General features: G+C 63.1%; 50 protein-coding genes (1 of these 50 running past the window's edge). 28 read left to right on the top strand and 22 right to left on the bottom strand.

Annotated elements, in window-relative coordinates; all coding sequences use genetic code 11:
* Positions 1-602: 602 nt before the first annotated feature.
* The 9 genes from ACSQ84_RS35275 to soxA all read left to right on the top strand — a co-directional run bounded on the left by ACSQ84_RS35275 (position 603) and on the right by soxA (position 8,539).
* On the top strand, positions 603-1,994 hold the full coding sequence (locus tag ACSQ84_RS35275) for an MFS transporter (protein WP_436216370.1): 1,392 nt from the start codon (positions 603-605) through the stop codon (positions 1,992-1,994).
* A gap of 222 nt (positions 1,995-2,216) precedes the next feature.
* Positions 2,217-2,669: a (2Fe-2S)-binding protein gene (locus ACSQ84_RS35280; protein ID WP_436216371.1), complete on the top strand. Its 453-nt coding sequence runs from the start codon at positions 2,217-2,219 to the stop codon at positions 2,667-2,669.
* A 10-nt stretch (positions 2,670-2,679) separates the two neighbouring features.
* Positions 2,680-4,875, top strand: a complete 2,196-nt coding sequence (locus ACSQ84_RS35285; RefSeq protein WP_436216372.1) for a molybdopterin cofactor-binding domain-containing protein — start codon at positions 2,680-2,682, stop codon at positions 4,873-4,875.
* Between the two features lie 58 nt (positions 4,876-4,933).
* Complete coding sequence (locus ACSQ84_RS35290; protein ID WP_436216373.1) at positions 4,934-5,221, top strand: c-type cytochrome; 288 nt, start codon at positions 4,934-4,936, stop codon at positions 5,219-5,221.
* A 16-nt stretch (positions 5,222-5,237) separates the two neighbouring features.
* Positions 5,238-6,512 (top strand): FCSD flavin-binding domain-containing protein, encoded by a 1,275-nt coding sequence (locus ACSQ84_RS35295; protein WP_436216450.1) that lies wholly within the window; start codon positions 5,238-5,240, stop codon positions 6,510-6,512.
* Positions 6,513-6,525: 13 nt separating this feature from the next.
* Positions 6,526-6,963, top strand: a complete 438-nt coding sequence (gene soxX, locus ACSQ84_RS35300; protein WP_436216374.1) for a sulfur oxidation c-type cytochrome SoxX — start codon at positions 6,526-6,528, stop codon at positions 6,961-6,963.
* Positions 6,964-6,972: 9 nt separating this feature from the next.
* Positions 6,973-7,449 carry a SoxY-related AACIE arm protein gene (locus ACSQ84_RS35305; RefSeq protein ID WP_436216375.1) on the top strand — a complete coding sequence of 159 codons (477 nt, stop codon included), beginning with the start codon at positions 6,973-6,975 and terminating at the stop codon, positions 7,447-7,449.
* Positions 7,449-7,769, top strand: coding sequence for a thiosulfate oxidation carrier complex protein SoxZ (soxZ, locus tag ACSQ84_RS35310; protein ID WP_436216376.1), 321 nt, complete (start codon positions 7,449-7,451; stop codon positions 7,767-7,769). The genes ACSQ84_RS35305 and soxZ overlap by 1 nt, the downstream gene beginning before the upstream one ends.
* Entirely contained in the window at positions 7,766-8,539 is a 774-nt protein-coding gene (gene soxA, locus ACSQ84_RS35315) for a sulfur oxidation c-type cytochrome SoxA (RefSeq protein WP_436216377.1), read from the top strand. The genes soxZ and soxA overlap by 4 nt, the downstream gene beginning before the upstream one ends.
* Here the strand turns inward: soxA and ACSQ84_RS35320 are convergent.
* The gene (locus ACSQ84_RS35320; protein ID WP_436216378.1) at positions 8,536-9,309 is read right to left on the bottom strand and encodes a ferredoxin--NADP reductase; all 774 of its coding nucleotides are present in this window, start codon (positions 9,307-9,309) and stop codon (positions 8,536-8,538) included. The two genes, soxA and ACSQ84_RS35320, sit on opposite strands and share 4 nt — an antisense overlap.
* 153 nt (positions 9,310-9,462) lie before the next feature.
* Here ACSQ84_RS35320 and ACSQ84_RS35325 point away from each other — a divergent pair, with 153 nt between their 5' ends.
* The gene (locus ACSQ84_RS35325) at positions 9,463-10,659 is read left to right on the top strand and encodes an amidohydrolase family protein (RefSeq protein ID WP_436216379.1); all 1,197 of its coding nucleotides are present in this window, start codon (positions 9,463-9,465) and stop codon (positions 10,657-10,659) included.
* Positions 10,660-10,724: 65 nt separating this feature from the next.
* Here ACSQ84_RS35325 and ACSQ84_RS35330 read toward each other — a convergent pair whose 3' ends face one another.
* Positions 10,725-11,750, bottom strand: coding sequence for a helix-turn-helix domain-containing protein (locus tag ACSQ84_RS35330; RefSeq protein ID WP_436216380.1), 1,026 nt, complete (start codon positions 11,748-11,750; stop codon positions 10,725-10,727).
* Positions 11,751-11,975: 225 nt separating this feature from the next.
* Between ACSQ84_RS35330 and ACSQ84_RS35335 the strand changes: the two genes are divergently transcribed.
* The 5 genes from ACSQ84_RS35335 (at position 11,976) to ACSQ84_RS35355 (ending at position 18,273) form a co-directional block, all read left to right on the top strand.
* A complete protein-coding gene (locus ACSQ84_RS35335; RefSeq protein WP_436216451.1) occupies positions 11,976-12,362 on the top strand; it encodes a helix-turn-helix domain-containing protein in 387 nt (128 codons plus the stop codon).
* A 339-nt stretch (positions 12,363-12,701) separates the two neighbouring features.
* Positions 12,702-14,132 carry a DUF1254 domain-containing protein gene (locus tag ACSQ84_RS35340; RefSeq protein WP_436216381.1) on the top strand — a complete coding sequence of 477 codons (1,431 nt, stop codon included), beginning with the start codon at positions 12,702-12,704 and terminating at the stop codon, positions 14,130-14,132.
* A 72-nt stretch (positions 14,133-14,204) separates the two neighbouring features.
* Positions 14,205-15,710: a DUF1254 domain-containing protein gene (locus tag ACSQ84_RS35345; RefSeq protein WP_436216382.1), complete on the top strand. Its 1,506-nt coding sequence runs from the start codon at positions 14,205-14,207 to the stop codon at positions 15,708-15,710.
* 364 nt (positions 15,711-16,074) lie between these two features.
* Positions 16,075-16,740 carry a hypothetical protein gene (locus ACSQ84_RS35350; RefSeq protein ID WP_436216383.1) on the top strand — a complete coding sequence of 222 codons (666 nt, stop codon included), beginning with the start codon at positions 16,075-16,077 and terminating at the stop codon, positions 16,738-16,740.
* A gap of 102 nt (positions 16,741-16,842) precedes the next feature.
* Positions 16,843-18,273, top strand: coding sequence for a DUF1254 domain-containing protein (locus ACSQ84_RS35355; RefSeq protein WP_436216384.1), 1,431 nt, complete (start codon positions 16,843-16,845; stop codon positions 18,271-18,273).
* 183 nt (positions 18,274-18,456) lie between these two features.
* On the opposite strand, the gene ACSQ84_RS35360 is transcribed toward ACSQ84_RS35355, so the two are convergent.
* Positions 18,457-18,660: a hypothetical protein gene (locus ACSQ84_RS35360; RefSeq protein WP_436216452.1), complete on the bottom strand. Its 204-nt coding sequence runs from the start codon at positions 18,658-18,660 to the stop codon at positions 18,457-18,459.
* Here ACSQ84_RS35360 and ACSQ84_RS35365 point away from each other — a divergent pair.
* A complete protein-coding gene (locus ACSQ84_RS35365; protein ID WP_436216385.1) occupies positions 18,566-18,823 on the top strand; it encodes a hypothetical protein in 258 nt (85 codons plus the stop codon). The two genes, ACSQ84_RS35360 and ACSQ84_RS35365, sit on opposite strands and share 95 nt — an antisense overlap.
* Positions 18,824-18,943: 120 nt before the next feature.
* On the opposite strand, the gene ACSQ84_RS35370 is transcribed toward ACSQ84_RS35365, so the two are convergent.
* Both ACSQ84_RS35370 and ACSQ84_RS35375 read right to left on the bottom strand, forming a co-directional pair.
* Entirely contained in the window at positions 18,944-22,429 is a 3,486-nt protein-coding gene (locus ACSQ84_RS35370; RefSeq protein WP_436216386.1) for an FG-GAP-like repeat-containing protein, read from the bottom strand.
* A gap of 762 nt (positions 22,430-23,191) precedes the next feature.
* Positions 23,192-23,476 (bottom strand): hypothetical protein, encoded by a 285-nt coding sequence (locus tag ACSQ84_RS35375; protein WP_436216387.1) that lies wholly within the window; start codon positions 23,474-23,476, stop codon positions 23,192-23,194.
* A gap of 323 nt (positions 23,477-23,799) precedes the next feature.
* Between ACSQ84_RS35375 and ACSQ84_RS35380 the strand changes: the two genes are divergently transcribed.
* Both ACSQ84_RS35380 and ACSQ84_RS35385 read left to right on the top strand, forming a co-directional pair.
* Complete coding sequence (locus ACSQ84_RS35380; protein ID WP_436216388.1) at positions 23,800-23,937, top strand: hypothetical protein; 138 nt, start codon at positions 23,800-23,802, stop codon at positions 23,935-23,937.
* Positions 23,921-24,073, top strand: a complete 153-nt coding sequence (locus tag ACSQ84_RS35385; RefSeq protein ID WP_436216389.1) for a hypothetical protein — start codon at positions 23,921-23,923, stop codon at positions 24,071-24,073. Before ACSQ84_RS35380 ends, ACSQ84_RS35385 begins: the two co-directional genes overlap by 17 nt.
* A gap of 27 nt (positions 24,074-24,100) precedes the next feature.
* On the opposite strand, the gene ACSQ84_RS35390 is transcribed toward ACSQ84_RS35385, so the two are convergent.
* Positions 24,101-24,592, bottom strand: coding sequence for an AfsR/SARP family transcriptional regulator (locus ACSQ84_RS35390; RefSeq protein ID WP_436216390.1), 492 nt, complete (start codon positions 24,590-24,592; stop codon positions 24,101-24,103).
* Between the two features lie 365 nt (positions 24,593-24,957).
* Between ACSQ84_RS35390 and ACSQ84_RS35395 the strand changes: the two genes are divergently transcribed.
* Positions 24,958-25,293, top strand: coding sequence for a hypothetical protein (locus tag ACSQ84_RS35395; protein ID WP_436216391.1), 336 nt, complete (start codon positions 24,958-24,960; stop codon positions 25,291-25,293).
* A gap of 150 nt (positions 25,294-25,443) precedes the next feature.
* Positions 25,444-25,614, top strand: coding sequence for a hypothetical protein (locus tag ACSQ84_RS35400; protein WP_436216392.1), 171 nt, complete (start codon positions 25,444-25,446; stop codon positions 25,612-25,614).
* A gap of 59 nt (positions 25,615-25,673) precedes the next feature.
* Here the strand turns inward: ACSQ84_RS35400 and ACSQ84_RS35405 are convergent, their stop codons facing one another.
* The gene (locus ACSQ84_RS35405) at positions 25,674-27,905 is read right to left on the bottom strand and encodes a TonB-dependent siderophore receptor (protein WP_436216393.1); all 2,232 of its coding nucleotides are present in this window, start codon (positions 27,903-27,905) and stop codon (positions 25,674-25,676) included.
* Positions 27,906-28,496: 591 nt separating this feature from the next.
* Positions 28,497-28,649 carry a hypothetical protein gene (locus tag ACSQ84_RS35410; RefSeq protein ID WP_436216394.1) on the bottom strand — a complete coding sequence of 51 codons (153 nt, stop codon included), beginning with the start codon at positions 28,647-28,649 and terminating at the stop codon, positions 28,497-28,499.
* A gap of 134 nt (positions 28,650-28,783) precedes the next feature.
* On the opposite strand from ACSQ84_RS35410, the gene ACSQ84_RS35415 reads away from it, so the two are divergent.
* Together ACSQ84_RS35415 and ACSQ84_RS35420 are read left to right on the top strand one after the other, a co-directional pair.
* A complete protein-coding gene (locus tag ACSQ84_RS35415; RefSeq protein WP_436216395.1) occupies positions 28,784-30,184 on the top strand; it encodes a selenium-binding protein SBP56-related protein in 1,401 nt (466 codons plus the stop codon).
* A 2-nt stretch (positions 30,185-30,186) separates the two neighbouring features.
* Positions 30,187-30,855, top strand: a complete 669-nt coding sequence (locus ACSQ84_RS35420; protein WP_436216396.1) for a hypothetical protein — start codon at positions 30,187-30,189, stop codon at positions 30,853-30,855.
* Positions 30,856-31,054: 199 nt separating this feature from the next.
* Here the strand turns inward: ACSQ84_RS35420 and ACSQ84_RS35425 are convergent, their stop codons facing one another.
* From ACSQ84_RS35425 to ACSQ84_RS35460, 8 genes are all read right to left on the bottom strand, one after another.
* Complete coding sequence (locus tag ACSQ84_RS35425; protein ID WP_436216397.1) at positions 31,055-31,510, bottom strand: MarR family winged helix-turn-helix transcriptional regulator; 456 nt, start codon at positions 31,508-31,510, stop codon at positions 31,055-31,057.
* Between the two features lie 32 nt (positions 31,511-31,542).
* Positions 31,543-32,247, bottom strand: coding sequence for an ABC transporter ATP-binding protein (locus tag ACSQ84_RS35430; RefSeq protein WP_436216398.1), 705 nt, complete (start codon positions 32,245-32,247; stop codon positions 31,543-31,545).
* Positions 32,244-33,035: an ABC transporter ATP-binding protein gene (locus ACSQ84_RS35435; RefSeq protein ID WP_436216399.1), complete on the bottom strand. Its 792-nt coding sequence runs from the start codon at positions 33,033-33,035 to the stop codon at positions 32,244-32,246. The genes ACSQ84_RS35430 and ACSQ84_RS35435 overlap by 4 nt, the downstream gene beginning before the upstream one ends.
* Entirely contained in the window at positions 33,032-34,918 is a 1,887-nt protein-coding gene (locus ACSQ84_RS35440) for an ABC transporter permease (protein WP_436216400.1), read from the bottom strand. The genes ACSQ84_RS35435 and ACSQ84_RS35440 overlap by 4 nt, the downstream gene beginning before the upstream one ends.
* A gap of 198 nt (positions 34,919-35,116) precedes the next feature.
* Positions 35,117-36,319 (bottom strand): ABC transporter substrate-binding protein, encoded by a 1,203-nt coding sequence (locus ACSQ84_RS35445; protein WP_436216401.1) that lies wholly within the window; start codon positions 36,317-36,319, stop codon positions 35,117-35,119.
* 27 nt (positions 36,320-36,346) lie between these two features.
* Positions 36,347-36,931: an amino acid synthesis family protein gene (locus tag ACSQ84_RS35450; RefSeq protein WP_436216402.1), complete on the bottom strand. Its 585-nt coding sequence runs from the start codon at positions 36,929-36,931 to the stop codon at positions 36,347-36,349.
* Between the two features lie 20 nt (positions 36,932-36,951).
* Positions 36,952-37,860 (bottom strand): UPF0280 family protein, encoded by a 909-nt coding sequence (locus ACSQ84_RS35455; protein WP_436216403.1) that lies wholly within the window; start codon positions 37,858-37,860, stop codon positions 36,952-36,954.
* The gene (locus ACSQ84_RS35460; protein ID WP_436216404.1) at positions 37,857-39,341 is read right to left on the bottom strand and encodes a 6-hydroxynicotinate reductase; all 1,485 of its coding nucleotides are present in this window, start codon (positions 39,339-39,341) and stop codon (positions 37,857-37,859) included. Before ACSQ84_RS35460 ends, ACSQ84_RS35455 begins: the two co-directional genes overlap by 4 nt.
* A gap of 252 nt (positions 39,342-39,593) precedes the next feature.
* Between ACSQ84_RS35460 and ACSQ84_RS35465 the strand changes: the two genes are divergently transcribed.
* The 5 genes from ACSQ84_RS35465 to ACSQ84_RS35485 all read left to right on the top strand — a co-directional run bounded on the left by ACSQ84_RS35465 (position 39,594) and on the right by ACSQ84_RS35485 (position 47,119).
* A complete protein-coding gene (locus ACSQ84_RS35465; RefSeq protein WP_436216405.1) occupies positions 39,594-40,076 on the top strand; it encodes a (2Fe-2S)-binding protein in 483 nt (160 codons plus the stop codon).
* The gene (locus ACSQ84_RS35470) at positions 40,076-43,624 is read left to right on the top strand and encodes a molybdopterin cofactor-binding domain-containing protein (protein WP_436216406.1); all 3,549 of its coding nucleotides are present in this window, start codon (positions 40,076-40,078) and stop codon (positions 43,622-43,624) included. The genes ACSQ84_RS35465 and ACSQ84_RS35470 overlap by 1 nt, the downstream gene beginning before the upstream one ends.
* A gap of 61 nt (positions 43,625-43,685) precedes the next feature.
* Positions 43,686-44,990 (top strand): nicotinate phosphoribosyltransferase, encoded by a 1,305-nt coding sequence (gene pncB, locus ACSQ84_RS35475; protein WP_436216407.1) that lies wholly within the window; start codon positions 43,686-43,688, stop codon positions 44,988-44,990.
* Positions 44,991-45,038: 48 nt separating this feature from the next.
* Positions 45,039-46,334, top strand: a complete 1,296-nt coding sequence (locus ACSQ84_RS35480) for an O-acetylhomoserine aminocarboxypropyltransferase (protein ID WP_436216408.1) — start codon at positions 45,039-45,041, stop codon at positions 46,332-46,334.
* 2 nt (positions 46,335-46,336) lie between these two features.
* Positions 46,337-47,119 (top strand): alpha/beta fold hydrolase, encoded by a 783-nt coding sequence (locus tag ACSQ84_RS35485; RefSeq protein WP_436216409.1) that lies wholly within the window; start codon positions 46,337-46,339, stop codon positions 47,117-47,119.
* A gap of 122 nt (positions 47,120-47,241) precedes the next feature.
* On the opposite strand, the gene ACSQ84_RS35490 is transcribed toward ACSQ84_RS35485, so the two are convergent.
* From ACSQ84_RS35490 to ACSQ84_RS35505, 4 genes are all read right to left on the bottom strand, one after another.
* On the bottom strand, positions 47,242-48,267 hold the full coding sequence (locus tag ACSQ84_RS35490) for a S1C family serine protease (RefSeq protein ID WP_436216410.1): 1,026 nt from the start codon (positions 48,265-48,267) through the stop codon (positions 47,242-47,244).
* 82 nt (positions 48,268-48,349) lie between these two features.
* The gene (locus ACSQ84_RS35495) at positions 48,350-48,799 is read right to left on the bottom strand and encodes a hypothetical protein (protein ID WP_436216411.1); all 450 of its coding nucleotides are present in this window, start codon (positions 48,797-48,799) and stop codon (positions 48,350-48,352) included.
* A gap of 7 nt (positions 48,800-48,806) precedes the next feature.
* Positions 48,807-50,405 (bottom strand): GMC family oxidoreductase, encoded by a 1,599-nt coding sequence (locus ACSQ84_RS35500; protein WP_436216412.1) that lies wholly within the window; start codon positions 50,403-50,405, stop codon positions 48,807-48,809.
* 100 nt (positions 50,406-50,505) lie between these two features.
* Positions 50,506-51,732, bottom strand: a complete 1,227-nt coding sequence (locus ACSQ84_RS35505) for a cytochrome P450 (RefSeq protein WP_436216413.1) — start codon at positions 51,730-51,732, stop codon at positions 50,506-50,508.
* A gap of 196 nt (positions 51,733-51,928) precedes the next feature.
* Here ACSQ84_RS35505 and ACSQ84_RS35510 point away from each other — a divergent pair, with 196 nt between their 5' ends.
* The gene (locus tag ACSQ84_RS35510) at positions 51,929-53,557 is read left to right on the top strand and encodes a flavin-containing monooxygenase (RefSeq protein ID WP_436216414.1); all 1,629 of its coding nucleotides are present in this window, start codon (positions 51,929-51,931) and stop codon (positions 53,555-53,557) included.
* Between the two features lie 100 nt (positions 53,558-53,657).
* Here the strand turns inward: ACSQ84_RS35510 and ACSQ84_RS35515 are convergent, their stop codons facing one another.
* Positions 53,658-56,975, bottom strand: a complete 3,318-nt coding sequence (locus ACSQ84_RS35515) for a carboxyl transferase domain-containing protein (RefSeq protein ID WP_436216415.1) — start codon at positions 56,973-56,975, stop codon at positions 53,658-53,660.
* Positions 56,976-57,150: 175 nt separating this feature from the next.
* Positions 57,151-57,671, bottom strand: partial view of an amidohydrolase family protein gene (locus ACSQ84_RS35520; protein ID WP_436216416.1) — the 3' end only. The gene runs 922 nt beyond the window's last position; the window shows 521 of its 1,443 coding nt (coding positions 923-1,443); its start codon lies off the right edge, out of view; it ends in the stop codon at positions 57,151-57,153.

Here is a 57,671-nt window from a genome sequence, read left to right on the forward strand (position 1 = left end):
TGCGCAGGGAAGGCCGGGTGTTCTCCGCTGCCCTGTATGCTCGTGTGCAACTTTCTATCTACAAACCGCACACGGGACCGCGGGTGCAGCGCGCACCCGGTCTTCCCTGCGCCCTCTTGTTGAGAGGGCAAGGAATTTCTGGCAAGCTCGGGCGCATCGCGTCGCGAGAATGCGAAGATGTGTTTTCCGTCATCCTGAGGTGCGAGCCTTGTGGTGCACTTGCACCGCTGGGCGAGCCTCGAAGGATGAATCGGCCACAGACGGGCCGTCGTCCTTCGAGGCGCGCAAGCCAGCGGCGCAATTGCGCCGCCGAGCGCACCTCCCGAGCGAACGCAAGTGCATTCGTCCGGGGATGACGGTTTGAGATCAGGGTAGCGCCACATCCGTGATTGAACCGAGAAGCCGCGGCGTACTGGATCCCCGCCGGAGCCTGTCATCGGGCGGCCATTCGGCCGACCCGTTGGCGGGGATGACACCGTCAATTGGAGCTACACCGCCCCACCCGCACCTCGCATACGCATCATGCAATCGCACGCCTGTGTATTGCACTTTACACGTAGTACATCCCGCATACGGCGGCAGCGCGCCTCGGAGAAGTTTGGATGGATGCCGTCACCGCGAAGTCGCCTGCCCCGCCCGGCATCGACGGCCTGCCGCCGGAACTCAGGCGCTGGGCGGTCGCGGCGATTTTCACCGCGCTGGCGCTGGCCTCGCTGGATACCGCGATTGCCAACATCGCGCTGCCCGCCATCGCCGCCGACCTCCATGTCAGCCCGGCCGATGTGGTCTGGGTCGTCAATGTCTATCAGATCGCACTGGTCGCGACGCTGCTGCCGCTCGGCTCGCTCGGCGAAATCGTCGGCCATCAGCGCATCTATATCGGCGGCCTGTTGCTGTTCACGGTCGCCTCGGTCGGTTGCGCCCTCGCGTGGTCGCTGCCCAGTCTGGTCGCTGCCCGGGCGCTGCAAGGATTGGGCGCCAGCGGCATCATGGCCGTCAATGCGGCGCTGGTCCGCTATGTCTATCCGACCCATATGCTCGGCCGCGGTTTTGGTCATAACGCGCTGGTGGTCGGCACCGCCTTCACGCTTGGGCCGACCATCGCCTCCGGCATCCTGGCGCTGGGCCCCTGGCCGTGGCTGTTCGCGATCAATATCCCGTTCGGCCTGATCGCAGTGTGGATCGGCTTGAAGACGTTGCCGCGTACGCCGCGCGCGACCCACCCGTTTGATTTTGCGAGTGCGGCACTGACCACAGGCTGCCTCGGCCTCTTCATCATCGGGATCGGCAGCGCGGCACACAACGCGCCGCCGGCGCTGGTCGCAGCTGAACTGGTCGGTGCCATCATCCTCGGCTGGATCATGATGCGGCGGCAGGCGGATCATCCGGCACCGATGCTGCCGATCGATTTGTTCCGGCGGCCGATGTTTGCGCTGTCGGCGGCGACGTCGGTATGCACCTTCGCGGTCCAGGGCATCGCCTTCGTTTCGCTGCCGTTCTATTTCGAGGACGTGTTGATGCGCACCCAGGTCGAGACCGGGTTCTTCATGACGCCATGGCCGCTGGTGGTCGCGATCATGGCGCCGATCGGCGGCCGGCTGTCCGACCGCTATCCGGTCGGCATCCTCGGCGGCATCGGCCTCGCCTTGCTGTGCGCCGGAATGGTGCTGCTGGCGACGCTGCCGGCAGAACCCGGTGTCGCCAACATCGTCTGGCGCATGATGGTGTGCGGGATCGGTTTCGGCTTCTTTCAAACCCCAAATTTGCGCGCGCTGATGTCGAGCGCGCCGTCGCACCGCAGCGGCAGCGCCAGCAGCATCGTCGCCACCGCACGGCTGACCGGGCAAACGCTGGGCGCGGCGTTCGCGGCATTCTGCTTTGCGCTCGGCGGCCATGATGGCGCGACGCTTGCGTTGGCGCTCGGCGCCGGATTTGCCGCGCTCGGATGCGTCATGAGTTTCCTGCGCCTGGCGGTGGCGGCATCGCGAGATTGATTGGAGGGATTGTGCGACTTCTCTTCTCAGCCTGCTGACCGGTGCATTTCTGCTGTTGCACCTGCCGTGACAGCAAAACGGCGTCACAACGGTCTGATACATTGATACAGTCTGATACACTTCCGCGCCGCAAAACGCATTTTCTTGATTTGAATTATTCCAGATTGCGGTCCAGTGTCCCGCCGGGCTCGATTGATGAATTGAGCTAACAGGGGAATCGCGATGGCAAACCTCACTATCAATGGCAAATCAATCAATGTGGATGTCGAGGACGACACCCCGCTGCTCTGGGCGATCCGGGAGAATGTCGGACTGACCGGCACCAAGTATGGCTGCGGCATTGCACAATGCGGCGCCTGCACGATTCATATCGACGGCGTCGCCATGCGCTCCTGCGGCATCTCGGTCAGTGAGGCCGTCGGCAAGCAGATCACCACGATCGAAGGTCTGGCCGCGGCAAATGGCGCGCTGCACAAGGTGCAGCAGGCCTGGATCAAGAACGACGTGCCGCAATGCGGCTATTGCCAGGCCGGCATGATCATGGCGGTGGCGGCGCTGCTCAAGGAAAAGCCGAAGCCGACCGACAAGGACATCGACGAGACCATCACGAATATCTGCCGTTGCGGCACCTTCCAACAGGTGCGCGAGGCAATCCACGCCGCCGCGAACGCTTGAGGGGGATGTCATGAACAAGCACATCACACCCACGCTCAACCGCCGCGCCTTCGTCATTGGCACCGCCGCCGTCGCCGGCGCCGGGCTTTCGATCGGCCTCGATATTCCCTTTGGCGGGCCGACGGTGGTTCGCGCTGCCGACGGATCGCCCGAGGTCAACGTCTGGGTGGTGATCCGCCCCGACGACACCGTCGTGATCCGCATCGCCCGCTCCGAGATGGGACAGGGCACGCTCACCGGACTTGCCCAGCTCGTCGCCGAAGAACTCGAATGCGACTGGTCGAAGGTGACCACCGAATATCCGACACCGGGTCAAAGTGTCGCACGCAAGCGGGCCTGGGGCGATTTCTCGACCGGCGGCAGCCGCGGCATCCGCACCTCGCAGGATTATGTCCGCAAGGGCGGCGCCACCGCGCGCATGATGCTGGTCCAGGCCGCGGCCAATGAGTGGAAGGTGCCGGCCTCGGAATGCACGGCCGCCAACAGCATCATCACGCACACGCCGTCCGGCAAGAAGACGACCTACGGCAAGGTGGTGGAAGCCGCGGCCAGGCTGTCGCCTCCCGCCGATGCCGACGTCAAGCTGAAGGATCCGAAGGACTGGAAAATCGCCGGCAAGAGCGTGTTGCGGCTCGATACCGAGGACAAGACCACCGGCAAGATGATCTACGGCGCCGACATCAAGATGCCGGGAATGCTGAATGCCTCCCTCAAGGAGTGCCCGGTCTTCGGCGGCAAGCTGAAGAGCTATGACGAAGCCAAGGTCATGGGCATGAAGGGCGTCAAGAAGGTGGTGCGGGTCAACGACTCTACCGTCGCCGTCGTCGCCGACACTTGGTGGCACGCCAAGACCGCGCTCGAGGCGCTGCCGATCGTCTGGGATGAAGGCGAGAACGCCAAGGTGTCGAGCGAATCGATCGCCAAATGGCTGGCCGAGGGCCTCGACAATTCGCAGCCGGCTTTTGTCGGCAACCACAACGGCGATGCCAAAGCCGCGATCGCCGGCGCCGCCAAGAAGATCGAGGCGGTGTACAACTATCCCTACCAGAACCACGCCGCGATGGAGCCGCTCAACGCCACCGCGCTTTACACGCCGGACAAGTGCGAGGTCTGGACCGGAACGCAGAATGGCGAGGCCGCGTTCGCCGCGGTGATGGAAACCTCCGGCCTGCCCGCCGACAAGTGCGAGGTTCACAAGCTGATCCTCGGCGGCGGCTTCGGCCGGCGCGGCATGACCGATTATGTCCGGCAGGCCGTGTCCATCGCCAAGCAGATGCCGGGCACGCCAGTCAAACTGTTGTGGTCACGCGAAGACGACATGCAGCACGGCACCTATCATCCGGTCACGCAGTGCAAGCTGACCGGCGCCTTCGACAAGGACAACAACCTGACGGCGCTGCACGTCCGGATCTCCGGCCAATCCATCCTGTACACCGTGCGCCCGGCCGCACTGGTCAACGGCATGGACCCGGTGGCCTTCCAGGGCCTCAACCCCACCGGCGACTGGGCGATCGGATATAGTTTTCCGAACCTGCTGGTCGAACATTCGATGCGCAACCCACACGTCCCGCCGGGCTTCTGGCGCGGCGTCAACGTCAATCAGAATGCGATCTATCTCGAATGCTTCATGGACGAACTGGCGCATTCGGTCGGCCAGGATCCGGTCGCGTTCCGGCGCAAGCTGATGGCGAAGCATCCCAAGCATCTCGCGGTGCTCAATGCGGTGGCCGAAAAAATCGGCTGGGACAAGCCGGCGCCAAAGGGCGTGTACCGCGGCATTTGCCAGCACATGGGCTACGGCAGCTACGTCGCCGGAGCTGCCGAAATCTCGGTGACCGACGGCAACAAGATCAAGGTGCACCGGATCGTCGCCTCCACCGATCCCGGTTACGTCGTCAATCCGGCGCAGGTCGAGCGCCAGATCGCGGGCTCGTTCGTCTATGGCCTCTCCGCGCTGTTCTACGGCAATTGCACCGTCAAGGACGGCCGCATCGAGCAGTCCAACTTCGACACCTACAATTCGATGCGGATTGCGGAGATGCCGAAGGTGGAATCGGTCATCGTGCCGAGCGGCGGCTTCTGGGGCGGCGTCGGCGAGCCGACGATCTGCGTCGCGGCGCCCGCCGTGCTCAATGCGTATTTCGCGGCAACGGGAAAACGCATCCGCTCGGTACCGCTGAAGGATCAGGACATCAGCTTCGCCTGACAAACGTGGGGCGGCGGCCTTCATTGGCCGCCGCCCACCACCTTCCGGATATCAGCTGATGAAAGCGTTTTGCGTTGCCATCGGAATTGCAGCGGTCGTGGTGTGGAGTTCGCCGCTGCTGGCGGCTTCCGTCCCTCCGCCGGGCGCTGCGGCCTGCTCCGGCTGCCACGGCGCAGGCGCCCTGCCGGTTTCGCGGCTGTACGGCCGTGACGCCGGCGAGATCATGACCGCGATGACGGCTTTCCGCGACGGTTCGCTTCCCGGCACCGTGATGAACCGCATCGCCAAAGGCTTCTCCGACGACGAGTTGCGCGCGATTGCGGCGTGGCTCGCGGCACAGAAGTAAGGAGGCCGCCATGGGCATCAACCATCGCATCAGCCGCCGGGAATTCGTTGGCGCGGGTGCCGCCGCCGTGACGGCGCTGGCGTTGCCGAGGCCGGCATTCGCGCAAGCCGCCGCGCGCATCGTCGTGATCGGCGGTGGCTTCGGCGGCGCGAGCTGCGCCCGCGCGCTGAAACAGATCGATCCTAAACTGCAGGTCACGCTGGTGGAGCCGAACCGGACGTTCATCGCCTGCCCGTTCAGCAACAATGTGATCGCCGGATTGCGGTCGATCGAGCAGCAACAATTCGGCTATGACAAGATCGCCGCCGGCGGCATCACCGTGGTGGCGCAGGCGGCAACGGCAATCGATGCCAAGGCGCGCATCGTCGGGCTCGCCGACGGCACCTCGCTCGGCTACGACCGGCTGGTGTTGTCTCCCGGCGTCGATCTGCGTTTCGACGCGCTGCCGGGCTACGACGAAGCCGCGGCCTCGAAGATGCCGCACGCCTGGAAAGCGGGCGAACAGACTCTGTTGCTGCGCAAGCAACTCGAAGCCATGGACGATGGCGGCCTGGTGGTGATCGCAGCGCCCGCCAACCCGTTCCGCTGCCCGCCCGGACCTTACGAACGCGCCTGTCTGATCGCGCACTATCTGAAAACCAAAAAGCCGCGCTCGAAGCTGATCATCCTCGACGCCAAGGACACCTTCTCCAAACAGCGGCTGTTCCAGAACGCCTGGAAGGAGCTTTATCCCGGGATGATCGAATGGGTCTCGCTGTCGCAGGGCGGCAAGGTGAATTCCGTCGACCCGGCGACCAACACGCTGATTACCGATTTCGGCAACCACACCGCACAGGTGGCCAACGTCATTCCGCCGCAGCGCGCCGGCCGCATCGCGACGATCGCAGGCGCCACTGACAATACCGGCTGGTGCGCGATCGATCCTGTCACCTTTGAATCCAAGTCGGCGCCGAACATCCACGTCATCGGCGATGCCTGTCTGGCCGGCTCGATGCCGAAATCCGCGTTCTCTGCGAACTCCCAGGCCAAGGCGTGCGCCAGCGCGGTGGCCACGCTGATCGCGGGCCGGACACCTGAAGCGCCGAAGTTGATCAACACCTGCTACAGCCTGGCGGCCCCCGGCTACGGCTTCTCGGTTGCCGGCGTCTACCAGCCCAAGAATGGACTGTTCGCCGACGTCGAAGGCGCCGGCGGCGTCAGCCCCGCGGATGTGCCGCGCGACTTCCGCGCGCGCGAGGCCGAGTACGCGCAATCCTGGTTCGCGACGACAACGGCGGAAGTCTTTGGCTAGGCGCGCGCTTCGCATGACCGGTCCGATCCTTGCGGGCGCACTGCTTGCCTTGCCCGGCGTCGCTGCCGCGCAAGAACTGCGCCGCTATGCCGTGACCGGCGATGCCATACCGATGTCGCTGACCGGCGCGCCCGGCGATCCCGCGCGCGGGCGGACGACCCTCCTCAACCGGCAAAGCACCTGCATCCTCTGCCACAACGGACCGTTTCCGGAAGAGAAGTTTCAGGGTGATCTGGCCCCCAACCTCGTCGGCTCCGGCAGCCGCTGGTCGGAGGGGCAGTTGCGGCTGCGGCTGGTGGATGCAAGCCGCCTCAACGAGGCGACGATCATGCCGTCCTATTATCGCGTCGACGGGCTCACGCGGGTCGGCCCGGCATGGCGCGACAAGCCGATCCTGTCGGCGGAACAGATCGAGGATATCGTGGCTTATCTGGTGACGCTGCGCGAATAGGAAATGACGATGCAACACAAGAACTCCACACGCCGCCAGTTCCTCGGCCTCGCCGGCGGCGCGGCCGTGCTCGGCGCCGTTCCGATCGTGACGATCAGCCCAGCTGAGGCGACGCCCGCAGAACTTGCATCCGCGATCCGAAGTGTCACCAATGGCGCGCAAGTGCATACCGGCAAGGTCAAGCTCGACGTGCCGCCGCTGGTCGAGAACGGCAACACCGTGCCGCTGACCGTCAACGTTGCGAGCCCGATGGCGCCGGAGGATCACGTCCGCAGCATCCATATCTTCAACGAGAAGAACCCGCAGCCCAACATCGGCAACTTCCATCTCGGCCCGCATTCCGGCCGGGCGCAGGTCTCCACCCGGATTCGCCTCGCCGACAGCCAGAAGATCGTTGCCATCGCGCGGTTGTCCGATGGCTCGTTCTGGTCGGCCAGCGTCGATGTCGTGGTGACGCTGGCGGCCTGCACCGATGAGGTGATCTGATGCCCTCCGCCCTGATCAACGTTCCCGCCAAGGCCAAACGCGGCGATATCATCGAGATCAAGTCGCTGATGTCGCACATCATGGAAACCGGCTATCGGCATACCGCCAGCGGCGAGGTGGTGCCGCGCAACATCATCACGAGCTTCGCCTGCCGCTATAACGGCACCGAGATCTTTCGCGCCGATCTGTTTCCCGCGATCGCCGCCAACCCGTTCATCACCTTCTTCACCACGGCGACCGCGAGCGGCAAATTCGAATTCGAATGGGTCGGCGACAACGGTTTCTCCGAAACCGCGTCGACCTCGATAACAGTCGAATGAAGTTTGCCGGCATCATTGTTCTGTCTGCCCTGCTCGCGATGGATGCCGCCGGTGCTGAAATTCCGCAAGCAGAGCGCCGCTCCGGCACCAGCTTCATGGCCGCGGACACCAGGGCGATGCAGGACGACGACACGACCAATCCCGGCATGCTGTGGGTACTCGACGGCGAGAAATTGTGGGCGCGCAAGCTGGGCGCTGCGAACAAGGCGTGCGCCGATTGTCACAACGACGCGCGCGTCAGCATGAAAGGCGTCGCGGCGCATTATCCCGCCTTCGACAAGGCGCTCGGGCGGCCCGTCGATCTGGAACAGCGCATCAATTTGTGCCGCGCCAATCATCAGCAGGCGACGCCGCTAGCCTATGAGAGCCGCGAATTGCTGGCGCTGACCGCCTTTGTCGCGCAGCAGTCGCGCGGCGCCGCGATCGAGGCCGGCAGCGATCCGCAGCTTGCGCCGTTCGTCGCCAAGGGCCGTGATCTATTCATGCAGCGGCAGGGCCAGCTCAATCTCGGCTGCACCCAATGCCACGATGAGAATTGGGACAAGCGGCTGGCGGGATCGGCGATCACGCAAGGACACCCGACGGGTTACCCGCTGTATCGGCTGGAGTGGCAATCGCTGGGATCGCTGCAGCGCCGGCTGCGCGCCTGCATGTCCGGCATCCGCGCGCAGGCCTACGACTACGGCGCGCCGGAACTGGTCGAGCTGGAGCTTTATCTGATGTCGCGCGCCAACGGCATGCCGCTGGAAGCGCCAGCGGTACGGCCTTAACGCTCCGCGAATGCCTTCTCGACCACGAACTGCGCCGGCTCACCGTGATTGCCTTCGACAAAACCCTTGCCACCGAGCAGCGTGCGGGTGTCGGCGACCAGCGCGGGACTGCCGCAGATCATGACGCGATCATGCGCGGGCTCGAGCGAGGCCAGGCCGATATCAGCGAACAGCTTGCCGGAATTGATCAGGTCGGTGATGCGGCCGCGGTTGTGGAAGGGATCGCGGGTCACGGTCGGATAATAGATCAGCTGGTTGCGCACGAGTTCGCCGATCAACTCGTCGTTCGGCAGCTCCTTGGTGATCATCTCGCCATAGGCCAGTTCCGCGACGCGGCGGCAGCCGTGCAGCAGCACCACCTTCTCGAACCGCTCATAGGTCTCGGGATCCTTGATCACGCTGAGAAACGGCGCGAGCCCGGTGCCGGTGCCGATCAGATATAGGTTGCGGCCGTCCTGCAGATTGTCGATGACCAGCGTGCCGGTGGCCTTGCGGCTGACGATGATCTCGTCGCCCTGCTTGAGGTGCTGGAGGCGCGAGGTCAAAGGTCCGTCCGGCACCTTGATCGAGAAAAATTCGAGCCGGTCTTCATAATTGGCGCTGGCGACGCTGTAGGCGCGCAGCAGCGGCTTCTCGCCGACCTTCAGCCCGATCATGGTGAACTCGCCGTTGCGGAAACGGAACGAGGGATCGCGCGTGGTGGTAAAGCTGAACAGCGTGTCGGTCCAGTGATGGACGCTGAGAACGCTTTCCTGATTGAAATTGCTCATCTTATCGCCTTTTCCGAGGCTGATTGCGAAGCTGAAATCATTCGTATACGATCATTCGTGTACGAATGAATAATCCTTCTTGATCCCGCCGTCAAGCCGCGGGCAAGATGGCCGGCAGCGCCCCGAAGGCATTGAACAACAAGGATAAATCCCATGGCCCACGACGCCCCCCTGGCAACCGGCCCGAGCAAGCTGGTGATCCGCAACATCGGGCTGCTGCTGTCAGGGGCGCTGGAAAAACCGATCCTGGACGCCGACACCATCGTGGCCGAGAACGGCAAGATCACTGCGATCGGCCGCCTCAAGGACCTCGACACCGAGGGCGCCACGACGGTCGTCAACGCCAACGGCACCACCGTCGCTCCCGGCCTGATCGACAGCCACGTCCATCCCGTCGCCGGCGACTGGACGCCGCGGCAGAACCAGATCGGCTGGATCGACAGCTATCTCCATGGCGGCGTCACCACGATGATTTCAGCCGGCGAAGTCCATATGCCCGGCCGGCCCCGCGACGTCGTCGGCGTCAAGGCGATGGCGATCTTCGCGCAGCGCGCGTTCTGGAATCTGCGGCCCGGCGGTGTGAAGATCCATGCCGGCGCGCCCGTGATCGAAAGCGAAATGGTCGAGGACGATTTCAAGGAATTGGCCGCAGCGGGTGTAAAACTGCTCGGCGAAGTCGGGCTCGGCGGCGTCAAGGACGGCCCGACCGCGCGCAAGATGGTGGGCTGGGCGCGCAAATACGGCATCCAGAGCACGATCCACACCGGCGGCCCCTCGATCCCCGGCTCCGGCCTGATCGACAAGGACGTGGTGCTGGAAGCCGACACCGACGTAATCGGCCACATCAATGGCGGCCACACGGCGCTGCCCGACGACCAGATCCGCTGCATCTGCGAGGGCTGCAAGCGAGGCCTCGAGCTGGTGCACAACGGCAACGAACGCTCGGCGCTGTTCACCTTGCGCACCGCGCGCGAGATGGGCGACCTGCATCGCGTCATCCTCGGCACCGACGCGCCGGCCGGCTCCGGCGTGCAGCCGCTCGGCATCTTGCGCATGGTGTCGCTATTGTCCTCGCTCGGCGAATTGCCGGCGGAAATCGCCTTCTGCTTCGCCACCGGCAACACCGCCCGGATGCGCGCACTCGACTGCGGCCTGATCGAGGTCGGCCGCTCTGCCGATTTTGTCCTCATGGACATGGCGCAGCACTCGCCGGGCAACAACCTGCTGCACAGCGTGCAGCTCGGCGACCTGCCCGGCATCGGCATGACCATCATCGACGGCATCGTCCGCACCCAGCGCAGCCGCAACACGCCGCCGGCGACACGGCTGCCGGAGATCGTCGGGCATTGAGTGGCACAGGCGCACAGCAACACGGACATCGAATGGCAGGTAAGGCGGAGGTCGCGATTCCCGCACTACCTTGGAGACTGGAAAGCCGAACGGCCGTCCCGCCATCTGTCGCGAAACTCTCGCGGGGTGCACCCGGAGATCCGGCGGAAGGCACGCGTAAAGTGGGCAGGATCGGTGTAGCCCGATGAGAAAGCTACATCGATGATCTTGTTCTCATCGACGGTTAGGAGTTTTATCGCATTGTTGAAGCGGATCTGCTCCAGCAAGCCCGAGTATGTAAGCCCTGCTACCGAGAGTTTTCTCTGTAGGCTTCTGACACTCAGCCCGACCATCTCAGCCGCCTGAATTATTGTAGGGCCTCCTTCGTCAAGGTAGGCAGGCAGACTCAACCTGAGAACGCTGACGACGTCTTTGCCGAGCGGCTGCAGTTCGTTGCCCGGCGGCGTTGTCTGGATGGCACTCGCGAGGTTGGGAAGGCTCAAGAGCTGCAGCGGCACATCGATCCACGAGGCCTTTTGGCCTGACATGAATCTGGTATTCGGCCAATGCGACTGGACTTCGATGGTCGGTGTATAGCGTGCTTCAAATGCGACTACTGCCGGGGTCCAGTGCGCTCCAGCGAACTGGCGAACAATGTGCATGACGAAGACGTTTTGAAGCCACTGAGACATCTCGAGATGCGCGATGCCCTCCGTTCCAAGGAGCCGGCTGCAAATCTTCAGGCTCTCGTTGCAGCTCTCCAGCCAGACAGACACATTCGTATCTTCAACCGGCGCCCATTTGCATAGCTGCTGAAGAGCAACCAACAGGGTTGGAGCATGGCGGATTCTAACCCGCAGCGCTTCGCTCAGGTGGTCGAAACAAAGACGCTGAGATGCTCTGAAAGCAATCTCGGATAATCCCTGTTTTTGCTGGGCGGCTGCCGCGAAGCGAACGACCCGCAGCAGCGGCACGTAATGATTGGCTTTTTCTTCCAAGCACGTCGGAAGCTTGAATTTGGCTAGAAGCGCGGCGGTCGGTCCACCAATCTCGGAGTGAATCTCGGCGAAAGGCATGAGAAATTGACAACGAGTCAGCGGAATGACGCTCATACAATCTTGACCCAAAGGTTTGCAATCAATGGTCGCAGGATAGCAGGCCGCCCGTTCTCTCGCCTCGCTTTCTTGCGTACAACTGAGCGTTGCAGGCGAAGTTGCCGGTCAATCCCGCTCGACGGCAATCTGGCATTGAATGGCCAGATCAGCCTCCAAAACTCCCATAGCGTTGCAGAATCGGCGTTTCCTCGAGGGAGCACAGGCTTTGCGCCTCACCAACCGATGAGAGTTGTCCGTTTGCCTTCACCCCACGCGGTCCGGTCCGCGATTGTCGCGTCGCTGCGTCACGGTGACGCAACTCTCGATAGTACGGCACGCGCGCTGCGGATTAGCGGGCGCACATTGCAGCGTCATCTCGGTCGCATGGGGACAAGTCACAGCGAGATGCTGGCCGGCATTCGGTTGGACATCGCTTGCCGTTTGCTCATGGATTCAACCCAACGCCTGTCGGATATCTCCAAATTCCTGGGTTATGCCAACGCAAGCAGCTTCAGCCGCACTTTCATGCGTTTGAAGAAAATTCAACCACTTGTTTACAGACGGCAGCAACTTGCCGGTAAGCACGGGCGGGTGCGCCAACACAACAGACCTCATGGGATCGATCGTTGAACTATTCCGAACGACTGGCGCCAAATGGCAAGACACGCGATGTGGATTGGCGCGAAATGCTTAAATCAGCCGGCTGTCAACGAAGACCGCGATCACGTTGCACCGCGAAACGGCAATAGAAGAAAAGGCGGGCCATCATAGGCAGAAACCGTTTCGGCGAACCAACGAGCGCCTATCCCTAAAAAACAGAATTAAGCCAAATTGCGCGCGCGATCTGAGTGTCTGGCAACCCCGTGGTGCAGGGCTGCCGACGCCTGGGGACCGAGCGCGGAGGCTGCAGTCTAAACGTACAACGCAGGGATTCCCTGACATCAATCGAATTACCAAGGAGTACGGCAAATGTTGACGAAGCGCGAGTTACTTCGCTCCACCGCGGCGATCGCCGCCGGCGCCGCGATTGCCAGGCCAAGCCTCCTGATGGCGCAGAGTTACCCCGGCATCATCGAGGCCAAGGCCATCGCCGAGGAAGGCTTCATCTACGGCCTGCCCATCGTGATGAACTACGCTGTCATGTACGAGTTCTCCGTGGACACCAGGAACAGCCAGTTCAAGGCGCCGTTCAATCAGATCAAGAACCTGGCGCATGTCGCGACATACAAGGACACCGCCGTCGTGACGCCCAACAGCGACACGCCATATTCCACGCTATGGTTCGATCTGCGCGCCGAGCCGCTCGTTGTTTCGGTGCCGGCCGTGGAGAAGACTCGCTATTACACGGTGCAGCTGATCGACGGCAACACGTTCAATTTTGGCTATATCGGCAGCCGCGCGACCGGGAGCGACGCCGGAGACTACATGGTCGTCGGGCCGAACTGGCAGGGAGCCACTCCGCCTGGAATCAAGAAGGTTTTCCAGTCCTCGACGCAGTTTGCGTTCGCTGCCATTCGCACCCAGCTGTTCAACCCGGCAGACATGCCGAATGTCGAGAAGGTTCAGGCCGGCTACAAGGCGCAGCCGCTGTCGACCTATCTCAAGCAGCCCGCGCCACCAGCGGCGCCCGCGATCGAGTTTCCCAAAGCCGACGCGGAACTCGTGAAGAAGAATTTCTTCGAATATCTCGACTTCGCGCTGCAATTCGCGCCGGCGGGGCCGGAGGAGCGCACTATTCGCGAGAAGCTCGCGCGCATCGGTGTCGGCGCGGGCAAGACCTTCGCCTTCAAGGATCTTCCGCTCACCCATAAACTTGAAATCGGCCTCGGCATGAAGGACGGCGAGGAGAAGGTCGAGAAGTATCTCGCGAGCGGCAGCAAGAACATCAACGGTTGGAAAGTCGGGTCGCTGTTCGGCGACCGGCTGTTCTATAGCGGCGACTGGCTGAAGCGGGCTGCGGCGGCCAAGGGCGGCATTTATGGCAACGACGCCGTCGAAGCCGTCTACCCGTTCACCAGAACGCTCGCCAACGGCGAGGTGCTCGATTGCTCCAAGCACAAATACTCGATCACGTTTGCCGCCGGACAGTATCCCCCGGTGGAAGCCTTCTGGTCGGTGACGATGTATGACGGCAAGACGCAATTGCTGATCGAAAATCCGATCAACCGCTACTTGATCAACTCGCCGATGCTGCCGAACATGAAGAAGAATGCAGACGGCTCGCTCACACTGCATCTCCAGAAAGATTCACCCGGCGCCGACAAAGAGTCCAACTGGTTGCCGGCGCCAAATGGCGAAATCTACCTGGTCATGCGGCTCTACTGGCCAAAGACCGAAGCACCGTCGATTCTGCCACCAGGCTCAGGCACCTGGCAGCCGCCCGCTATCAAGGTAGCGTAATAACTCATTCCGACCCTGAATTATCCCGGCCATGCCGATGCATTGGCGTCGGATGCTGATGAGGAGAAAGCAATGATAAGCACGACGAGACTGCTTTGCGCCGCCGTCGCGGTGGTACTGACAGGCTTGGGCGCCGCTTCCGCACAGACCTACAAGATGACGACGCCTTTCTCGTCAGGCGTCGCCGTGCCGGACCGGATCGACTCCTCGATCGGGACGCTGAATCTCAATTACGGCTACCCGTCCGCCGATACCGTTGACAAAATCTACGACAACCTGGACCGTTCGCGCGCGCTACAGGCTTATCTGCTGGCGATTCCGATCGTAAATCAGGCCGGCATGCGCGAGTCGATACGCAAGTTCGGGCTTGATAACCAGACCGACGTGATCTGGGAAAATCTGGTCGATCCGAGAAGCGTAGAGCTAACTGCCAACGACAACACGATCTATAACTACGTTTGGGTCGACACCAGCAAGGGACCGTTGGTGGCCGAGATTCCGCCCAAGGTGCTGGGGATGATCGACGACTTCTGGTACAAGTGGGTGGCCGACATCGGCATCACCGGGGCCGACAAGGGCGAAGGCGGCAAATACCTTCTGTTGCCGCCTGGATTCAAGGGCGACATACCGCCGGGTTATCACGTCGTGCGGCCGAGCACCTTTGGCAGCTACCTCGCATTTCGCGCCTTCCTTGTAGACGGTTCCACCAAACCCGGGGTCGATTCGGTCAAGAAGAACCTGCGGATTTATCCCCTGGCCGAGACCGCCAACCCGCCGCCGATGAAATTCGTCAATGCCTCCGGAACTCCGTCGAACTTCGTCGCACCGGGTGACTACTCGTTCTGGAGCCTGTTGAACCAAGTTATCCAGGAAGAGCCGGCGGACGGTTCCGATCCCACCACCTTGGGCCTGTTCGCCTCGATCGGCATCGTCAAGGGCCAGCCCTTCAATCCCGATGAGCGGATGAAGAAGATCCTCACCGACGCCGCCAACATCGGCGCCGTGACGGCGCGGACGATCGCCTTCAAGGTTCGCGCGAAGGATGCGTATTTCTATCCGGACAGTACGTGGCGCCTGCCGTTTTTCGGCGGCTACAAGTTCGAGGTGGCGCCCGGTGTCAGCAATTTGGACGGTGCTGTCTTCTACTCTTACTTCGCCATCGGCGTCACGCCGGCGATGGAGGAGAAGATGGTGGGCCGGGGCTCGCAATATCCCTGGTCGGTTCAGGATTCGAAGGGCAATCCCTTTGATGGCGGCAAGGCTTACAAAATGCGGCTGCCGCCAAATATCCCGGTCAAGGATTTTTGGTCGGTCATTGTCTACGACAACCAGACCCGCTCGATGGTGCAAACCGACCAACAGGCCCCGAGCGTCAGTAGCCAGAATAAAGGCGTCAAGACCAATACGGATGGCTCGGTGGACGTCTACTTCGGGCCGAAGGCTCCTGCGGGAATGGAGAACAACTGGGTGCAGACGATTCCGGGCAAGGGCTGGTTCATGATCCTTCGCCTCTACGGTCCGCTGGAACCGTGGTTCAACAAGACCTGGCGGCCCGGCGAGATCGAGCTTGCGCAATAGGGGAAAACAGCGAATTGAGCGGATGGTCTTGCATCCGCTCGATCGCCCGACAAAGGTTCAGCTCGCGGCGGGAGGTCTAAGCCGTGCGCTCGCCAACGCTATCGGCTGGTCGGCATCAACTTCCGGGTTCGGGTAGTATACCATTCAAACAACGAGGTTGCGGTAGGGCGGACATTGGCATGCCGAAGCTGTCGATTCGCTACCGATGTAGTGAGACGGTCGCTTTATGTTTTCCAATTGGTCCGATTTTGCATAGTCGATGATTCATCGAGCGCCCATAGTGCCGGTTAGCGCGACCGGCCGCTTAGCGATAACCCAAATCCAAACAGGAAAAGCAGACATGACGAGTGCAAGATTTGTTCAGATGGCCGGGCTGCTCGCCGTGACGGTGACATTGGGCAGCATGGCAGCGGCTAATGCCCAAACCGCACAGGCTCCTTCCGCGTTGAAAACGATTGGTGCTCCGGCTGCAGCAGCCAAGCCTGAGATTGTCCCTTCGCTGTTCGTGCTCAATTCCCGAGCGGCGACGTTGCAGGGTGAGACGTTGGTGCTGACAGGCGTTGCCCCGAACTCCATCATATTCGCCGACCGCCCGGTGAGATCCGCCGGCCATCAGCCCACCGCCGACGTCATCGCGGAATGGGGATCGGGTGACGACAGCTTTACCAAGAATCCCCCGAACGCGACCTTGTCCGCGTTCGGCAAGGATGGTGCCGTGAAGGACGCAGTCGTGGTGCTGAAGAACCCGAAGCTTGAGGGCGATAAGCTGACGTTTACCGTTCAGACCCTCGAAGGGGATATCGCCGGCGCGGACGGTGGGGCGGCGCTGTTCATTGACATCATCGGCCGGCCGTTCACGCCAATGTCGTTTGCCGGCGTCGCTCGGCGTTCGGCGTTCCGGGGCGCGATGTATGCCGGCGCGGTTGGCGCGGCCGCCTATGGCGCGGCTGCATATGCTGCGCCTTACGTCGCGCCGTATCCGTACCCGCGGCCTGTGTGCGGCTATTATCCGTATCCGCCTTGCTACTGAATTGAACAAGAAGGCGTGGAAGTGCGTGCTTCCCGCCTTCAATCGATGAGTCGCTTCGATCCTCGATCTTCCCTTTGGAAGCTAGCCTTAACGGAGATTGTAATGAACATCACCCGTCGCAACCTCACCATTGGCGGTATAGGCCTGTTCGCTGGCAGCTCCATGAGCACAATAGGTCGCGCCGAACTCGGCTCGTTCCTCGGCGTCGGTGAGGGAATCGAGGACTTCGCCCTCGCCACGGACGCCTACGTCTACGGATATCCACTGGTCACGATGGAGATGACGCGTAGGGTTTTCACCAACGTTTCGCAGCTAGAGGCGATGCGCGGTCCGATGGGCCAGGTTGTCAAGGCAAGGCAGTATCCGGACGCTTCGTATCGCGACGTCACGGCGCCGAACGCCGATACGCTCTACACGACTTCGTTTTTCGACGTTGGCAAGGAGCCGATGGTACTTAGCATCCCCGACATGAAAGATCGCTATTACCTGATGCCAATGCTGGACGGCTGGACCAACGTGTTTCAGGTGCCCGGCAAGCGCACCACTGGTACTGGCGCACAAACTTATGCAATCACCGGCCCGGGATGGAAGGGCGCGTTGCCATCGGGTGTGAAGGAACTGAAGTCGCCGACCAGTATGGTATGGCTGCTGGGCCGAATTTATTGCACGGGCACGTCGGAGGATTACGCAGCGGTACATAAATTGCAGGACGAATGCAAACTCGTCCCGCTGAGTTCATACGGTAAGCCTTATACAGCGCCATCCAACACTATCGATCCCTCGATCGACATGAAGACCGCAGTGCGTGAGCAGGTCAACCGAATGGATGCGGCGGCCTATTTTACGCTGCTGTGCAAGCTCATGAAAGACAATCCGCCAGCCGCCGCGGATGCGCCGCAACTCGCCAAGTTCGCAAAAATCGGGATCGTCCCGGGCCAGGATTTCGATGCGGGCAAACTCAAAGCTGATTTTCTGAAACGGGTTCCGGAAGTATCAAACGATCGAATCATGCTCCAGTTCAAGGTCAACAAGAGCATATCGGACGAAAACGGCTTTGCCTACACTGCGAAGGGCGGCGTGTATGGGACGGACTACCTGCTGCGAGCGCTGATTACGGCGATCGGATTAGGCTGCAACCGGCCACAGGACGCGATCTATCCGACTTCGCAAAAGGATGCGGAACGCCAAAAATATAGCGGTGCCAACAAGTATGTGATGCATTTTGCGAAGGGCCAGTTGCCACCGGTCCGCGGGTTCTGGTCCCTGACGATGTATAACGCCGACTATTTCTTCGTCAACAATCCGCTCAACCGCTATTCGATCAGTGCGCGGCAGAACCTGAAGTCCAATCCGGATGGATCGACCGATCTCTACATCCAGAAGGACTCGCCGGGTAAAGACAAGGAGTCCAACTGGCTTCCCGCTCCATCGGGCAATTTCATATTAATGGCCCGCCTGTACTGGCCGACCGAAAGCAGCCCTTCGATCATCAACGGATCGTGGAAGATCCCGCCCGTGAAGAAAGTCGCCTGAATCATTGATTGCGTCGGCGCCTCGGCGCCGGCGCGTTAGCTACAACCAGTACCGAATGGAGCGCAAAAATGTACAGGGCCCTGATTTTCGCAACGGTGGCAGTAGGTGGAGCAGCCGTCGTGGCGGCACCGATGGTGGTCGCCCCGGCATGTGCGCAAGTCGCGGATGCCTACGGCCGGATCGTTACAATCCGCCGGTAAGACGTTTTCTAAACGGCGGGAAGCCGCGGCGCTCCGAAGCGCTGCGGTTTTCCGAAACCAGCATTCGGCTCAACCAACGGAGGAGACAAAAAATGAAGCTATCGATTTCCTTGTCAGCGCTGCTGATCGCAGGACTCATGGTCGCGAGCAGTGAACCGGCCAGTGCCGTGGTGTACTGCCAGTACATCAGTTATCCGGCTGGTTGCGTCGTTCGACCCGGCGTCAGGCTGGTGGCACGGCCGGTCGCGCGAGCGGTGGTGACTCCCGGCGTCGGGGCCGCCGGAGTCGGCGTACGGGCTGGCACACCGATGAATCGCGGCGGTCCGGTCAATCGGGTCGGCAGGCGCTGAAACGTCGGGGCTGCCCTGGAGCGCCGTACGGAATGAGGTGCGCCGCCCAATCCAGCACGAGCCTCGGCGGGCCGTTCTAGGCTTCAGGACGTCGGTCGCTGAGCGATCCAACGCCGCTGTTCATGGGACGAAATCGAACCCGTGATGGTAGAGCGGGTTGCCGGGCGTGCCGAACAGATGGGCCGTGGCTTGTAACGCCGCGCCGTACAGCGTGAAGTGCGTCTCCGGATCCAGCTTGGACTCAGGCGAGCCGGTCGAGATCGGCAGGTTCAGGACGTCGGCATCGCTGAGCGATCCATCGCTGCTGGTCATGGTCAGGTTATTGATGCTGCTGAAATCGAACGTGCTGTGGTAGAGCACGTTGTTGGCAGCGCCGAACGCCGCGTTGATTTGCGCCACGCTGCCGGTCAGCGTCACCGTGGACGACCCGCTGCCGGTGACCGTGACGCCGCCAACCGCCCCAATGCTCAGCGTGCCGTGGTCGACGTGAAGCGTGGTGGTCAGCGATGTCGCATCGACGTCGCTGACGGCGAGCCCCGATATCACGATATCGGTATTGGCCGCGACCTTCCGGGACGCCGGCATCGTGTTCACCGGCGCATCGTTGACATTGACAATGGCGGGGGTCCCCGCACTGGTCGCACTTTCGGCGAAGCCCTGGCCATCGGTGTAGCTTACCACGACACGGACGAACCCGCCGACGTCGGCATCGCCGAGCCGGTAGGTCGCCTGGGTCTGACCAACAACATTGACGTAGCCGCTGCCGACGTCGTGCTGCCATTGATAATGCAGCGTTCCCAGACCGTCGACGTCGGCCAGCGTGCTGATCGCCGTCAGAACCTGGTCTTCGGTAGCGCTGCCCGAGATGGTCGCTCCGCCGGTGTGCGGATCGTTGACGCCGGCGATGGCGGAACTCGCCACACTGGTCGCGCTTTCGGCAAAACCCTGGCCGTCGATGTAGCTCACCACGACACGGATCAACCCGCCAACGTCGGTATCGCCGAGCGTGTAGGTCGCCTGATCCAGACCGACATTGGCGAAGCCACCGCCTGTGTTGCGCTGCCATTGATAATGCAACGTCCCCAGACCGTCGGAATCGGCCAACGTGCTGACCGCCGTCAGCACCTGGTTTTCGGTGGCGCTTCCCGTGACATTTACCCCGCCGGTATGCGCGTCGTTGGCAACGGTGATGACGGGTGTGCTCGCGCTGGTCGCACTCTCGGCAAAGCCCTGGTCATCGGTGTAGCTCACCACGACGCGCACCGCTCCGCCGATGTCGGCATCGCCAAGCGTGTAGGTCGACTGGTCCAGGCCAACGTTGACGTAGCCGAGGCCGCTGTCGCGCTGCCATTGATAATGCAGCGTTCCCAGACCATCGACGTCGGCCAGCGCGCTGATCGCCGTCAGCACCTGGTCTTCGGCAGCACTGCCCGAGATGGACGCCCCGCCGGTGTGCGGGTCGTTGATGCCGGCGATTGCGGAACTCGCCGCACTGGTCGCGCTCTCCGCGAAGCCCTGGCCGTCAGTATAGCTTACCACGACACGGACTAACCCGCCAACGTCGGCATCGCCGAGCGTGTAGGTCGCCTGGTCGGCGCCAACGTTGACGAAGCCGCTTCCGGTGTCGCGCTGCCATTGATAATGCAGCGTTCCCAGACCATCGACGTCGGCCAGCGCGCTGACCGCCGTCAGCACCTGGTTTTCGGTAGCGGTGCCCGAGATCGATACCCCGCCGGTGTGCGGGTCGTTGACGCCGGCGATTGCGGCAGTCACCGAACTGGTCACGCTCTCTGCCGTGCCGGAGCCGTCGGTATAGCTTACCACGACTCGGACGATCGCGCCGACGTCGGCATCGCCGAGCGTGTAGGTCGTCTGATCCAGACCAACGTTCACGAAACCGCCGCCGGAGTCGCGCTGCCATTGATAATGCGGCGTTCCCAGACCGTCGGCGTCGGCCAGTGTGCTGACGGCCGTCAGGACCTGGTCCTCGCTCGCCGCCCCGGTAATCATCACCAGGCCAGTCGGCGCATCGTTCACCGCACTGACGGTGAGGCTGATCGTCGCCGTATTGCTGTCGACGGTGCCGTCATTGGCCTTGAACGAGAAGCTGTCCGCGCCGCGATAGTTCGTATCCGGCGCGTACGTGTAGGCACCCGTGGCGGAATCGAACGACGTCAGCGTGCCGTGCTGCGGCCCAGCGACGATCGCATAGGTGAGCGCGGCGCCCTCGACGTCGCTCGCCGCGAGCGTTCCGCTGATCGCAGCGTCCTCGGTTCCGCTGCCCGAGCCGCTTTGCGCGACGGCCGCGTCGTTCACGGCATCGATCGTCACTGTCACGGCCTGCTCGACCGTATGGCCGTTGCCGTCCGAGATGACAATCGTAAAGCTGTCCGAGCCGTTGGCGTTCGCCGTCGGCGTGTAGGTGAAGCTGCCGCTGCCGAATACGACCGCACCCTTCGCGGGCTCTGAGCCGGTCTTCACCGCATAGCTGAGCATGTCATTGTCAGCATCGATCGCCCCGATGGCCACGGACGCCGAGGCCGTGTCCTCGTTCGTCGTCACGCTGTTGGTGGCGGGAGCAGCGGGCGGATGATTCATCAGGATCGAGACAGTCCCGCTCCCCTGATTGGCGACCGCGACGTCAAGCTGGCCATCATTGTTGAAATCGGCCAGCACGATTGATCCGGGCTGGCTCCCGACCGGCAGTTGCAGGACCGTCGAGAAACCACCGGCGCCCGTACCCAGCATCACCGTAACGGTGCCCTCGGCGTTTGTTATAATGTAATCAAGTTTGCCGTCCCCATTCATATCTGCGATCGCGAAATCGGTCGGCGTCCCAACCGGAATGGCGAACTGTTGGAGGTTCGCGAGGCTATATCTATTATCTAGGAAATGAACCGTAATGTGGTCGTCGCCGAGTGTGACGATATCTATGTTTCCGTCACCGTTAACATCGCCCGTTTCGCGAAAATTCTGCACCTCACCCGGAAGGGTGTTCACCCGAGAAAACGTCCCATCACCGTTGCCGAGATCAAGCGCAAAAAATCCAAAAATACTGGCTCCGATCAGATCGAGTCGACCATCGCCGTTCACATCGGCGAGACTTGCCGGCTGAGTCGGTCCGCCCCACGAGTTGCCCGGCTGGAAGGTGCCGTTTCCATTCCCGAGCAGGATGGAGACTGTGCCGCTGGAGGAGCTCTGGCTGACGATGTCGAGGCGGCCGTCGCCGTTCACGTCGATGAGCGCCATCGAAGATGGCGGCGCGCCGAGGTTGACGCTCCCGGTCGAATAGAAAGGCCCGGGACCGCCGTGCGGCACCTGGAAGGCGACCTGCGCGAAACTGCCGTCACTCGCAACAAGCTCGAGCTTGCCGTCGCCGTTGAGATCGCCAAGGGCCACCTCAAAATTAGACGAAGGGACGGCCATAAGGTTTGGTATTGCGGTGCCGAAAGTCCCGTCCCCGTTTCCGAACAGAATCCAGGTATTTAGCGAGCCGGGACTGCTGGTCACAATATCGAGCCGGCCGTCACCATTGATGTCGCCGACCGCCAAACCCGCAGGGTTGGCTCCGACGGAATACTGTGTCTGTGTCAGAGAAAACGTCATGGATATCCGTGTTATACTTTTAGGGATGGGAAGCGTCGTCCCATTTGAAATTAATCTTAAGCCGCCGAGCTCAGAAAAACTGGAAATCGCCAATCGTTAAAGCGCATGGCCCCAATTCGAGGCCTAAACCATTCTCTTGTAACAGTGAAACGCCTGTCACAGAACTCCGAATGTATCTCATTCAGCGCACAACTCGTCCGACAGGGATTCCAGCGCCTGCGCCCGCCGTAACATGAATAACGGTGCCCTGACCGGAGTGAGGTCGAAATGCATTCTGAGCGACCGCTCGCCAAAAAGGTCAGATGCTGATCGCTGCTTCATTCATAATGAGGCTCGCCACTCACCGATACACCCCATTGGCGCGAGGCAGTCGTGATCGGTTGACAACCCACGCTCACATATTCCCTGACTTCGGTTCTGAATACCACCGCAGGTCGACCCTTTCGTCCTGCGTTCCGGCAGCACATCAGGGCATTGCGGCGGCGGATAAGGATTCGAGGCCACATGGGTCAACCTGGCACGAGGACCGGGGTGTCCTGATAGGACAGGCCGCAGCGTTCTGAAATTTTTCCGATAGCTTCCGAAAATGCCTTTCAGGAAAGGCATTCTTTGGCAGCGCAGGCCTCGTATCTCAGCCTTATCTTGCCTCATCCAACGCACGGATCTGAGTACCGCGCGATCACTTGCTGGCCATCGGCGAAGTTGGCGATCGCGGGACGGCCCTGGTCGAATGCAAGCCGGCCGGCAAATGGCTGCTTGGCGTCAGGCCGCGGTTGCGACCTGCTTGTGCAGCGCTCGCTCGGCGTGACGCTGTTCGAGAGCGGCAATGGTCATCCTGAGATTGTCGCGCCGCTCGATCAGGGTCCTCGCCAGGATCGGATAGTTGATGTCGGATCGGTCGGAAACCCGGGCGCGCGCTTCTTCGGCCGCGATTTCGATTTCGATCAGGTGAACGGTGCGAGCAAGATCAGCCAGGATCTTGCTGATGACGGCAACCTCTCGGACTGCACTTTCGCGCGTTGTCTCAAAACGAGCTTGTCGGTTCATTTGCGTGCTCCAATGTGTCGGTTCGGCACATTTCGTGCGTGGACTTCGAACAGCTGAGACGTCAATCGCAAGCTGTTTGCCAACTATGCCCCCGTAACAACACGGTGATCGGAACCTCAATGCCCCAAGTTCGGCCGCGCGCCGCCTGCATCGGACGACAACGCACTCACGGATTCTCGCGCCGGCAGCCCTGAAAAGAGGCGGGTCTTTCACAGAGCACCATCCGTCGGGGAAATAAGTTCTTGTGATGGGAGCGGGCCTTCCAACTCCGAAGGCCCAGAACCAGCTGTTAGCGGAATGTTTTTTCAACCCTGGAGAGCCCGATGGGCGAAGTCATCCGTTTTGTCCCGAAATCCGAACTCGAGCGGGCGCGTTTGATCCGAGAGGCCCGCGCGATCTACGAAAGCATATTCCCATCGAAAGTTGCCGTCGGCAGCGCGCAGCATGACCGCAGGGAATGAGCGCGTGCATGACGGCGCAAGGGTTTCCTGGAACCTCTACGTCACGCTGCCCAGCACCATGCCGAAGAGGCAGTCACCGCGCGCTACGCTGGTGGTGACATGGCGCTTGTCGCCGAGATTGCTGGCGTTGACCTGAAACCGCCGGGGCCGTTCTCGTAGCGGATCATGGCCGGACCTGAGCCATCTGCGCTTCCGCCTGCTCCAGCCAATACGTCATGCCCATGTCGATCGTGACGTCGTCGATCAATCTTCCCCGGTAGAGATCGGCCGCGGCGCTCAGCGCACCATGACCGCCGTCGCGGACCAGGGCCTCGAACTGACCGACATCGCATCGGACCGCCGCGGTATTGAGCGATACGACCTCGGCGTCGCTCTCCAGCGCGTCCTGGCCGAGGACTTTCCGCAGCCGGAAAATCGCCTGGCGCAGGTTCTGCTTGGCCTGCGCGTCGAAATGGGAGCCCCACAGCAGGGCCGACAGTTTCTCACGCGGCTGCGGCCGAGCCGCATTGCAAGCCAGATAGGCCAGCGAGCCTGCAAGCTTCTTGCTCGGCAGGTCGACAACGCCATTCGGTCCGGTAAATTGGAAGCCTCCCAGCAGCAAAAGGCCAAACCTCGGTGATGGCGCGCCATCGCTTGGCGCACGCGAGATCTGCAAGATGAAGCCCTTCCTGGAAGCACATTCGAAGCGGCGATTATGCCTTATCACGACGTTCCAGGCAAAAGTAACGCTTCGGTAACGATTGACTGACGGCCGCGACGACTTCGACGGACTTCAATTGCTGTCGCGCGAGCGCCATGCACCGTGCATTGCGGCGGATCACACGGGATCTGCGCGGCCGACGTCGTCCAGGCAGCGCATTTTGCAAATTATCACGGCCTCCGAGCAAAAATAACAGCTCCGTAACGCCCGACTAACGCCGGCAACGACGGCGGCATGTTTGATGGGCGTCAGGCAACCAGGAAGCCGCTGACCCATCTGGCTTCGGCGGCTGCCGACACCAGCGCCGCGTCGGCGGCTTGTTGGGCGCCGGCGACAAACGAGGTTTGGAGATTTTTAACGACATGCGAACGCAAGCTTTGCAGAAAAGGACGTTTTCAATGGCGCAAGCAGCGGTTTCCGATCGGACGGCGGTCATACCGGCAATTGGGTTTGACACAGGCGATGATGCCCCGGGCATCCGCGCGATCCTCAGCCTGCCCGCCACATGGTGGCAGCGGGCCCGTTTCAGGGCGGAGCTGCGCGCGGATCTCAGAGACAAGCCCGAGTTTCTCCGCGACATCGGCATCGGCGTGCACGAAGCGCAAGCCGAAGCGTCGCGGTTTTTCTGGGAAGCTTTGATACTCGAACACCGATAGCCCAGGATCAGCAATTATTGGTCTGCGGCAAACATCGTCGATCGCAGTTCAGGGCGACCAGACTGGCGGATTGCTGCTGCTAGCAACACGGCCGCAAAAACGGAGGACACCATGCGGATCCATTGCACTCTCGCAGTTGCGACGGCCATCATGGCGGGGCTTGGCCTGAAATTGATTGTGTTCACCGCACCGATCGCCGCGGCGGATGGGAGCTTCGCCAAAGACGCAAGTGTCGATACCTCCGTGATGCACCATCGGGTCCATAATCTTCCGATCGAGAATGTTCACGACATGACGTTCGTTTTTCCCGAGCGGGGTTGATCGGACGATCTCGCTTCAAATTAGTAAACAGCTCGGCTGCGCAATTTCAACGAACAGCCCTAAAACCTGTACGTCGCGCTGCCCAGCACCGTGCGGCCGATGCCGAGGAAGCAGTCGCCGCGCGGCCAGCAGGTGGTGAGATGACGCTTGTCGGCAAGGTTGGTGGCATTGACCTGAAGCCGCCAGGGGCCGGTCTCGTAGCGGATCATGGCGTCGAACAGCGTGTAGTCAGGCGTACGGAAGGTGTCGGTGCCGTCCCAGGACTCACCGATGTAGCGCACGCCGCCGCCGATGGTGACGCCTGGCAGGCCAACCGCCGTGAGGCGGTACTTCGCCCACAGCGAGGCCTGATGCTCCGGCACGGTTTCGACCCGCTTGCCGGCGTTGTCGCCGCTTTCCACGCGCGCATTGACGTAGGCATAGGCGCCGATCAGGTCGAGGTCCGGCGTGACCCGGCTGATCACCTCAAGCTCGGCGCCGCGGATCCGCACCTGCCCGGTCTGGATCGAGATCAACGGATTGTCGGGATCGGCCGCCAGCCGGTTCTTCTCGATGGTATCGTAGATCGCGCCGTTGATCGCCGTGCCCGGCATCGGGTTGTACTTGAATCCCAGTTCCACCATCTCGCCCTGCTGCGCCTTGCAGACGCCCGCGCAGATGCCCGAGCCGAAAATCGGGGTAAAGGACTGCGCGTAAGTGACGTAGGGCGTCAGGCCGAACGGCAGTTCGTACATCAGCGCGGCACGGCCGGTGGTCGCCCTGGTGTCCTCCGCCGGAGTTCCCTGCACATTGTTGCTGACGAAATCCTGGCGGATGCCGACGATCGCCAGCCACGGCCCGAGCCGCATCTGGTCCTGCGCGTACAGCCCGAGCTGGCTTTGCCGCAGATCCGGCTCCGGCGACAGCGGCGGCGCGACGATGCCATTGTAGACGGGAGCGTAGAGATCGAATGGCCTGGGATCGAAGATCTCGCCCGATGACGCCGCGCGTTCGCCGAGGCCGCGATAGTCGACACCGAACAGCGCCTTGTGCGTGATCGCGCCGGTGGCAAACTTCAACTCGGCGTTGGAATCCGAGGTGAAGCTGTCCTTGGTCGTTTGCCGGCTCGAGAGCCAGCGCGCCACGGTGCGCCGCGCGGGATCGAGGAAAGGATCCGCCGGATTCGTCGACCAGTCCGGATACATCGTCCGGTAGATGCCCTCGACATGGGCGTAACGCATGTTCTGCCGGATCTTCAGCCCATCGCCAAAGCTGTGCTCGAACAGGCTGCTGATCGCGCCGGTCTCGGTCTGATAGCGGTCGAAACCCGGCTCGCTGACAAAGCGACGTACCGGGACAAGGCCGTTGGGGCCAGGAAACAGCGTGCCCTCGTGCGGCAGGAATGCCGTCGAGGAGCCGGTCATGTCTTTCTGATAGGTGCCGAGCACGGTCCAGCTGGTGTTGTTGGTCGGCCGCCAGGTCAGCGACGGCGCCAGTACGATGCGGTCGTCCTTGACGTAGTCGGTTTGCGAATTGCTGTCGCGGAACACGCCGACGAAGCGATACAGCCACTCGCCGTCCTTGGTCAGCTTGCCGGTCGAGTCCATCTGCACTTGCTTGCGGTTGAAGCTGCCATAATGCACGCCGATTTCGTTCGCGGCTTCCGCCTGCGGGCGCTTCGAGATCAGGTTCAGCAAGCCGGCCGTCGAGGTATCGCCGTAGAGCACCGATGACGGGCCGCGCAACACTTCGATACGCTCCAGCGTGTACGGATCGGGCCGCCACTCGTTGAACTGGAACGTATTCGCCACGCGGGTGCCGTCGAGATAGATGTTCGGGTCCTGGCCGCGAATGCGCGGATAATCGCCGCGCGTATCCGGGCCAAAGGCGTCGGCGAACACGCCGGGCACGTAGCGCAGCGTCTCCTGCACGGTGAGCGCGCCCTGATCGGTGATGCGGTCGGCGGTGACCACCGTGATCGATTGCGGCGTCTCGCGCAGCGGCGTGTCGGTCTTGGTACCGGTGCCGCTTTGGTTGGCAAGATAGCCGCGCACCGGGCCGGTCGCCGTTTCAGAACGCGCGGCCGCCGCAGCGGCGGCGTCAGGCGTCGCCGTTGCGCGCTGCGCCGTGCGCCGGCTTGCCGCTGCCTGCGGCTTGCGCGCGGGACGCGGACGCGCCACCGGCTGCGACGGCTGCTCGACGACGACGGCCGGCAATTGACTGGCGGGCTGCGCTTGCGCGGGCGTAACGGCTATCATGGCTGCCAGCGTCGGCAGCACGCCGAACAATGCCGTGTTCTTGTATGTCGTCATATTCCGTTCCGTCCCCACTCTTGCGCGCGTGGCGGAGTAACAAGCATGATCGAAAGGTTGAAGAGCGTGAGGGTTCAGTGAGCCGACTATTCCCGGATTTAGAATTAGTATTTGTCTAGCCGGAACCGGCGCTGGCATCTCTCTAATGTAACGATCCATCGATTGACGTCGGCGCATGTTTTCTGCACATGCAGAGTACGGCGAGGTGCAGAAGACGTAGCGCGGGCAAAGCGCAAGCGTGCCCACATTGACGCCACCGATCGGTTAGATGATGGGCACAGCGCCAACGCGCCTTTACCCAGCGGTGACAACAACGCCCCCGTAGTTCTCCGGGTTAGTCACCTCAAACGACATTGCCTATAAAGCGTTCGCGAACAGCTGGGGGATGGACGTCGGTCATCACACCGACGTCCAAGGGGTTGTTTGATCGCGAGGCCCGGACTCCTAGGCACTCCGGGCCTCGTTTGATCTTCCGCTCGCTGAATGCAGGCGTAGGGTGGGCAAAGCGAAGCGTGCCCACCAATTCAAACCAGCCGCTGGGATAGATGGTGGGCACGGCGCAAACGCGCCTTTGCCCACCCTACGCTTCAATCACCGCAGCTTGTTCAACCGTACCATCAGCATCTCGCGCTCCCTGGCGTCGAGCGGCGTCAGCGTTTTACTGGTGATGGCCAGACATTCCGGGCGGCCTTCACGGCTTCCGTGGGCTTGGAACCCGCCATCGTTGTTTTCACCTGATGGCATTGAGGTGTATGATCGCCGGAAGCGCACCCAGCCGGCGGCACTCGTAAGAGGACTCAACGAGCCGGGTTAGTTCTTGCTGCTGCATGCCGCTGAGCCATGTTGGTACCCACCAAGGCAAACAGGGAGGCAGTCCGATGACGATGAGACCAGACCCCACGTTTCACGCATCGCCGAAGCTTGCGATGGAAGCTCCGCCGGAGAGCTTCGCCTATACCTTGCTGCTCAGCCCGGACTTTTCACAGCCCGACGCGCTTGCGGTGATCGACGTAAAGCCCGGCTCTCCGAGCTACGGTCAGGTCGTCCACACCGTGACGATGCCCAACAAGGGCGACGAGTTTCACCATTTCGGGTGGAACGCCTGCTCGTCGGCCTTGTCGCCGCTCGCCGGGCACGCCTTCCTCGAGCGCCGCTACCTCATCATCCCCGGGATGCGATCCTCGCGAATCTACATCATCGATACCAAGCCGGATCCCACCCAGGCGAAGATTCACAAGATCATCGAGCCCGAGGAGATCTTCAAGAAGACCGGGTACTCGCGGCCGCACACGATCCACTGCGGGCCGGATGGTATTTACGTCTCAACGCTCGGCGGCGGCGGCAAGGACGGCACCGATGGACCGCCCGGCATCTTCATCATGGACTGCCAGACATTCGAGGTACTCGGACGGTGGGAGATCGATCGCGGTCCTCAAGAGAAGCACTATGATTTCTGGTGGAACCTGCCGCGCGATTACATGGTGAGCAGCGAGTGGGCGCTGCCGCCGCAGTTCGAGAACGGGATTGTGCCGGAGGATCTGCTCTCGAACAAATATGGCCATCGGATCCACTTCTGGGATCTGCGGGCCCGACGAAACGTCCAGACCATCGATCTCGGCGCCAACCATCAGATGGCGCTGGAAGTGCGTCCCGCGCACGATCCCGTCAAGGAGTACGGCTTCGTGGGCGTCGTGGTCGACACCACAAACCTCGAAGGCTCGATCTGGACCTGGTGGCGCCAGGGCGGCAAGTTTCACATCGAGAAGACCGCGACGATCCCGCCCGAGCCCGCGCCGAAAGAGCAACTGCCGCCGCTCCTGCAGGGCTTTGGCGCGGTACCGCCACTGGTAACCGACATCGACCTGTCGATGGATGACAAGTTTCTCTACGTCTCGTGCTGGGGCACCGGCGAGATGCGTCAATACGATGTGAGCGATCCGAGAAAGCCCAGGCTTGCCGGATCGGTCCGCATCGGCGGCATTGTACGCCGTACGCCACACCCCAGCGGCAAGGCCTATGCCGGTGGTCCGCAGATGGTCGAGATCAGCCGCGACGGCAAACGCGTCTACTGGACCAACTCGCTCTATTCGACCTGGGACGACCAATTCTATCCGCAGGGAATGCCGGGCGCCGAGGTGATGGCCCGTGCAAGCCCGGGCGGCGGCCTTGAGCTGGCAAAGGACTACTGCGTCAGCTTCCCCGACGGCTACCGGGCGCATCAGATCCGGCTCGACGGCGGTGACTGTTCGACGGATTCGTTCTGCTACCCGTCGGTTTGAATGTGAGCGCAGCCGATTGGACAGCGGCCTGGCTCTGGCTGGCTGTCCTGGCGAGCGGCCTCTACCATGGCATAAACCCTGGAATGGGATGGCCGCTCGCCGTGTCGGCCGGATTGATGGAAAGGAGCCCGCGTGCCCTCGGCGCTGCGCTGGTGCCGCTGACGGCCGGCCATCTGCTCGCGATGCTGCTGGTGCTGCTTCCGTTCGCGCTGCTGGTCGGCCTTGTCGAATGGCAGCGCCAGATCCAGATCGGCGCCAGCCTCCTTGTCATCGGGTTTGGCATCTTCCGCCTTGTCGATCGGCGCCATCCGAGAGCATTGGCGCGGATACCGCCGACGCAATTGGGGCTGTGGTCCTTCGCCGTGGCCATCGCGCATGGCGCGGGCCTCATGCTGGTGCCGATCTATCTCGGGCTTTGCCGGAACGCCGACCTCGACAAGGGCCACCAGGCGGCGTTGACCCTCATCAATGCAAATCTCGGCATGGCCGGGCTGGTCGCCATCGTCCACGCCATCGCGATGATTGCGGCGGGCGGATGCCTGGCCTGGCTGGTCTACCGTTACCTTGGTCTCAAGTTCGTATCGCGGAGCTGGTTCAACCTGGAGGCGTCCTGGGCCGTCAGCCTCGTTCTGGTCGGAGCCATTGCGCTGCTGCTCAGCCTCGCGGAGTAGCGCGAACGCTGCGCGATGCTGCAATTCACATTCAAAGCACGCGCTCGCGTCACCGCAGCAGTCGTAGGGTGGGCAAAGCCACCGGGTCGCGCGAATGCGCGCCCGATGACAGGCTCCGCGTGCCCACCAATTCAAACCAGCCGCTGGGATAGATGGTGGGCACGGCGCAAATGCGCCTTTGCCCACCCTACGATTCGCGTCACCGCAGCTTGTTCAGCAGCGTCATCAGCGTCTCGCGCTCCTTGGGGTCGAGCGGCGCCAGGGTCTCCCGGGTGATCGCGAGTGCATTGGGCGCGGCCTTCTCGGCGAGCTGTTGCCCGGCCCGCGTCAGACTTACCAGCAGGCGGCGGCCGTCCTCGGGATCGGGGCTGGTCTCGGTCAGGCCGCGCGCGGTGAGGCGGTCGATCACGCCCTTGATAGTGGCAACGTCCATCGCGGTCAGCCGGCCAAGTAGATTTTGCGAGCACGGTCCGGTCTCGGTCAGCTTCGCCAGCGCCGCCCATTGCGTCGGGGTCAGATTGATGCCGATCTCGCGGGCGAAGATCGTGGAATGGCGTTGCCATACCTGGCGCAGGATGAAGCCGACCTGCTCGTCCAGAATGTAGGACGGCCGCGATGGCTTGACGCTCCGTTTCGCCGAAACACCCCTGCCCATCTGCGCTCTCTCTGTTTGTTTGCCGCCGCCGGTCACAGCGACAGATGCGCGTCGCGGATATCCGGACGCGCGTCGAGTTCAGCCATCGTGCCGCCATAGCAGATCTTGCCGCGCTCGATGATGTAGGCGCGGTCGCAGATCAGCCGGGCGAAATGCAAATTCTGTTCGGAGACGACGATGCTGACGCCTTCCTTCTTCATCGCCAGGATGGCGTCGACCATCTGTTCGACGATCTTCGGCGACAGGCCTTCGGAAGGCTCGTCCAGCAGCACCAGCGATGGATTGCCCATCAGCGTCCGCGCGATCGTCAGCATCTGCTGCTCGCCGCCGCTCATGCGCCCGCCCGGCCGCCCGCGCATCTCGCCGAGGTTCGGAAACAGCGTGAACAGCTTTTCGCGGGTCCAGTACGGCGCGTTGGGACGTTTCGGCTGGCGGCCGACCTCGAGATTTTCCTCGACCGTCAGATCCGTGAAGATGCGCCGCTCTTCCGGCACGTAGCCGAGCCCGCCGCGCACGATCGCATGCGTCGGCTCGGTGGAGACGTCCTTGCCTTCGAACAGGATGCGGCCGGAGCGTTGCTGCACCAAGCCGACGATGGAACGAAAGGTGGTGGACTTGCCGGCGCCGTTGCGGCCGAGCAGCGCGACCACTTCGCCCTCGCCGACCTCGAGCGCGATATCGAACAGGATATGCGCCGGACCGTAATAGCTGTTGAGGTCCTGGACCGAGAGCTTCATGCGCCGGCTCCCTCGCGGTGGCGCGCATCGTAGACCAGGCCCTCGCCGAGATAGATGGCGCGCACCTGCGGATTGCCGCGAACCTGCTCCGGCGTGCCCTCGGCAATCAAGCTGCCGCGGTTGAGCACGAGGATACGATCGGCATGTTCGAACACCACGTCCATGTCGTGCTCGGTAAAGAGCACGCCGATCGATTTTTCACGGGCGATCTCTGCCGTCAGTCGCATCAATTCGATTCGCTCGCGCGGCGCCATGCCGGCGGTCGGCTCGTCCATCAAGAGAAGCTTTGGCTGGTTGGCGAGCGCGATCGCAAGTTCGAGCCGCTTGAGGTCGCCATAGGCGAGTTCGCCGCAGGGGCGCTCCGCGTAGGCGCTCATGCCGACGAGATCGAGCAGCCGGCCGGCTTCGTCCCGTGCGTAGCGTGCCGTCGAGCCCCAGAGATTGAACAATTGCCGCCCATACGACACCAGCGCGACCTGCACGTTCTCGCGCACGGTCATGGTCGGGAATGTCGCCGTGATCTGGAAGGTGCGCCCGACGCCGAGCCGCCAGATCGCCCGTGGCTTCTGGCCGACGGTGTCTTCGCCCAGCAGATTGATGCGGCCGCTGTCGGGGATGTTCTGGCCGTTGAGCATGTCGAAGCAGGTGCTCTTGCCGGCGCCATTGGGCCCGATCAGCGCCAGGATTTCACCTGATCGCAGCGAGAACGACACGTTGCGCACGGCGTGAACCCCGCCATAGGATTTGTTCAGGCCTTCGACCGACAGCAATGTGGGGACCATGCTCATTCGGCGCTCTCGATCCGGGAAGTGGCAAGCGACGATTTGGACGACGCGGACTTGCGGCGATTGCGGATCGTCTCCAGCACCCCGACGATGCCCTTGGGGAATGCCACCACGATCAGGACGACGAAGCCGCCGAGCACCAGCTTGGACAGATCGGTCTGGCTCACCAGCCAGATGTTGAGCGCTTTGAAGACGATGGCGCCGACCACGGCGCCCGAAACCGTCTCGACGCCGCCGAGCAGCACCATGACCAGCGCATCGACCGACAGCGAGATGCCGAGGCTGTCGGGGAACACGCTGCCCTTCAGGTACGCAAACAATGCGCCGGCAAATCCGGCGACGGTGCCCGCGATCACGAAGGCGGTCCATTGCACGCGTTTGCCGTTGATGCCGATGGCCTCACTGCGCAGCAGCGAATCCCGCGTCGCGCGCAGCGCGAAACCGAACGGCGAGAACACGATCACCCGCAGCACGGCGACCGCGATCGCGGCGATGCCGAGCGACAGCCAGTAGAAACTCGCCGGGCCCGCCGCCCATTTCTCCGGCCAGACGCCCAGAATGCCGTTGTCGCCGCCGGTCACCGTGACCCACTGGAACGCGATCGACCAGACGATCTGCGCAAACGCCAGCGTCAGCATCGCGAAATAGACGCCGGACAATTGCACGGCGAAGAAGCCGAAGATGGCCGCGCCGAGCAGACCGAGCAGCGGGCCAACGAGCAGCGAGACGATCATCGGCATTCCCGCCGCCTTGGCCAGAAATGCGACGCCGTAGGCGCCGAGCCCGAAATAGGCGGCGTGGCCGAATGAGGCGAGGCCACCGACCGACATCAGGAAATGCAGGCTGGCGGCAAAGATCACGAAGATCGCGATCTCCGAGCCGACCGTGAGCGCATAATTGCCGGCGAACAGCGGCAGCATCGCCGCGACGGCAAGCGCCGCCATTGCCAGCCAGCGTTCATTCGATGTGAGCGGCCGCCAGGGATTGACGGTCAGTCCCGGCGTGCGGCGCGCGGCGGCTTCCGGTTTGCCGAACAGCCCCCAGGGCCGCACGATCAGCACCACCGCCATCACCAGAAACACCAGGATGATGGAGATCTTTGGAAAGATCAGAATGCCGAAGGCGTTGAGCTCCGACACCAGCACCGCGGCCACGAAGGCGCCGATGATGCTGCCGAGGCCGCCGATGACGACCACGACGAAGACGTCGACGATGATGCGCAGGTCGAGCGCATGATGCACCGCGTCACGCGGGATCTGCAGCGCGCCGCCGAGCGCTGCCAGAAAGACCCCGAGCGCGAACACGCTGGTGAACAGCCATTTTTGATTGACGCCGAGCGCTGCGACCATGTCGCGGTCCTGCGTCGCCGCGCGCACCAGCACGCCCCAGCGCGTGCGCTGGAACAATAACCAGAGGATAGCAAGCACGACCGGACTGAGCGCGATCAGGAACAGGTCGTAGGTCGGGATGTTCTGGCCAAAGAAGTCAACCGCGCCTTTGAACCCCGGCGCGCGGCGGCCCAAAAGATCATCGGGACCCCAGATCAGCACCACGATATCCTGGACCATCAGGGTCAGGCCGAACGTTGCCAACAGCTGAAACAGTTCGGGCACGTGATAGATCCGCCGCAGCAGCACCATCTCGACGATCACGCCGACTACGGCCACGATCAGCGCCGCGACGACGATGCCGCCCCAGAACCCGAACGCGCCGGAGAAGCGTTCGGTCAGCGTAAACGCGACATAGGCGCCGAGCATATAAAACGCACCATGGGCGAAATTCACGATCCGCGTCACGCCGAAGATGATCGACAGCCCTGAGGCCACCAGAAACAGCGACGCCGCGCTGGCCAGACCGGTCAGGAACTGAACGAAGTAGAAGGCCATGGCGGTGTGTTGCTCGTGGGTTGGTCGGTCGTTCTTGCTTACCTCGCCCCGCCTGCGGGGAGAGGTCGTCCGGCGAAGCGTAGCGAATACGGACGGGTGAGGGGGTACAGGTCTGAAGGCAAACACAGGACTCGCGGATAGAGCCCCTCACCCCGACCCTCTCCCCGCAAGAGCGGAGAGAGGGAGAAGATCACAGCCTCAATCCTTCGGACGAAGCTTTGCGACTTCGGCATCGCTGGGCAGGTAGTCGGTCCCCTTGCGGTAGACCGAATTCACCATCACGCCCTTGCCGTCCTTCAGCGCGGTCTTGCCGACATAGGCACCGAGCGTCGACTGGTGATCGATCTTGCGGAAGGTGAGTTCGCCGAACGGCGACGGCATCGACAGCCCTTCGGCCGCGGCAATCAGCTTCTCCGGATCGGTGGAGTTGGCTTTCGCCAGGATCGCTGCGGCCGCCTTGATGGTCTGGTAGCCGACGATGGAGCCCAGGCGCGGATAGTCGTTGAACTTGGCCTGATAGGCTTTCAGGAATTTGTCGTGATCGGGCGTCTTGATGTCGTACCAGGGGTAACCCGTGACGATCCAACCCTCCGGCGTTTCTTCCTTCAGCGGATCGAGATATTCCGGCTCGCCGGTGAGGAACGACACCACCGAGCGCCCCTTGAACAGGCCGCGGGTGTTGCCCTCGCGGACGAGTTTAACGAGATCGGCGCCGAAGGTGACGTTGAGGATCGCTTCCGGATTGGCCGCGGCCACAGCCTGCACCACCGGGCCCGCGTCAATCTTGCCCTGCGGCGGCCACTGCTCGTCGACCCAGACGATATCGGGACGTTTCTCTGACATCAGCTTCTTGAACACCGCCACCGCCGACTGGCCGTATTCATAGTTCGGCGCGATCGTGGCCCAGCGTTTTGCGGGAAGCTTGGCGGCTTCTTCCACCAGCATCGCCGCCTGCATGTAGTTGGATGGACGCAGGCGGAAGGTGTAGCGGTTACCCTTGGACCAGGTGATCGCGTCGGTCAGGGGTTCGGCCGCGAGAAAGAATACCTTCTTCTGGTTGGCGAAATCGCTGACGGCGAGACCGATGTTGGACAGGAACGTGCCGGTTAGCATCGCAACGTTCTCGCTCGACACCAGCTCATTAGCCGCGGTCTGCGCATCCGCCGGCTTGCCGCCGTCGTCCTTGGAGACGACCACGAGCTTCTTGCCATTGATGCCGCCCGCGGCGTTGACCTCTTCAAGGGCAAGCTGCCAGCCCTTGCGATAGGGCTCGGTGAAGGCGGGCAGCAGCGAATAGCTGTTGATCTCGCCGATCTTGATTTCGCTCTGGGCCATGGCAGAACTCGCCATGCCCGCAACTGCGATCGCCAATCCTGCTCCCAGCAAATAACTCCGTCGCATACCCTCACCCTCCAGTGTTGAACAAAATCACCTTAATCCGTCTTCGCCTTTGACTTCCGCGACCGTCAAACCGCCGACACGCGGCAGCGGCCGGCCGCTATCGGTGACGGCCACCGCGACCATGATCTCGTTGGCGCGCGGCGCGTCGTTGATCTGCACTTCCATGCCGTCAAAATGGCTGCGCACGAAGGCCGCATCCTTGTGGCCGAGCGGAATATCCAGCGTGGTGCCCGGTCCGCTGCGCTTCTTCGAGGACGGAATCAGCGCCGCACCCTTGCTCAGCACCTTGCGCACCGGCGCGCCCATTTTGGGATGCAAAATCGCGGCCGCGTGCTCGAGTTCGCCGTTTTCGCCGACCGCGGCGGCCTTGCCATAGCTCTGCGCCTTGGCGCCGTCGATGCCGAGCGCGGCCACCGCGCGCTTCGACAGCAACTCGCCGAGTTCCTCGCCGATTGCGATCAAGGGCGAGAGATCCTCGACATATTTTCCGGCGAACGGATTTTCGATCACGGCAATGGCGGCGGCACGCCGCGTCGGCGGCGACACCGTCTGCCCCATCTCCAGATGGGTTTCCTCGACCACCGTGACGATCTTGCGAATGATGGCGCTCATTGTATCAGCCTTGTTTCCGGTCAAGCATGAACTGCACTTTCTATCGCGCTTCCGTGAACGGCCTGCAACGCGGGCATCGCGCTGCCAGTAGTTCCGACCACGCGCGTTTCGCCAAGCAGGCGTAACGCCGCGCCTTCGATCAATCCGGCCGCGAATAGCCGTTGGGCGCAGACAGCCCCTGCCCCCAGCGCGGCCTCGATCTCACTTTCGGTCAACGGCCCGACGTCGCAGGTGACAAGGCGTGCGCCGAGGTCACTGTCGGGCTGCAATTCATTGGCCGGGCAGCGGATGATCGCGGGGTGACCGGGCAGATCGACGGCATTGGCGATGATGGTGGCGGCGGCGTCGGCCTGCGAGGCCGTTCGCGCGAGCACGGTGACGGCGTCGGCAATGCCGAGCGAGAAGCTGCGGCCGTGACGCCCACTGGTCGCGACGCCCCGGACCGGATCGTCGGCATCGACGACCATCGTGCGCATCAGGCCGTGTCGATCGGGCCGGTCCATCAGGCCGACGGTGAATTGCTCGCCGCCGGTGAGATGTAGCGCGATGTCGCCGCCATTATTGACATAGGCGCGCTCGAGATGGGCCGCACCCAGCATCGCGCCGAGAATTTCCTCCGCGACGGAACCGGCCACCGCCGCCATCGGGGTGATGAAATGATCGGCGGCGAAGGGCGCCACGGCCGCATGCATGCGGCGCGCGACGACGCCTTTCAGCGTGCACCGCGCTGGATCAGCCGCCTGGCGCAGCGTCGTCAATTCCTCGCAGAGTTCATCGAGCAAACCGATAAACCGCCGCGCCGCGGCGTCATAGGCGGCGCGAACCTCCGCCTCCGGACCGTTCGCCTCAACGACCAGATCGATCGGACCGTCCTGCAAATGCAGCCGCTTGCCGTCCGGAAGAAGCGCTATTTGCGGCAGGCGTTTCATGGGTGCCGTCCCGGGCTGTAAGGCATCGGGCGCACTTCGGTGTTGTCCTTGAGCGAGGCCAGCGGGCGGACGTAATCCATATGGCCGCCGAGCGCCGCATAGTCCGACAGCCGCAGCGTGAACTCGATCGGCGCCACCAGTGCCGGCGTTGGCACGTAACCAAAAGCACCGGCCGGCATCTGCGTGACGTCGACCATGAAGGTGATGCCGCCGCCGGGCCAGACATAAACCGGCGCGCCGCCGCTGGTGACCCGCGTCAACGCATCCTTGACCGACCGCGTCAGCCGCACCGGATTGTCGGTGACCCCGGCGCGCAGCGAGCCGCCGGCACCGCCCATGAACAGCACCGTGCACAGCGCCGGCTCGCAGTTTTCCTGGATACGCTCGACCGAGAGTTTCAGATCGAGCGGCATTTGCGTCTCGACGGGCGTCAGCGCCTCGTCGAGCACGTAATAGGCCGCATGCTCGCCGGTGGTCGAAACCATCAGCATGGTCAGGCCCGGCCGCGCTTCCTTCGGGTTAAACGGCCCCAGCACCGACAGCGGATCGGAGATCTTGGTGCCGCCCCAACCGGTGCCGGGCTCGGCGACCTGGAAATAACGGCCCGGCGTCGAGCGCCGCCCCTTCATCTTGATCCCGGTATCGGGAATATCCAGCAACTTGCCGGCCTGATGCTCGCTGAGAACACCGGTGATGTGGTCGTCCACCACCACGACCTCATCGACCTTGCCGTGCCATTGCTTGGCGAACATGCCGATTGTGGCGGAGCCGCAGCCGACCCGCATCCGCTCTTCCGCGACGCCATTTACGATGGGCGGATGGCCGGCCTGCACCACGACGGTGGCGCCGCCATCGATCGTGAGTTCGACCGGCTTGCAATTGGAGAGGTCCATCAGCGCATCGCAGGTGACGCGCCCCTCTTTCTTGGAACCGCCGGTGAGATGATGCACGCCGCCGAGCGACAGCATCTGCGAGCCATATTCGCCTGTCGTGACGTGGCCGATCGCCTCGCCCTGCGCGCGGACGGTCGCGGTCTCCGGGCCGAGATGGCGGTCGGTGTCGATCTTCACCTTGACGCCGCAATAGCTGAAAATGCCTTCGGTCACGACCGTGACCATGTCGACGCCGTCGATTTCGGACGACACGATGAAGGGCGCCGGCTTGTAATCAGGGTACGTCGTGCCGGCGCCGATCGCGGTCACGAACACATTGGGCTCGCGAACCAGCTTGCCGTCCCAATCGCCGCCGCCGGCCTGAAACGGCACCAGCCGTCCGCCATGCGACACCGTCCGCTCCAGCACGATATGCGGATCGACGCGCACCAGTTCGCCATTGTGGTTGGCGTAGCGATCGCACGCGCCCGCCGCGCCCGGCTTGATGTAGCACATCACCGGACAGGCATCGCAGCGGATCTTGTCGCCACCGGCAGTCGTCGTATCCGTCATCGTGAACAGGCCTGCTCGCTGGGAGGCGTCGATCATGCCCGCATTGCCGCGGGAGCGATCATTGTTCGTATACGAACGATGGTGCGCGCGGACAGAAACCCTGTCAAGCGGGCGAAACGGCGAAAAAGCAGGGTTGCCGCATAAAAACTCATTTGCCTCGCGCCGCTGTTTATAAAGCGGGCAGCGCGCTAGCGTCAGGGAATGCGCCGCTTGCACGTTTGTATACAAACGGTATCTTCGATCGACGTTCCGCGCACCTATTGCAGCGCAACCAAGGCTTAAGGGAGCATGACGCAGAGCACGATGCGCCTGACCGTCAACGGCAAAAGCTGCGATGTCGACGCCGCGCCCGACACCGCATTGCTCTATGTGTTACGCAACGACCTCGCTTTGAACGGACCGAAATATGGCTGCGGGCTCGGCGAGTGCGGCGCCTGCGCGGTGCTGATCGACGGCGAAGCGGCACGTTCCTGCGTGATCCCTATTGAAGGCTGCGCCGGGCGCGACATTGTGACGCTCGAAGGCCTCGGCTCGCGCGCGCACCCCGATCCGGTGCAGGAGGCCTTCATTATCGAACAGGCCGCGCAATGCGGCTATTGCCTGAACGGCATGATCATCAGCACCAAGGCGCTGCTGGCGCGCAACGCGCATCCTTCCGAGGCAGAGGTGCTGGAAGCGCTGCGCCATAATTTGTGCCGCTGCGGCGCGCATATCGAAATCATTCGCGCCGCGATGCGGGCCGCGGGCCATGCCGTTGAGGCCCACGACTGATGGCAACGCCGCAGACGCCAGCGAGCAGTGAACGAGCGCAGGGTTCGCTGTCGGTTGTTCGACCCATAGAGTCGGGCGCGTTCGAGACTTTCATCAAGATCACAGCAGACGGTTCGGTCACCGCCTATAACGGCCATGTCGATCTCGGCACCGGTATCCGCACCGCGCTCGGGCAGATCGTCGCCGAAGAACTCGACGTGTCATTTGCCCGTGTCGTCGTGGTGCTGGGCGATACCTCCGTTGTGCCGAACCAGGGCGCGACGATCGCGAGCGAAACCATCCAGATCACCGCAGTGCCGCTGCGCCAGGCCGCGGCACAAGCGCGGCAATTTTTGATCGCGCGCGCGGCGGAACGACTAGAGGTGCCGGCCGGGGATCTCTCGATTGAGGATGGATTGATCCGCGGCAAGGACAACCGCACGGTCAGCTATGGCGAATTGATTGCCGATGACGTCATTCGCCTTGAACTCGCCGACGATGTGCCGGTGAAGGACGTCAGCGCCTATTCCATCGTCGGGCGGTCCGTGCCGCGCGTCGACTTGCCGGCGAAGGCCACCGGCGAATTGGTCTACGTCCACGACGTGCGCGTGCCCGGCATGCTGCATGGCCGCGTCGTGCGGCCGCCCTATGCCGGCATCGATGCGGGCCCGTTTGTCGGCACCAGCCTGATCGCGGTCGACGAAACTTCGGTGCGCGATATTCCGGGGCTGGTGGCCGTGGTCAGGATCGGCGATTTCGTCGGCGTGATCGCCGAGCGCGAGGAGAACGCGATCAAGGCCGCGGCGCAGCTCAAGGTGAGCTGGAAGCCGGTGCCGACATTGCCCGATCTCGGCGACCTCCAAACGGCGCTGCGCGCCAATCCATCGACACCAAGGACGCTGATCGACAAGGGCGACGTCGATGCCGCCATTGCGTCCGCCGCCAAGCCGATGGCGCGGACTTACGTCTGGCCGTATCAGATGCATGGCTCGATCGGCCCCTCCTGCGCGGTCGCCGACTATCAGGACGGCGCGATCCGGGTGTGGTCCGGCACGCAAAACCCGCACATCCTGCGCGTCGACCTCGCGCTGTTGATCGAACGGCCGGAAGCCAAGATCGATGTGATCAGGATGGAGGCTGCCGGCTGCTACGGCCGCAACTGCGCCGACGACGTCACCGCTGATGCACTGCTGCTGTCGCGCGCGGTCGGCCGTCCGGTGCGCGTGCAGTTGACGCGCGAGCAGGAGCACGCCTGGGAGCCGAAGGGCGCCGGGCAATTGATGGACGTCAATGGCGGGTTGAACGCCGACGGCAGCGTCGCCGGCTATGATTTTGCGACGCGCTATCCCTCCAACGGTTCGCCGACGCTGGCGCTGCTGCTCACCGGGCGGATTGCGCCGGAGCCTGCGGTGTTCGAGATGGGCGACCGCACCGCGATCCCGCCTTACGATTATGATCACATGCGCGTCGTGGCGCACGACATGCCGCCGATCGTGCGCGCCTCCTGGTTTCGCGGCGTCTCGGCGCTGCCCAATACCTTCGCACATGAATCCTACATCGACGAACTCGCGGCTGAAGCTGGCGCCGATCCGATCGAATATCGCCTGCGCTACCTGAAGGATTCGCGCGCCGTCGATCTCGTCAATGCGGTGGCGGAGCGCGCGGGATGGAAGCCGCGGCCGAAACGCCAGGAGCCGGAAGCCGAAGGCGACATCGTGCGCGGGCGCGGCTTTGCCTATGCGCTTTATGTGCACAGCAAATTCCCCGGCTATGGCGCGGCGTGGTCGGCGTGGATCGCCGACGTCGCGGTTAACAAGGCGACCGGCGATGTCAGCGTCACCCGCGTCGTCGCAGGCCAGGATTCCGGCCTGATGATCAATCCGGACGGGGTGCGTCACCAGATCCACGGCAACGTGATCCAGTCGACCAGCCGCGCGCTGATGGAGGAAGTGTCGTTCGACCGTGCGTCAGTGACGGCGCGTGAATGGGGCGCCTACCCCATCATCAAATTCCCCGACGTGCCCAAGATCGACGTGTTGATGCTGCCGCGGCAGGATCAGCCGCCGCTCGGCGTCGGTGAGTCCGCTTCGGTCCCGAGTGCTGCCGCCATTGCCAACGCAATCTATGATGCCACCGGCGTGCGCTTTCGCGAACTGCCATTCACGCCGGAACGCATTTTGAAGGGATTGCACGGCGACGCGGCGGCGGTGCCGGAAGCATTGCCTGCGCCACAGCCCGCCCCTGATCTCACCAAATGGCAAAACCCGTTTGCCGGGCGGAGCGGCGTGCTGGCGACGGCCGCGGCATTATGCGCGGCGGTGGTCGGCATCGGCGCCGCCGTGCTGCCGTGGCGCGCGATTGCGCCGATCGCACGGCCGGATGCATCGGTCTATTCGGCGGCCACCATCGCGCGCGGCCGGCAACTCGCGGCGCTCGGCGACTGCGCGGTCTGCCACACCAGCGTCAATGGCGTGCTCAATGCCGGCGGCCGACCGCTGGAAACGCCGTTCGGCACGATCTACAGCACCAACATCACCCCTGATGTCGAAACCGGCATCGGCGCGTGGTCCTATCCCGCCTTCGAGCGATCGATGCGCGAAGGCATTCATCGCGACGGACGGCATCTCTATCCAGCATTCCCCTATACGCATTTCGCGAAGACGACCGATGCCGACCTGCAGGCGCTCTATGCCTACCTGATGGCGCAGTCGCCGGTGCGTGCGGAAAATCCAGAGAACAAACTCGCGTTCCCGTTCAACATCCGCCCCCTGTTGGCCGGATGGAACGCGCTGTTCCATGCGCCAAAACCGTTCCAGGCCGACGCGACCAAATCGGAGCTGTGGAATCGCGGCGCCTATCTGGTCGAAGGCCTCGGCCATTGCAGCGCCTGCCATTCGCCGCGCAACGCGCTGGGCGCCGAAAAGCGAAGCGTTTACCTCGCCGGCGGTTTCGCCGAGGGCTGGGAGGCTCCGGCGCTGACCTCGCTGTCGCAAGCGCCGATTCCCTGGAGCGAGGATGAGCTTTTCGCATACTTGCGCACCGGCGAGTCCCGCTTCCACGGCGTCGCCGCCGGCCCGATGGCGCCTGTCGTCAAGGAACTCGCGGCACTTCCCGATCAGGACATCCGCGCCATGGCGGTCTATCTCGGCTCGTTCAACGAAAGCGCCACCGACAAGCGGGCACAGGACGCCGTTGCCGCCAAACTCGAAGCCGCGACCAGCACCGGGATTTCGGCCGCTTCCAGCGTCGGCGCGCGGATCTATCAGGGCGCCTGCGCGGTCTGTCACGAGGTCGGCGGCGCGCCTTTGTTCGGCAGCCGGCCGTCGCTGGCGCTGAACAGCAATCTGCACAGCGCCGTGCCCGACAATCTGATCCAGGTAATCCTGCACGGCATCGCCTCGCCGGTGACGAGCGACCTCGGCTATATGCCCGCCTTCAGGGATAGCCTGACCGACGGCCAGATCGCTGAACTCGCCGCCTACCTGCGGCGGCAATTTGCCCCGGATAAGCCGGGATGGACCGATATCCACGCAACCATTGGGCGAATCCGGCAGCAAACCACCCGCTGAGCTGCCATGCCGCCGCCAAAACCCACTGGTTGGGCGGCCGCGGGCGCGATAGAGTTCCGGCATGGCAGTGACAGATATCGCATCCCGGACCTACAACCACGGCTGGCGGCTCGATCCAATCGTGCGCAGCCTGCTCGATACTGATTTCTACAAGCTGCTGATGCTGCAGATGATTCGGGAATTCTATCCGGATCAGCAAGTGACCTTTTCGGTGATCAACCGCAGCAAGCATGTGCGGCTGGCCGAAATCATCGACGAGGGCGAATTGCGCGCCCAGCTCGACCATGCCCGGACCATCCGCTTCACCAAGAAGGAACTGATCTGGCTCGCCGGTAACACGTTCTACGGCAAGACCCAGATGTTCTCGCCCGACTTCATCAACTGGCTCGCCAATTTCCGCCTGCCCGAGTACGAGCTGCGCAAGGTGGACGGCCAGTATGAGCTGCACTTCCACGGGCCGTGGACCCACACCACGATGTGGGAAATCCCGGCGCTCGCGATCCTGAACGAACTGCGCTCGCGCCAGGCCTTGAAGGGCCAGGGGCGATTTGCCCTCGACGTGCTCTATGCCCGCGCCAAGGCCAAGCTGTGGACCAAGGTCGAGCGGCTGCGCAAACTCGAGGGCTTGCGGTTGTCGGACTTCGGCACCCGCCGCCGCCACGGTTTTCTGTGGCAGCGCTGGTGCGTCGAGGCGGTCAAGGAAGGCCTCGGCTCTTCGTTCACCGGCACCTCCAACGTGCTGCTCGCGATGGACAATGATCTCGAAGCGATCGGCACCAACGCGCATGAATTGCCGATGGTCGCGGCCGCGCTCGCCGACGACGACACCGAACTGCGCTGGGCGCCCTATCGCATCCTCGATCAATGGCGCCACACCTATGGCGGCAATTTGCTGATCGCGCTCCCCGACGCCTTCGGCACAAAACCGTTCCTGCGCGATGCGCCGGACTGGGTCGCCGACTGGACCGGCTTTCGCCCCGACAGCGCGCCGCCGATCGCGGCCGGCGAAGACATCATCACCTGGTGGAAACAGAAGGGCCGTGATCCCCGGGAGAAGCTGCTGGTATTCTCCGACGGCATGGATGTCGGCTCGATCGAAGAGACCCATCGGCACTTCTCCGGCCGTGTGCGTATCAGTTTTGGTTGGGGCACCAACCTCACCAATGATTTCGTCGGCTGTGCGCCGGACGGATCGGCCGATCTCGATCCGATCTCGATCGTCTGCAAGGTGACGTCGGTCGATGGACGGCCGGCGGTCAAACTGTCGGACAATCCGGAAAAAGCCACCGGCATCCCGTCCGAGGTCGAGCGATATTTACGCGTGTTCGGAAATGTCGGCCGCGTTCGCACCGCCGTTCACGTCTGAACCGGCAACACCCCATCCCTGGCCACCAACCGATTTGACGAGGCCCGCATGCCCGCACCCAAGCCGCCTGCCTTCGAAACCCTGAGCCTGCACGCCGGCCAGCGCCCGGATCCCGTCACCGGCGCCCGCGCGGTGCCGATCTACCAGACCACGTCCTACGTGTTCCAGGATTCCGACCATGCCGCCGCGTTGTTCAACCTCGAACGCGCCGGACACATCTACACCCGGATTTCGAATCCGACGACCGCGGTGCTCGAGGAACGGCTTGCCGCGCTGGAAGCCGGCGTCGGCGCGATCTGCACGGCGAGCGGCATGGCCGCAATGCATCTGGCGATCGCGACTCTGCTCAATGCCGGCGACCACATCGTGGCGTCCTCCTCGCTCTATGGCGGCACCATCAATCTGCTCGCGCACACGCTGCCGCGCTTCGGCATCACGACGACGTTCGTCAAACCGCGCGCGCTCGACGAGTTTCGCGCCGCGATCAAGCCGAACACGAAGCTGGTCATCGGCGAGACCATCGGCAATCCCGGCCTCGAGGTGCTGGATATTCCGGCGGTCGCGGAGATCGCGCATGACGCCAAAATTCCGCTGCTGATCGACAACACTTTTGCAACGCCGTTCCTGAGCCGGCCGATCGAACTCGGCGCCGACATCGTGATGAACTCGGCGACCAAATGGATCGGCGGCCACGGCATCGCGATCGGCGGCGTCATCGTCGATGGTGGCCATTTCGACTGGCATGCCTCCGGAAAATTCCCTGTTCTGACCGAGCCCTATGCCGGCTATCACGGCATCGTCTTCGACGAGCAGTTCGGCCAGGCCGCCTTCATCATGCGCGCCCGCACCGAGGGCTTGCGCGATTTCGGCGCCTGCCTGTCGCCGACCAATGCGTTCCAGCTGCTGCAGGGCGTCGAGACATTGGGCGTCCGCATGGAACGCCATATGAGCAATACGCTGGCGGTGCTGGAATTTCTTAGGGCTAACAAGGCGGTCGAGTGGGTGCTGCATCCGGCGCTGGAGAATCATCCCGATCATCAGCTCGCCTTGCGGCTGCTGCCAAAGGGCGCTGGGTCGATCGTCAGCTTCGGCATCAAGGGCGGCCGGCCCGCAGGCAAGAAATTCATCGAGACGCTGCGCATGGTCAGCCACCTCGCCAATGTCGGCGACGCCAAGACGCTGGTGATCCATCCCGCTAGTACCACCCATCAGCAGATGGACGCCGCGCAACTCAAGGCCGCCGGCGTCGGCGAGGAACTGGTGCGGCTATCGGTCGGGATTGAAGCCGCGGCAGATATCGTCGACGATCTCGGCCAGGCGCTTCGCGCATCGCAGAAGGTGTGAGCATGCAACTCTCAGTCAAAGGGGTCGATACGTTCATTGCCACCGGCGGCCGGCCGTTCGATCCTTCGCTGCCCGCGGTGGTGATGCTGCACGGCGCCGGTTTCGATCATTCGACCTGGGCGCTGCACAGCCGCTGGTTCGCCCATCACGGCTATGCCGTGCTGGCGCCTGACCTGCCGGGCCATTGCCGTTCTTCCGGTAACCCGCTGCCGACGATTGCCGATATGGCCGACTGGACTGCGGCGCTGCTGGAGGCGGCCGGTGCGCCGAAGGCAAGACTGGTCGGGCATTCCATGGGATCGCTGATCGCACTGGAAACCTCGGCGCGACATCCCGATAAAGTGTCGGGGCTCAGCCTGATCGGAACCGCCGCCACGATGACCGTCGGCCCCGACCTGCTCAAAGCCGCGGAGTTCAACAATCCCGATGCGATCGACATGGTCTCGATCTGGGGCCTCGGCTTCAAGGCCGAACTCGGCGGCAGCCTCGCGCCGGGACTATGGATGCATCAGGGCGCGCAGCGCGTGCTGCAACAGACCCGTCCGGGCGTGCTGTACAACGATCTCAACGCCTGCAATTCGTACGAGGGTGCACTCGCGGCAGCGGCCGCGGTCAAGGTGCCCGCGACCTTCATCCTAGGCGAGCGCGACATGATGACGCCTGCGAAATCAGGCAAGATGCTGGCGGCGGCGACACCGAACGCCCGTGTCGTCGTGCTGCCCGGCGCCGGCCACATGATGATGGCCGAAGCGCCGGATGAGTTGCTGGCGGCGTTGCGGGAGTGAAATTGCTTCTACCCTCATCCTGAGGAGCGCGCTCTTGCGCGCGTCTCGAAGGATGCAGGCCACCGGCCGGGCCACATGGTTCGAGACGGCGCTGCGCGCCTCCTCACCATGAGGGGTGGACACTACTGCCTTGCCGCGCGCTTCCGCTCCACCGGATGAATATCCACCGCACGCAACCTTCCCATCCGCAGCACGTCCATTTCCAGCTTGCGGTCGATGCGGTCGCGGTCGAGTGCGCGGATCAGATCGTCGACGCCGTTGATCTCGACGCCATCCAGTTTGATCACGACGTCGCCCGGCAACAGCCCGGCCTGCGCCGCGGGGCTATCGGCCTCGATCTGCGCCAGCAGCGCGCCCATCTTGTTGTCGACGCCGGCGACCACCGCATGCCGCCGCAGGATCGGCGCGGTCTGGCCGGAGACGCCGATATAGGCGCGGCGGACGTAGCCGTGACGGATGATCTCGGACAGCACGAATTGCGCGGTGTTGCTGGCGACCGCAAAGCAAATGCCCTGCGCGCCCTGAATGATCGCGGTGTTGATCCCGATCACCTCCGCCGCCGACGACACCAGCGGCCCGCCGGAATTGCCGGGATTGAGCGCGGCATCGGTCTGGATCACGTCCTCGATGGTGCGCCCGCTCACCGAGCGGATCGAACGTCCCAGCGCCGACACCACGCCCGCGGTCACGGTCGACTCGAACCCTAAGGGATTACCGATCGCGACCACGAGCTGGCCGCGGCGCAGGCTTTTTGAATTGCCGAGCGACGCATAGGGCAGATCGCGCGCGCCGTCGGCGCGCAGCAAGGCCAGATCGGTATCGGGATCGACACCGAGCACATGGGCGTCGGTGACAAAAGCTTCGGTATCCCGCAACCGGATTTCTTTCGACGATCCGACCACGTGGCTGTTGGTCAGCACAAAACCATCCGGCGAGATCACGATGCCCGAACCAAGTCCGCCGCGCTCGCGTGCGTTGCGCACCTTGGGTCCGGTTTCGACGCGCACAACGGCAGGGCCAACGCGTTCGGTCACGCCGATCACGGCGTCCGAATAGGCATCCAGCAGCGTCTGGTCGTTATCGGGGGCGTGTTCGGTCGCGCGCGATGACGGAGCGTCATCGGCGTTATCTGAGGTATAATCCAACATGGCGAATTCCTTCGCCCGTCAGATGGTTACGGGATTACCTCGCCGCAAGAGCCGCAACCAGCGCGCAAAGCTGCCCTGAGGCCTACGTGGCCCGCCGCAAGTTCGGCGGCCTCGCCTTGACCGGATCGAGCAGCGACCAGTCGCCCTGCTCCAGTGTGTATCCTTGCGGGAATGGCGCGCGGAGTTCCAGCCCGAGCGAACGCAGCACGCGATCGTCGCGGTAATAGCATTGCAGCACCACGCGGACGAGGGTTGCCGCCGCCGCACCGCCCGAGGCGCGGAATTCCTGGGCCACGGCATCGCGCCGCGCCGGATCGAGGTCGGCGAGCGGCCTGCCGGCCAGGCGCGCGAGGTGGTCGAGCGCCTGCGCCACCTGCGCGGTGTCGCGCCCGAGCGTCGCCAACATATCGGCCTGGATCGCGGGATCGTCGGCGCCTGGCACCTTGTACTCATGGCTGGCTGGAACGATCATCGCAGCGATCATGCGCAGATCGTCGCGTTGGGCTGAGGTCAGTTCATTGGCTGCGGACATCACTTCCTCAATCGAACAAATTGGCAAGACGTTGTTTCATCTGGTCGGCGACATAGAGCGCGATCGCCTGGATGGTGGAGGTCGGGTTGACGCCGCCTGACGTCACGAACACGCTGCCGTCGACGATGAAGAGATTCTTCACGTCATGCGAGCGGCCCCATTCATTGACCACGGAACGCGCCGGATCGGTGCCCATCCGCGCGGTGCCAAGCAGATGCCAACCACCCCATGGGATCGGGTCGTTGATGCAGAGATCGGTGGCACCCGCAGCTTCGAGAATTTCCCTCCCCCGCGCCAGCCCGTGCGCCATCATCTTCCGGCTGTTCTCGCTGATCGTATAATCGATCTTTGGCGCGGGAATGCCGTGGCTGTCCTTCAAAACGGGATCGAGCGTGACGCGGTTATGTTCCTCGGGCAGGTCCTCGCAGATCGCGGAGACCCCGAGCCGATGGCCATTGAGCTTGCGGAAGACGCGATGGTGATCCGCGCCCCACGGCAAGATGCCCTTCTGCTCGCTCGCGACCGCCTCGAACACCGGTCCGGCGCCGCGGCCGAACTGGATGCCGTAGCCGCGGACGAAACCGCGCGAGAGGTCGGTGTCGTAAAACTCCTTGCTCCACAGGCAGGTCGGCGGCGCGCGGTTAGAGTCGGTTGGCTCCTTCACAAAACCGTAGATCTGCGCATAGGGATGAAACATCAAATTCTTGCCGACCAGGCCGGACGAATTGGCGAGGCCGTTCGGAAAACGGCCGGAGACCGAATTCAAAAGCAGCCGCGGCGTGCCGACGCCGTTGCAGGCGATGATGACGACTTCGGCCGGCTGAAACTGCTCGACGCCATCCTTGTCGTAGTAGACGACACCCGAGGCCATGCCGTTCTCGTTGGTCAGGATCTCACGCACGCGGCAATGGGTCTTGAGTTCGACGCCGGCGCGGATCGCGTGCGGCCAATAGGTGATGTCGGTCGACGCTTTCGCGCCTTGCGCGCAGGCCGGCGTGCAATGGCCGAGATTGATGCAGCGCGCCCTGCCCTCGTAATCCATCGTCGCGACCGTGGTGTCCGACGGCCACCAGTGCCAGCCGAGCTTGTTCATGGCCTTGCCGATCAGCGGGCCGGAGAGCCCGAGCGGCTGCGGCGGCATCGGCGGGCGCGTCAACGGCGAACGCGGATCGCCTGACAGGCCCGATACGCCCATCATCCGGTCGTTCTCTTCAAAGAACGGCATCAGCGCGTCGTAACCGATCGGCCAGTCATCGGCGACGCCGTCCAGCGTCTTGACCTTGAAATCGGAGGGATGCAGTCGCGGCCAATGCGCGGTGTACATCACGGTGGAGCCGCCGACGCCGTTGAAATTCACCACCTTGATCGGTGAGTTGTCGTCGTTGATGGGATAATCCTCAGGCCGCCCGCGGATGTTCGGGCTGGTCGACCAGTCGCCATAAAACTTCGCCTCCCAATCACGCCCGGTGCTCGGATATTCGGAAGAATTCATCCAGCCGCCCTGGTCGAGGCAGAGAATGTGCATCTTGGTATCGGCCAGGCTCCAGGCGACGGCGGCGCCGGAGGCACCGGCGCCAATGATCAGGACGTCAACGGGATCGTTCATTCGGGTTCCTCTTGTCATTCCGGGGCGATGCGAAGCATCGAACCGGAATCTCGAGATTCCGGGTCTGGTCCTTCGGACCATCCCGGAATGACGCCGCAAATTAATTCACAATCCTCACCGGCAGCGTGCGAATGCCGCGAATGAAATTCGAGCACAACCGCTGCGGCGGCCCGGTGATTTCGAACCTGAGATCCCGTTGCAAGATTTCCTCCCAGAGAATGCGGATTTGCTGTTCGGCGAGCCGATCGCCGACGCAGCGGTGGATGCCGGCGCCGAAGGCGAGATGCTGCCGGGGTTTCGCGCGATCGACAATGAATCGGTCGGCGCGGTCGATCTTGTCCTCATCGCGATTGCCTGAAATGTACCACATTACGACCTTGTCGCCTTTTGCGATTCGGCGGCCGGCCAATTCGACGTCGTTGCGCGCGGTGCGTCGCATATGCAGCACCGGTGTGTGATAGCGGATGGTCTCGGAAACGAGGTTGGGGATCAATTCGCGCCGGCTGCGGACCAATTCGAACTGTTCGGGGTTTTCGACCAACGCCATCAAGCCACCGGTCATGGAATTGCGCGTGGTGTCGTTGCCGCCGACGATCAAAAGCGCAATCGTCCCGATGAATTCGCGTGGCCCCAGATTTTGAGTCGCCGGCGAATGCGCCAGCATCGAGATCAGGTCGAAGGTCGGCGCGGCGTTGGCGCGGGCATCCCATAGTCTGCGGAAATATTCGCCCATCTTGGTGAGTTCAGCGATACGTTCTTCCGCCGAATGCACCACGGCGTCGGGCGCCTCGACATTGGCGATCGCGACATCGGACCACCAGGTCAGCTTCTCGCGGTCTGCCCAGGGAAAGTCGAACAGCGTCGCCAGCATCATGTTGGTGAGATCGGTCGAGACCCGCGCGACCCAGTCAAAGGTCTCGTTGCGCGGCAGCGCGTCCAGCACGTCCGAGGTGCGCCTGCGGATCAGCGGCTCGAGGTTGACGAGGTTGGATGGCGCGACGATCGGCGCGACGGTGCGGCGATGCGCAGTATGGCCCGGCGGGTCCATCCGGATGAAGTTGGCGAACTCCTGCCCTTTCGGCTGGTCGGTGACCTGAATGCCGCCGAGTTCCGAACTCGACGAATAATTTTCGTGGTCGAGCTCGACCGCAAAAATGTCGTCGTAGCGCGTTACCGACCAATACGGCCCGAACGGCGAGGCCTCGCAATAATGCACGGGATCGTCGCGGCGCAACTGCGCGAATAGCGGCCGCCAATTGTCGTCCTGATACAGCCTGGGATCGCTGACATCGATCGAATTCAGCCTGCGCTGCAGCGCCTGGGCCATCGCTTCGCTCCCGCTAGTCCGTCGCCGCTTGAGGGGCGATCGGAGCCTCACGATAGGGTCAGAAACGGTGTCGAGTAAAGCCGAGCGGCGCCGGTTGGCGGGCTATCCTGCCACATACCAGATGCGCTTTCCGCGGTTTGTTCGCGGCCGCAAGAACGGCTAGCTTTGGTGTAACCAATCCGGGAGAACCGCCCACGTGGCCACTGCCCGCCAAACCGATAGCCCATCCGAGATGGATTACGACAGCATCATCATCGGCGCGGGCATGTCGGGCCTTTACCAGCTCTATCGCCTGCGCGAACTGGGCCTGCGGGTGCGCGTGCTGGAGGCCGGCACCAATGTCGGCGGCACCTGGTACTGGAACCGGTATCCCGGTGCTCGCTTCGATTCGGAAAGCTACTCCTACGGCTACTCGTTCTCGAAGGAGCTGCTGGAGGAATGGGACTGGTCCGAGCACTTTGCGGGCCAGCCGGAAACGCTGCGTTATCTCAACCATGTCGCCGACAAGTTCGACCTGCGCCGCGATATCCAGTTCAAAAGCCGGGTCACGACGGCGCATTACGACGAGGGTTCGCGGAGCTGGACCCTCACGCTGGAGGACGGCAGCCGATTCCGCACCCGCTTCCTGATCACCGCGATCGGCCCGCTATCGACCCCAACGCTGCCCAACATCGAGGGCCGCGACAGTTTTAAGGGCGCGTCCTTCCACACTGCGCGATGGCCGCATGAGCCGGTCGACTTCAAAGGCAAGCGCGTTGCCGTGATCGGCACCGGCGCCACCGGCGTGCAGACCATCCAGACCATCGCCAGGGATGTCGGCCATCTAACGGTGTTCCAGCGCACGCCGAACTGGTGCGCGCCGCTGCACAACGGCAAGATCGACGCCGAAACCCAGAAGGCGATCAAGGCCGGCTATCCCGAGATGTTCGCCCGCTGCCAGGAGACCTTTGCGTGCTTCCTGCACACGCCGGACCCGCGCGGCGCGTTCGAGGTTTCGGATGAGGAGCGCGAGGCGTTCTACGAGAAGCTGTATGGCGAGCGCGGTTTTGGCATCTGGCAGGGCAATTTCCGCGACATCCTGATCGACCGCAAGGCGAATGCGACGATCAGCGATTTCGTGGCGCGAAAAATCAGGCAGCGGGTGAAGGATCAGGCGGTCGCCGAGAAGCTGATCCCGAAGAACCATGGCTTTGGCACGCGGCGGTTGCCGCTGGAGACTTTTTATTACGAGGTCTACAACCAGGACAATGTCGAGCTGATCGACATCAATGAGACACCGATCGAGCGGATCACACCCGAAGGCATCAAGACCAGCGCGAGGGAATTCGAGTTCGACATCATCATCTATGCCACCGGCTTCGATGCCATCACCGGCAGTTTCGACAAGATCGACTTCCGCGGCGCTGGCGGCGCCCGGCTGAAAGACAGGTGGAAGCATGGGCCGCAGACTTATTTGGGCATCATGGTCCACGAATTCCCCAACATGATGATGCTGATGGGGCCGCACACCGCGCTCGGCAATATCCCGCGCAGCATCGAGTACAGCGTCGACTGGGTCACCGGGCTGGTGCGGTTCGCGCGGGACAACCAACTGACCCGGCTGGAAGCGACCGCCGCCGGCGTGGAATCATGGACCGATCACGTCAAGGCGCTCGGCGTCGGGCTGCTATCCAACGAGGTCAATTCCTGGATGACCGGCATCAATTCCAACGTCGAGGGTAAGCAAACCCGCATCATCGCCCGCTACAGCGGCAGCGCGCCAGCCTACCGCGCGCGGTGCGACGAGGTGGCGGCGAAGGGTTATGAGGAGTTGAGATTGGGGTAGCTCGTAGGGTGGGCAAAGCGAAGCGTGCCCACCATTTAGCGCAGCAATCGGCGATGGATGGTGGGCACGGCGCAAGGGCGCCTTTGCCCACCCTACGCATTCACCACGCATCAATGCACGGCCGCTTGCGCCCGCTCCGCGATTCCGGCTTCGGTACCGACCGCAGCCCCGCCATGATCCAGTGCCTGGTGTCGGCAGGATCGATCACCTCGTCGATCTCCAGCACGGAGGCGATCGAGACCGCCTTGCCGTTGGCATACAGCTCGGCGACCTTGGCCTTGTAATATTTCTCGCGCTCCTCGGGATCGGCGATCGCTTCCATCTCCTTGCGGAAGCCGAGCCGGACATAGCCTTCCAGGCCCATGCCGCCGAATTCGCCGGTCGGCCAGGCCACCGTGAAGAACGAGGCGTGAAAGCCGCCGCCGATCATGGCTTGCGCGCCGAGGCCATAACCCTTGCGCAGCACCACGCCGAACAGCGGCACCGTCAGGCTGGCGCCGGTCACGAACATCCGCGCAACGTGGCGCACGATCGCGGTCTTCTCGGCTTCGGGTCCGACCATGAAACCGGGCGTATCGCACAGCGACACGATCGGGATGTCGAAGGCGTCACAGAGCTGCAGGAAGCGCGCGGCCTTGTCGCCCGAGGGCGCGTCGATCGCACCGCCAAGATGCTTTGGATTGTTGGCAATCAAGCCGAACGGTTTTCCCTCGATGCGGATGAAGGCCGTTATCATGCCGACGCCGAAATCGCGGCGGATTTCCAGCACCGATCCCTCGTCGGCCAGCAGGTCGATAACCGTCCGGATGTCATAGACCCTCAGGCGATTTTCGGGGATCGCGCGCCGCAGCAGGCGCTGGTCTGGCGCCTTCCAGTCCGCTACCGCGCCCTGAAAATACGACAAGTATTTTTGCGCGGCAGTCGTGGCTTCCGCTTCATCCTCGACCAGGATATCGATGACGCCGTTCGGCGACTGGAACGACACCGGGCCGACTTCGGCCGGATGATAGACGCCGAGGCCGCCGCCTTCGATCATCGCCGGGCCGCCCATGCCGATCGAGGCGTTCCTGGTGGCAATGATCACGTCGCAGCAGCCGAGCATCGCAGCGTTGCCGGCAAAGCAATAGCCGGAGACGACGCCGATAACGGGCACCAATCCCGAAAGTTTTGCGAACTGCACAAAGGACGGCCCGTCGAGGCCGGTCATGCCGAGCCGGTCGGTATCGCCGGGACGGCCGCCGCCGCCTTCCGCATAAAACACCAGCGGCATCCGCCATTGCTCGGCAAGGCCGAGCATGCGGTCAATCTTCTTGTGATTCATATGGCCCTGGGTGCCGGCCAGCACGGTGTAGTCATAGGAAATCACCATGCAGCGCGCGCCTTCGGCGCCGAATTGTTCCGCATTCACGGTGGCGACGCCGGAAATCAAACCGTCAGCCGGCGTGTTCTGGATGAGGTCGTCGACCGTGCGCCGCCGGCGCTGCGCGGCGATTGCCAGCGAGCCGTACTCGACAAAAGATCCGTCATCGACGAGCTGCGCGATATTCTCCCGCGCGGTGCGCTGGTTGGTCTTGCGCCGACGTTCGACCGAGGCCGGCCGGTTCTCATCCAGCGTAATGGCGTGGCGCGCGATCAGTTCGGCGAGATCAGGCCGGATATGATCGAGATCCACATCCTCTTCTTCCGCCACATCATGGGCATCGATCTCGGCCGGTTCGAGAAACAGGATGGCCTCGTCCTGCATCAGGGTCACGCCGGCATCGGCCGCGATCTTGGTCACCTTGCCGCCATGCGGCGCGGTCACCAGATGTTCCATCTTCATGGATTCAAGCACGGCGATTTGCTGTCCGGGACGGACGAGGTCGCCTTCCCTAACCTCGATCGCAACGATCGTGCCCTGCAGCGGCGCCGGTACTGGCACCGAGCCGGCCGGACCGGCTGATGCGGCCGAGGTTTCGCGGGCCTCCGGAATGGACGCCGCAGCGCCCGCTTCCAACAGCTCCGGCGCCGAAAGATCATTCGCCGCATGGACCAGCGCGGCGACGTGGGTATCGATGAAGCCGGTATTGATGCGGTTGGCAATGAAATCCGGATGCGCCAGCACCGCTCCGAGGAACGGGATATTGGTGGCGACACCGCCGATGCGGAATTCACGCAACGTGCGCGTGGCCTTCTGCACCACGTCGGTCCAGTTCGGGCCGGTCGCGTGCACGATGACCTTGGCGAGCAGCGAGTCGAACGCGGCGCTGGTCTTGTAGCCGGAGCAGCCGAACGTATCGACGCGAACGCCGGGCCCGGCCGGCAGATCAAACATCGATAGCGTACCGCCGGTCGGCTTGGTGACGCCGTTCTCGTCCATCACTTCCATGTTGACGCGGAGCTGCATCGCGTAGCCGCGCGGTTTGGGGATGTAGGACTGCGCCAGACCCAGCGAGCCCAGCGTGGCGCCGCCGGCGACCGCGAGTTGCGCCTGCACCAGGTCGACGCCCAGCACTTCCTCGGTCACGGTGTGCTCGACCTGAAGCCGCGGGTTGGCTTCGATGAAGGCGAAGGCCGAATCCTCGCCCCTGGCGTCGCCATCCACCAGGAATTCAAACGTGCCGAGATTGTCGTAGTTCGCGGCGGCGGCGAGCTCCTTGGCGGCGTCGATGATGCGCGTGCGCAAGCTGTTGCTCAGCGACGGGCTCGGCGCCACCTCGATCAGCTTCTGGTTCCGCCGCTGGATGGTGCATTCACGCTCCCACAAATGGCTGATCGCACCGTGGTGGTCGCCGATGATCTGCACTTCGATGTGGCGGGCGTTGCGAATCAGGCGCTCGACATAGACTCCGTCGCTGCCGAAGGCCGCCTTGGCCTCCGACTGGCAGCGCGCGTAGGCCTCTTCCAGCCTGGCGGCATCATCCACGATCCGCATGCCGCGCCCGCCGCCGCCGGCGATGGCCTTGATCATGACGGCGCCGCCGGAGCCCAAAGATGTAAAGAAAGCCCTGGCCTGTTCGAGCGAGGTCGGACCGCTGGTGCCCTCGATGATCGGCACGCCGCACTGTTTCGCCAGCGCCTTGGCTTTGGCCTTGTCGCCGAACAGATCCAGCGCCTCCGGCGACGGGCCGATGAAGGTGATGTCTTCTTCCGCGCAGCGCCGGGCCAGCAAGGTGTTTTCGCTGAGAAACCCGTAGCCGGGATGCAACGCATCGCAGCCGGTGGCCTTGGCGGCGGCCACGACCGCCTCGATATCGAGATAGGCGCGGGCGCCCCGCCCCGGAATTTCATGCGCGGCATCGGCGGCGCGGACGTGCAGCGACAACGCGTCGTCAGCGGGATAGATCGCGACGGTGGCAAGGCCGGTCTCACCCGCCGCCCGCGCGATACGAATAGCAATCTCGCCGCGATTGGCGATCAGGAGTCTATTAAAAGGCATAAAAGCTTCCGCAAAAGGATTATCGATCCTTCATGGTCGGATCGAGCACGATACGCAAGGATTCTCCGAGCGCATTGAATGCCAATGAGACCATCAGAATGGCAAGAAGCGCGCACTAGCTCGTCGCTGCCGCGCCTTGTTCCGCGATACGGAATTCACGAACGATACGAAGCGCTTACCGGCAACCCAGTTGGGTTTCGAACCAGTTTTGCAGCGAAGCCGAAAGCGGTGGCCACGCGCGCTGAAAATTTTCGAATTTGCCGGCATTGGCACGGTAGATGCCGCGCAACTCTTGTTCGATCGCCGGAAGATCGACACCGAGGCAGCGGCCATCGCTGACGATCGTGCGTCCATCCACCACCACCTCACGCAACAGCGACGCGTTGCCTCTGGCGAACAGAAGCTCGATCGGATCGACCGGCATGATCTGATCGCGATCGAGGCGGTCGAGGTCGATGGTGACGAAGTCAGCCGGAGCGCCCGGCAGCAGTGCACCTGTCCCAGGCGCGCCGGTGGCTTTGCGGCCATTGGCGACGGCAAGGCCGAGGAATTCCTGCGGCGTCCAGGTTCGCTTGAAGCCGACGCCGCCATGGAACATCTGCACCAGCCGCATCTCGCGCAGCATGTCGTCGTCCTCGTCCAGCGCCAGGCCGTCAACACCGACCGTGATGCTGCAGCCGCATCGATGCGCGGCGG

The organism is Bradyrhizobium sp. LjRoot220 (assembly GCF_964252915.1).
In the GTDB taxonomy this organism is placed as follows: Bacteria; Pseudomonadota; Alphaproteobacteria; order Rhizobiales; family Xanthobacteraceae; genus Bradyrhizobium.

Coding starts and splice junctions, on each gene's coding strand:
- ACSQ84_RS35275 (WP_436216370.1), top strand. CDS start 603: ATGGATGCCGTCACCGCGAAGTCGCCTGCCCCGCCCGGCATCGACGGC.
- ACSQ84_RS35280 (WP_436216371.1), top strand. CDS start 2,217: ATGGCAAACCTCACTATCAATGGCAAATCAATCAATGTGGATGTCGAG.
- ACSQ84_RS35285 (WP_436216372.1), top strand. CDS start 2,680: ATGAACAAGCACATCACACCCACGCTCAACCGCCGCGCCTTCGTCATT.
- ACSQ84_RS35290 (WP_436216373.1), top strand. CDS start 4,934: ATGAAAGCGTTTTGCGTTGCCATCGGAATTGCAGCGGTCGTGGTGTGG.
- soxX (WP_436216374.1), top strand. CDS start 6,526: ATGACCGGTCCGATCCTTGCGGGCGCACTGCTTGCCTTGCCCGGCGTC.
- ACSQ84_RS35305 (WP_436216375.1), top strand. CDS start 6,973: ATGCAACACAAGAACTCCACACGCCGCCAGTTCCTCGGCCTCGCCGGC.
- soxZ (WP_436216376.1), top strand. CDS start 7,449: ATGCCCTCCGCCCTGATCAACGTTCCCGCCAAGGCCAAACGCGGCGAT.
- soxA (WP_436216377.1), top strand. CDS start 7,766: ATGAAGTTTGCCGGCATCATTGTTCTGTCTGCCCTGCTCGCGATGGAT.
- ACSQ84_RS35320 (WP_436216378.1), bottom strand. CDS start 9,309: ATGAGCAATTTCAATCAGGAAAGCGTTCTCAGCGTCCATCACTGGACC.
- ACSQ84_RS35325 (WP_436216379.1), top strand. CDS start 9,463: ATGGCCCACGACGCCCCCCTGGCAACCGGCCCGAGCAAGCTGGTGATC.
- ACSQ84_RS35330 (WP_436216380.1), bottom strand. CDS start 11,750: ATGAGCGTCATTCCGCTGACTCGTTGTCAATTTCTCATGCCTTTCGCC.
- ACSQ84_RS35335 (WP_436216451.1), top strand. CDS start 11,976: ATGAGAGTTGTCCGTTTGCCTTCACCCCACGCGGTCCGGTCCGCGATT.
- ACSQ84_RS35340 (WP_436216381.1), top strand. CDS start 12,702: ATGTTGACGAAGCGCGAGTTACTTCGCTCCACCGCGGCGATCGCCGCC.
- ACSQ84_RS35345 (WP_436216382.1), top strand. CDS start 14,205: ATGATAAGCACGACGAGACTGCTTTGCGCCGCCGTCGCGGTGGTACTG.
- ACSQ84_RS35350 (WP_436216383.1), top strand. CDS start 16,075: ATGGCCGGGCTGCTCGCCGTGACGGTGACATTGGGCAGCATGGCAGCG.
- ACSQ84_RS35355 (WP_436216384.1), top strand. CDS start 16,843: ATGAACATCACCCGTCGCAACCTCACCATTGGCGGTATAGGCCTGTTC.
- ACSQ84_RS35365 (WP_436216385.1), top strand. CDS start 18,566: ATGAAGCTATCGATTTCCTTGTCAGCGCTGCTGATCGCAGGACTCATG.
- ACSQ84_RS35360 (WP_436216452.1), bottom strand. CDS start 18,660: ATGTACTGGCAGTACACCACGGCACTGGCCGGTTCACTGCTCGCGACC.
- ACSQ84_RS35370 (WP_436216386.1), bottom strand. CDS start 22,429: ATGACGTTTTCTCTGACACAGACACAGTATTCCGTCGGAGCCAACCCT.
- ACSQ84_RS35375 (WP_436216387.1), bottom strand. CDS start 23,476: ATGAACCGACAAGCTCGTTTTGAGACAACGCGCGAAAGTGCAGTCCGA.
- ACSQ84_RS35380 (WP_436216388.1), top strand. CDS start 23,800: ATGGGCGAAGTCATCCGTTTTGTCCCGAAATCCGAACTCGAGCGGGCG.
- ACSQ84_RS35385 (WP_436216389.1), top strand. CDS start 23,921: ATGACCGCAGGGAATGAGCGCGTGCATGACGGCGCAAGGGTTTCCTGG.
- ACSQ84_RS35400 (WP_436216392.1), top strand. CDS start 25,444: ATGGCGGGGCTTGGCCTGAAATTGATTGTGTTCACCGCACCGATCGCC.
- ACSQ84_RS35405 (WP_436216393.1), bottom strand. CDS start 27,905: ATGACGACATACAAGAACACGGCATTGTTCGGCGTGCTGCCGACGCTG.
- ACSQ84_RS35410 (WP_436216394.1), bottom strand. CDS start 28,649: ATGCCATCAGGTGAAAACAACGATGGCGGGTTCCAAGCCCACGGAAGC.
- ACSQ84_RS35415 (WP_436216395.1), top strand. CDS start 28,784: ATGACGATGAGACCAGACCCCACGTTTCACGCATCGCCGAAGCTTGCG.
- ACSQ84_RS35425 (WP_436216397.1), bottom strand. CDS start 31,510: ATGGGCAGGGGTGTTTCGGCGAAACGGAGCGTCAAGCCATCGCGGCCG.
- ACSQ84_RS35430 (WP_436216398.1), bottom strand. CDS start 32,247: ATGAAGCTCTCGGTCCAGGACCTCAACAGCTATTACGGTCCGGCGCAT.
- ACSQ84_RS35435 (WP_436216399.1), bottom strand. CDS start 33,035: ATGAGCATGGTCCCCACATTGCTGTCGGTCGAAGGCCTGAACAAATCC.
- ACSQ84_RS35440 (WP_436216400.1), bottom strand. CDS start 34,918: ATGGCCTTCTACTTCGTTCAGTTCCTGACCGGTCTGGCCAGCGCGGCG.
- ACSQ84_RS35445 (WP_436216401.1), bottom strand. CDS start 36,319: ATGCGACGGAGTTATTTGCTGGGAGCAGGATTGGCGATCGCAGTTGCG.
- ACSQ84_RS35450 (WP_436216402.1), bottom strand. CDS start 36,931: ATGAGCGCCATCATTCGCAAGATCGTCACGGTGGTCGAGGAAACCCAT.
- ACSQ84_RS35455 (WP_436216403.1), bottom strand. CDS start 37,860: ATGAAACGCCTGCCGCAAATAGCGCTTCTTCCGGACGGCAAGCGGCTG.
- ACSQ84_RS35460 (WP_436216404.1), bottom strand. CDS start 39,341: ATGATCGACGCCTCCCAGCGAGCAGGCCTGTTCACGATGACGGATACG.
- ACSQ84_RS35465 (WP_436216405.1), top strand. CDS start 39,594: ATGACGCAGAGCACGATGCGCCTGACCGTCAACGGCAAAAGCTGCGAT.
- ACSQ84_RS35470 (WP_436216406.1), top strand. CDS start 40,076: ATGGCAACGCCGCAGACGCCAGCGAGCAGTGAACGAGCGCAGGGTTCG.
- pncB (WP_436216407.1), top strand. CDS start 43,686: ATGGCAGTGACAGATATCGCATCCCGGACCTACAACCACGGCTGGCGG.
- ACSQ84_RS35480 (WP_436216408.1), top strand. CDS start 45,039: ATGCCCGCACCCAAGCCGCCTGCCTTCGAAACCCTGAGCCTGCACGCC.
- ACSQ84_RS35485 (WP_436216409.1), top strand. CDS start 46,337: ATGCAACTCTCAGTCAAAGGGGTCGATACGTTCATTGCCACCGGCGGC.
- ACSQ84_RS35490 (WP_436216410.1), bottom strand. CDS start 48,267: ATGTTGGATTATACCTCAGATAACGCCGATGACGCTCCGTCATCGCGC.
- ACSQ84_RS35495 (WP_436216411.1), bottom strand. CDS start 48,799: ATGTCCGCAGCCAATGAACTGACCTCAGCCCAACGCGACGATCTGCGC.
- ACSQ84_RS35500 (WP_436216412.1), bottom strand. CDS start 50,405: ATGAACGATCCCGTTGACGTCCTGATCATTGGCGCCGGTGCCTCCGGC.
- ACSQ84_RS35505 (WP_436216413.1), bottom strand. CDS start 51,732: ATGGCCCAGGCGCTGCAGCGCAGGCTGAATTCGATCGATGTCAGCGAT.
- ACSQ84_RS35515 (WP_436216415.1), bottom strand. CDS start 56,975: ATGCCTTTTAATAGACTCCTGATCGCCAATCGCGGCGAGATTGCTATT.